Genomic DNA, 57671 nt, shown 5'->3' with positions numbered 1-57671 from the left:
GTGATCCGGAGGTTGCCGGTGCCGTCGAGGCGCAGGTTGTCGGGGCTCGACGTGTAGTTCTGTATCTCTCCGGTGCCCCAGTTGGCGGGGCCGCCGGGGTAGCCGTGGCCGGTGTCGATCTGCCAGTCGGCGGCGTTCGGCAGGGCGCGGTCGGGGCCGTTGAAGTCGTCGCTCCACTGGAGCGACCAGCCGGGGGCCGGGGGGACGGCGCCGCTGGCGCTGCCGGCTCCGCCGAGGCCGAGCAGGGCGCCGGCGGCGAGTGCGGCGGCGAGGAGCGAGGCGAGGAGGGGGGTGCGTCGGACGCGGCTCATGGGGACACCTCCGGTCAGGATGGTGCGCGAGGGGGGTTGAGAGCGCTCTCAGGCAGCTTTTGTAGTCGGAGACACGGGCCCCGTCAATGGGGCTCGTGCCTTCGGATGTCAAACGCTCAGCTCGGCCAACTCTTCGGCCGCCAGTACGAGTTCGGCCGCCGCCGCCGAGTCCCGTACCGTCTCCGGCCGGCTCGCACCCGGGATCGGGAGCACCGTCTCCGAGCGCGCCGGCAGCCAGGCGAGCGCCACCCGCTGCGGGCTGACGCCCCGCCGCCCGCGCCACCCGGTGGAACCCCCCGAACCGCCGGTGCTCCTCCCCGGGGTCTCCTTCCAGGGCCGACGCCCCGTCCAGCGAGCTGCGCGAGATCCCGCCCAGCGGGCTCCACGGCATGAAGGTGAGACCCGGTTCCGCGCAGCGCCGCAGCTCCGCCTCGGCGGTCCGCACCTCGGGCGAGTACCGGTTCTGCGCGGAGACCAGCCGCTCGCCCAGGACCCGCCGGGCCAGGCCGATCCGCTCCACGTCCACGTTCGAGATCCCGGCCGGCCGGATCGTCCCGGCGTCCAGCAACTCCCGTATCGCGCCCAGCGATTCGGCGTACGGGACGTCCGGGTCGGGCTTGTGCGGCTGGTACAGCCCGATCGCGCCCACACCGAGCCGGCGCGTCGAGGCCTCGGCCGCCCGCCGCAGGTGCGCGGGGCGGCCGTCGACGGTCCAGCCGCCGTCGGCCGTACGCCCCCGGCCGCCCTTCGTCGCCACGAGCACGTCGTCCGTTCGGCCGCCGTACGACGCCAGGGCCCGTGCCACGACGCGAACCCCTCCTCCCGGCGCAGGGCGCTCCCGCCGAGAACCGCCCTTGACAACCCGGCGCCGGTGCCGGTGGGATGAAGGAACTCGCGTCGCGTGCCGGTCCGCGCTGGAAAGCGGAGGCATGGAGGCAAGAGGACCGTAGGGACGGCTTTTGCCTCTCCACTTCAATTCACGAATCATTGATGAGTTCCGCACCAACGCCGGTGAACTCGGCGGCCCCTTCGAGGGATGGGCGCTCCTTCTCCTCACCACCACCGGCGCCCGGTCCGGAAAAGACCACACCACCCCGCTCGGCTTCGTCGAGGACCGGGACGAGGACGGTCGCGACCGGCTCCTGGTCACCGGCTCGGCTGGCGGCTCCGACCGCCACCCCGACTGGTACCGCAACATCCTGGTGAACCCCACGGTCACCGTGGAGCTGGGCACCGAGACCTGGCGGGCCACCGCCGTCGCCGCCACCGGCGCCGAGCGCGACCGGCTCTTCGCCAAGGTCGTCGCGGCGGCCCCCGGCTACGCCGACTACCAGAAGGCCACCGACCGGATCATCCCGGTCGTCGCCCTCTACCGGGTCCCCGAGGACACCTACACCCCACCGGACCGGCTCGACGCCCTCGCCGACGAGCTGATCAAGATCCACGACTGGCTGCGCTCCGAACTCGCCGCCCTCGCCGAGGGCCTCGGCTCCCGCACCGCCCCCGGACTCACCGTGGAGCTGCGCCGCCACTGCCTGACCTTCTGCTCGGCGCTGGCCGTCCACCACGGCGGGGAGGACGCCGGCCTCTTCCCGTACCTGGCCCGCGTCCATCCCGAGAAGGCCGGGGTCTTCGCCCGCCTCCAGGCCGAGCACGCCACGGTCGGGCGCGCGTTGGACGACCTCCAGACCCTGCTCGCCCGCCTCGACGAGGCGGAGCCAGGGGCGCTGCGCGCGGACTTCGACCGGCTCCGCGGGGAGCTGGAGACCCACTTCGCGTACGAGGAGGAGCAGGTGGTCCCGCTGCTGCGCGACAGCGCCTGACGGGACGGAGGGGGAGCGGACCGCCCCGTCCTCACTTGCCTTGACGTCGGCGTCAAGGCGTACGTTTCCAGGCATGCGAATCGGCGAGCTGGCCGAGCGGGCTGGGACGACCACGCGGACTCTGCGCTACTACGAGTCCCGTGGCCTCCTGGCCGCCCGGCGCACGGAGAACGGCTACCGCACGTACGACGAGGACGACCTGCGCCTGCTGCGACAGATCCGGACCCTGCAGGACTTCGGGTTCGAGCTGGAGGAGACGCGGCCGTTCGTGGAGTGCCTGCGGGCGGGCCACCCGGCGGGCGACGCCTGCCCGGCCTCGCTCGCCGTGTACCGGCGCAAGCTCGGGGAGCTCGACGCGCTCGTCGAGCAGCTCCAGGCGGTGCGCGCGCAGGTCGCCGCGCAGCTGCTGCGGGCCGAGGCGGAACTGCCGGGCGGCCCGGAACCCACATGCGAACTCGGAGGATGACGGAATGATGCGGGTGGAGGGGGTCACCACGGTGACCGACGCCGACTTCGACACCGAGGTCCTGGGGGCGGGGCTGCCGGTCCTGGTGAAGTTCACCGCGGACTGGTGCGGCCCGTGCCGCCAGCTCGCCCCGGTCCTCGGCGCGGTCGCCGAGGAGGAGGCGGACCGGCTGAAGATCGTCCAGCTGGACGTGGACAGGAACCCGGAGGTCACACTCCGGTACGGCGTGATGGCGACGCCGACACTGATGGTGTTCCGGGCGGGCGAACCCGTGAAGTCGATGGTGGGCGCCCGCCCGAAGCGCCGCCTCCTCCAGGAACTGGAGGACGTCCTGGCCCCCGCCTAGGGGGTTTCTCACCCGCGCAGGGTGATCCGGACGCGTCGGGTGAGCCGGTTGACGCCCGTGACCTCGAAGGTCAGCTCGTCCCCGGCGCGCGGCGACCCGCCGTCGAGGTCGGCCGCGTCGACGTAGGCCTCGACGCCGTCGGCGACGAGCAGGAAGACGCCGGAGGGGACCGTCCTGGTGACGCGTCCCGTCCGGACGCCACCGAACCCGCCGCGCGCGAAGGCGGCCAGCGGGTCGGGTTCCAGCGCCTTGAGCGAGAGGAAGATCCGGTCCCGGCTCCGGTCGACGGCCAGGACCTCGAAGGCGAGTTCCTGACCCTCGGCGATGACGTCGCCGGGCACGTCGTAGAACCCCCAGGACACCTCGGGGATGTTCATCATCCCCTCCACCCCGCCCAGTTCGACGAAGGTCACATGGAAGCTCGCGATGCGCGAGACGACGCCGACGCGGACGTCGCCGCGCTCCAGGCCGTCCAGGAACGCCTCACGTTCCGCCCCCCTCAGAGTCAGGATCTCCCGCGCGTCCGCGAAGGCCGCCTCGCTCAGGAGGGGACGCCACCGGGTGAAGAGCCGCAGCAGCGGGCCGCCCCACCGGGCGCGGAGCTCGGGATTCACCACCGCCAGATCCAGCTCGTTGGCCGCCGTCAGCTCCGCGAAGTCCGCCCGTAGCGGCCGCGTCGGGGTGAGCACCGCACCGGTGAACCGGTCCCGGAAGGGCCCGTCCGCCTCGCGAAGACCCGCGTACGAGAATTCCCGGTCGCAGCTCGCATAGGAGTACACGAGTTCCTCGGCCTCCGCCCCGATCGCCGCGGCCAGCTCCTCACGCCGCTCCAGCGGCAGCAGGCCCTGGGCGAATCCGTCCGTACCGTAGAAGGCGTGGCACAGGCCCGCCAGCCGCAGGGCGTCCCGCGCGCCCCAGCCCGCCAGCCGGGCCTCGACCCGGTCGAGGTGGGCGAGCAAGGTGCCGCCCGGGTGCTCGATTCCGTCCGCCCCTCGCGCGATCAGCAGATCGCGCGCCGCCGTGAATGCCGCAACTCTCCCCATGGCGCACAAAAATACCCCGACTAGAATGAGCAGTCGGGGTCGTTCATCGCGTATATTCATGGATTCCGTGTCATCGCATGACGGAGACGCGGAGGTATTCAATAAACGCACTGTATCGCGCCGGGAGTCGAATTGTCAACCGAGGAATTTCGGAAAGAGCAGCAATTCATCACCGAGCTCTACGCACGACTCGACGACCTGAGGGACGAGGCCGAGGCGGCCGTCGACCAGGCCCTGCGCACCCCGGGGGTCGGCAATCAGGGGCGGCTGGAGCGGGACGTGATGGTGGCCGAACAGTCCGGGCTGCTCGCCGCGTTCAACGCGGGGGAGACCGGGCTCTGTTTCGGACGGCTGGTCTTCCGGGACGGCCGCGACCATCACATCGGACGGATCGGCATCCGCAAGGACGACGCCGACCGCACGCCCCTCGTCGTCGACTGGCGCGCCGAGGTCGCCCGCCCCTTCTACCTCGCCACCGGGTACGAGCCGATGGGGCTCAGCCGCCGCCGGCACATCACCACCCACGGGCGTGAGGTCACCGCCCTCCACGACGAGGTCCTCGACCTCACCGACGAGACCCGGACCGGCTATGAGAACCGGGACGCCGACGAGGTGCTGCTCGCCGCCCTCGACGCCGCCCGCACCGGGCGGATGCACGACATCGTGCAGACGATCCAGGCCGAGCAGGACCGCATCATCCGCGCCCCGCACCAGGGCGTCCTCGTCGTCGAGGGCGGCCCCGGCACCGGCAAGACCGCCGTGGCGCTGCACCGGGCCGCGTACCTCCTGTACGCGCACCGCGAGCAGCTCGCCAAGCGGGCCGTCCTGATCGTCGGCCCCAACCCCGCCTTCCTCGGCTACATCGGCAACGTCCTGCCCTCCCTCGGCGAGACCGGCGTCCTGCTCGCCACCCCCGGCGAGCTGTTCCCCGGTGTCCACGCCACCGGCACCGACACCCCGCGCGCCGCCGCCGTCAAGGGCGACGCCGCCATGGCCGAGGCCCTCGCCCTGGCCGTACGGGACCGCCAGCAGGTCCCCGAGCGCGGCGAGCCGCTGATCGTGGCGCACGACGACGGCGACCTCGTCATCGACTGGGACATGGCCCTCGAAGCCCGCCACAAGGCCCGCGAGACCCACCTGCCGCACAACCTCGCCCGGCCCTACTTCGTCTTCAACCTGCTCGACGCGCTCGCCGAACAGCTCGCCGACCGCATCGGCGCCGACCCCTACGGAGGCCCGAACTTCCTCGGCCCCGACGACATCGCCCTGCTCGCCAAGGGCGTCGCCGCCAACCCGGACGTCCACGCCGCCATCGACACCCTCTGGCCGCCGCTCACCCCGGAGGAGTTCCTCGCCGACTACCTCGCCGAGCCGACCCACCTCTCCGAGGAGGACGCCGCGGCCGTCCGCCGCGAGGGAGGGGAGTGGACCCCCGCCGACGTGCCGCTCCTCGACGAGGCCGCCGAACTCCTCGGCGAGGACGACTCCGCCGCCCGCGCCGCCCAGGAGGCCGAGCGGCAGCGGCAGATCCAGTACGCGCAGGGCGTCCTCGACGTCTCCTACGCCTCGCGCACCTACGAGTTCGAGGACAAGGAGGAGCAGGACAAGGACGCCTCGGAGGTCCTCTCCGCGCACGACATCATCGACGCCGAGCGGTTCGCCGAGCGCCACGAGGAGGCCGACCACCGCAGCGCCGCCGAACGCGCCGCCGCCGACCGCACCTGGGCCTTCGGCCACATCATCGTCGACGAGGCGCAGGAGCTCTCGGCGATGGCCTGGCGGCTGCTGATGCGGCGCAGCCCCACCCGCTCCATGACCCTGGTCGGCGACCCCGCCCAGACCGGGGACGCGGCCGGCGTCGGCTCCTGGGAGGAGATTCTCGCGCCCTACGTGCAGGACCGCTGGAAGCTGGTACGTCTCGGGGTCAACTACCGCACCCCCGCCGAGATCATGGCGGTCGCCGCCGACGTCCGGCGCGAGGCCGACCCCGGCTTCCAGCCGCCGCGCTCCGTCCGCTCCACGGGCGTCGAGCCCTGGGAGCGGACCGTCGACGATCCGGTGAAGGAAACCGCCGACGCGGTCGCCGCCGAGCTGCGCGCCGAGGGCCGGCTCGCCGTGATCGCCCCGCCGGAGCTGCACCCGGCGCTCACGGCCGCGCTGCCGGAGGCCTCGTACGGGCCCGCCCCGGACCTGACCCGTCCGGTGGTGCTGCTCGACCCCCGGCAGGCGAAGGGGCTCGAGTTCGACACGGTCCTCGTCGTCGACCCGGACGCCGTGAGGGCCGGCGCCGTCCACGGGATCAACGACCTGTACGTGGCGCTGACCCGGGCCACCCAGCGGCTCGGCGTGATCCGCCCGGCCGCCTGATCACTCCCGGAACCGCCCTAGGGGCCCGCCGTGCGGCGGGCCCCCGCGGTCCGTCGCCGCTCAGGCGGGCCGCAGCCAGACCGTCGCGAGCGGCGGCAGTGTCATCCGTACGCTCGCCGTGCGGCCGTGGCACGGCACCGACTCGGTCTTCACCGGGTCGGCGCAGACCACGTCGCTGCCGCCGTACCGCGCCGCGTCCGTGTTCAGGACCTCCGCCCAGGCCGCCACCGTGTCCGGGACCCCCAGCCGGAAGTCGTGCCGCACGACGGGGGAGAAGTTGCAGACCGCGAGCAGCGGCGAGCCCTCCGCGTCGAAGCGGAGGTAGGCGAAGACGTTGTCCTCGGCCGCGTCCCCCACCACCCACTGGAAGCCCTCGGGCGCGGTGTCCCGCTCCCACAGCGCCGGGGTCCGGCCGTACACCGTGTTCAGATCCCGCACCAGGTCCCGTACCCCCCGGTGGTCCGCCGCCGCGCCGTAGGACGGGTCGAGCAGCCACCAGTCCGGTCCGTGCTCCGCCGACCACTCGGCACCCTGGGCGAACTCCTGCCCCATGAAGAGGAGTTGCTTGCCGGGGTGGGACCACATGAAGCCGAGGTAGGCGCGGTGGTTGGCGCGCTGCTGCCACCAGTCGCCGGGCATCTTCGAGACCAGCGCCTGCTTGCCGTGCACCACCTCGTCGTGGGAGATCGGCAGGATGTAGTTCTCGCTGTACGCGTACACCATCGAGAAGGTCATCTCGTTGTGGTGGTACTTCCGGTGCACCGGCTCCTTGGACACATAGCCCAGCGAGTCGTGCATCCACCCCATGTTCCACTTCATGCCGAAGCCCAGGCCGCCGAAGCCGCCGGGGCCGATCTGGTCGGTGGCCCGGGTGACACCGTCCCAGGCCGTCGACTCCTCGGCGAAGGTGATGACCCCGGGGCAGCGCCGGTACACCGTCGCGTTCATCTCCTGGAGGAAGGCGACCGCGTCCAGGTTCTCCCGGCCGCCGAACTCGTTCGGCAGCCACTCGCCGTTCTCGCGCGAGTAGTCGAGGTAGAGCATCGAGGCGACGGCGTCGACCCGCAGCCCGTCGAGGTGGAACTCCTCGCACCAGTACACCGCGTTGGCGACCAGGAAGTTCCGTACCTCCTTGCGGCCGTAGTCGAACTCGAGGGTTCCCCAGTCGGGGTGCGCCGAGCGGCGCGGGTCCTCGTGCTCGTACAGCGGCCGGCCGTCGAACTCCGCGAGCGCCCAGTCGTCGCGCGGGAAGTGCGCCGGCACCCAGTCCATCAGGACGCCGATCCCGGCCCGGTGCAGGGAGTCGACCAGGTACTTGAAGTCGTCGGGCGTGCCCATCCGGGCGGTCGGCGCGTAGAAGCCGGTGACCTGGTAGCCCCAGGAGCCGCTGAAGGGGTGCTCCGCGACGGCCATGAACTCCACGTGCGTGAAGCCCAGATCGCTGACGTAGGCGGGCAGTTGCTCGGCCAGCTGCCGGTACGTGAGCCCCGGCCGCCAGGACGGCAGGTGGACCTCGTAGACGGAGAACGGGGCCTCATGGTGGGGCCGGGCGCCGCGGCTCGCCATCCACTCGGCGTCGCCCCATGTGTGGTACGAGTCGGTGACGACCGAGGCCGTGTTCGGCGGGCACTCGGTGCGGCGGGCCATCGGGTCGGCGCGCAGGGTGTGGGACCCGTCGGGCCGGGCGATGTCGAACTTGTAGAGCGCGCCCTCGCCGATGCCGGGCACGAACAGCTCCCACACGCCGGTCGCGCCGAGCGAGCGCATCGGCAGGCCGGTGCCGTCCCAGTAGTTGAAGTCACCGCTGACCCGGACGCCCCGGGCGTTGGGTGCCCAGACCGTGAAGCGGGTGCCGGCCACGCCCTGGTGGATCATCGGCCGCGCGCCGAGCGCCTTCCACAGCTCCTCGTGCCGGCCCTCGCCGATGAGGTGGAGGTCGAGCTCGCCGAGGGAGGGCAGGAAGCGGTACGGATCGTGGACCGGGATCTCCTCGCCGTCGTAGCGGACCCGCAGCTCGTACTCGGGCACCTTGCGGAGCAGGGGCAGGAGGCAGGAGAAGAACCCGTCGCCGTCGTCGTGCAGCGTGGTTCGCCTGCCCTTGGCGAGGACGGTGACCTCACGGGCGTACGGGCGCAGCACCCGGATCGCGACTCCGCCGCGGACGGGGTGGGCGCCGAGGAGGCCGTGCGGGTCGTGGTGCTCGCCCGCGAGGAGTCGTGCCCGGTCGCCGGCGTCGAGCGGCGGCGCCTTCCGTACGCGCTCCGCGGTCTTGTCCGGCTTGGCCTCGGCCCGGGGTCCGGGCGTCTTCGTCGGGGGCACTGCCGTCTTGCGTGCGGATCGGGCGGTCACGGGGATGCCTCCTGCAAGGGGTTCGGAAGGGTGGGCTGAGGAAAACGCGCCGGTTCCCACGCAACCGCAACGGCGTACAAGCCGCACAGGACACTCGGCCGAACGGGGCCCCCGGGGTGCGGGGGCGTCACTCGGCGCCTGCCAGGCGTTCGATCGCGGCCATCGGGACGGGGAGCCAGTCGGGGCGGTGGCGGGCCTCGTAGACGACCTCGTAGACCGCCTTGTCGGTCTCGTAGGCGCGCAGCAGGGCCGGGTCCGCGCGGGGGTCGGTGCCGGCGGCCTCGGCGTAGCCGGCGCAGTAGGCGTCCCGGCAGCGGGCCGCCCACTCCGGGTTCCAGGGGCGGTGGGTGCGGGCGGCGTAGTCGAAGGAGCGGAGCATGCCGGCGACGTCGCGGACCGCGGGCTGGGGGCGGCACCGCTCCGCGAGCGGCTTCGCGGGCTCGCCCTCGAAGTCGATCACGGACCAGCCGCCGTCCGCCGACCGCAGCGTCTGCCCCAGGTGGAGATCGCCGTGGACCCGCTGGAGCCACCCGGTGCCGGAGGTGTCGCCCGCCGCGGCGAAGACGGCCCGCAGGCCGGGGACGTACGGCAGGAGCGCGGGCACCGCCTGGGCGGCGGCGTGCAGGCGCTGGTCCATCTCGCCCGCCAGGAGCTCGGTCTGGGTGCGGTGCAGCTTCTCGGTGGGCAGTGCCTCGGCGAGGGCGAGGTGCACCTCGGCCGTGGCCCGTCCGAGGGCGAGCGCCTCGCCGGTGAACTCCCTTCCCTCCGCGAGCGCGTCGAGCGCGAGCCGCCAGCCGTCCCGCGAGTCGCGCAGATAGGGCTGGAGCACGCCGAGTGTGTTCGCGCCCGTCTCGAACCAGGCGACCGGCTCCGGGACCCGGGCGCACCCCGCCCGGGCGAGGGCGAGCGGCAGCTCCAGGTCGGGGTTGGCGCCGGGGCTGACCCGGCGGAAGATCTTCAGGATGTACGTTTCGCCGTACACGAGCGAGGAGTTGGACTGTTCGGCGTCGAGGACCCGGGGGGCGAGGGCGGCGGGCAGGGTGGCCGACCCATGGAAGCGGAGCGGGCCGATCCGGCCCGGTGTGCGCAGCCTTTCGTAGAGCAGTCCGGCGAGCCGCGGGTCGCGCAGCCCTTCGTAGACCGCTCGGCCCGCCAGGGGGCCCTGCCGGATCCGTCCGATGAGGGCGGGGGCGAGGCGGGGTGGCAGCTGGGTCCTTACGCCCAGGAGGAGTTGGTAGCAGTCCGCGGGCGTGTGGGCCGGACGTGCCGGTTGTTCGACCCGTACCAGCAGATGCAGCAGACCGGGTCCCGTGCCGTCCAGCGGCAGCAGCTCGGTGGCCGCGTCCAGCGTGAATCCGGTGACCCGGCGCCCCTTGCCCGCGAACCAGCGCTGCCGGGGCAGCCAGTCATGGAGCAGGGGTGCGAGTGACGGAAGGAGGGCGGCCGGGGCCCGGGTGGTGGATGCGGTCTCCGGCATGGCATCGCGTCCTTTCCCCGGGGGGCGCATGAGTGGTTTCAAATGCGCAGAGTGTCCCGGATGGCGGCTTCGGCTGTCCGGCTGTGCGGGACGTGTCGGGCGGGGAAGATCCGTATGGGCCCGACAAGAAGGCCCGTATGGACCTGAATCGCCTATGTGTGGGACACAGTGCCCAGGGTGGCGCGGGGGAAACCGCCCCACCCCGGAACAATTGACTGACGGTGCGTCAGTTCACGGCCGTCTGGCTCTTCGTCACACGGCTCTTCTTCAGGCGGAACCAGTAGAAACCGTGGCCCGCCAGGGTGAGCAGATACGGCCACTGACCGATCGCGGGGAACCGCACCTGCCCGATCAGCTCCACCGGGTACATGCCGTCGAACTGCCGCAGATCCAGCTCCGTCGGCTGTGCGAACCGCGAGAAGTTGTTCACACAGAGCACCAGGTCGTCGCCGTCCTCCCGCAGGAAGGCGAGTACGGCCGGATTGGACGAGGGCAATTCGGTGTACGAGCCGACTCCGAAGGCCCGGTTCTGCTTGCGGATCTCGATCATCCGCTTCGTCCAGTGGAGCAGCGAGGACGGCGAGGCCATGCCCGACTCGACGTTGGTGACCTGGTAGCCGTAGACCGGGTCCATGATGGCCGGCAGCGTGAGGCGCCCCGGATCGCAGGACGAGAAGCCCGCGTTCCGGTCCGGCGTCCACTGCATCGGGGTCCGCACCCCGTCCCGGTCGCCGAGCCAGATGTTGTCGCCCATCCCGATCTCGTCGCCGTAGTACAGCACCGGCGAACCCGGCAGCGAGAACAGCAGCGCGGTGAACAGCTCCATCTGGTTGCGGTCGTTCTCCAGCAGCGGGGCGAGCCGCCGCCGGATGCCGATGTTGGCCCGCATCCGGGGATCCTTGGCGTACTCCGCGTACATGTAGTCGCGCTCTTCGTCCGTGACCATCTCGAGCGTCAGCTCGTCGTGGTTGCGCAGGAAGATGCCCCACTGGCAGCGGTCCGGGATCGCCGGGGTCTTGGCCAGGATCTCCGAGACCGGGGTGCGCGACTCCCGCCGCACGGCCATGAAGATCCGCGGCATCACCGGGAAGTGGAACGCCATGTGGCACTCGTCGCCGCCGGAGGCGAAGTCCCCGAAGTAGTCGACCACGTCCTCCGGCCACTGGTTGGCCTCGGCGAGCAGCACCGTGTCCGGGTAGTGGTCGTCGATCTCCTTGCGGACCCGCTTGAGGAAGGCGTGGGTGGCCGGCAGGTTCTCGCAGTTGGTGCCCTCCTGCTGGTACAGGTACGGCACCGCGTCCAGCCGGAAGCCGTCGATGCCCAGATCCAGCCAGAACTTCAGCGCCGAGAGGATCTCCTCCTGCACCGCCGGGTTCTCGTAGTTGAGATCCGGCTGGTGCGAGAAGAAGCGGTGCCAGTAGTACTGCTTGCGCACCGGGTCGAAGGTCCAGTTCGACGTCTCGGTGTCGACGAAGATGATCCGGGCGTCCGGGAACTGCTTGTCGTCGTCGGCCCAGACGTAGTAGTCACCGTACGGACCGTCCGGATCGGCGCGCGACTCCTGGAACCACGGGTGCTGATCGCTGGTGTGGTTCATGACGAAGTCGATGATCACGCGCATGCCGCGCTGGTGCGCCGCGTCCACGAACTCCACGAAGTCCGCCAGGTCGCCGAACTCCGGGAGCACGGAGGTGTAGTCGGCGACGTCGTAGCCGCCGTCCCGCAGCGGAGAGTCGAAGAAGGGCGGCAGCCAGAGGCAGTCGACGCCCAGCCACTGCAGGTAGTCCAGCTTGGACGTGATGCCCTTGAGGTCGCCTACGCCGTCGCCGTTGCTGTCCTGGAAGGATCTGACGAGCACTTCGTAGAAGACCGCCCTCTTGAACCAGTCCGGGTCACGGTCCTTGGCGGGCGTGTCCTCGAAGGTGTCGGGGACGGGTTCGTTGACAGTCATGAGGTGGGTGACCCTCCGATCGACGGGGACGGTCGCAGAGCGAGGACGTGCGCGGGCGTGACGCCCGGCTCGAGGCGCACATAATTGGCTCTGCCCCAGTGATAGGTCTCGCCGGTGAGCTCGTCGCGCACCGGTACGGTCTCGTGCCAGTCCAGGCCGAGCTCCGGCATGTTCAACGAGACCGTGGCCTCCTGGGTGTGGTGAGGGTCGAGGTTGGCGACCACCAGAACGGTGTTCGAACCCGACCGCTTGCTGTACGCGATCACCTGGTCGTTGTCGGTCGCGTGGAAGGTCAGGTTCCGCAGCCGGCGCAGGGCCGGGTGGCGGCGCCGGATCCGGTTGAGCGTGGTGATGAGCGGGGCGATCGTGGCTCCCGAGCGCTCCGCCGACTCCCAGTCACGCGGCCGGAGTTGGTACTTCTCCGAGTCGAGGTACTCCTCGCTGCCGTCTCGCAGCGCGGTCCCCTCGCACAGCTCGTAACCGGCGTACATGCCCCACGAGGGCGCCAGGGTCGCGGCGAGCACCGCCCGCACCTCGAAGGCGGGCCGGCCGCCCTTCTGGAGGTAGGCGTGCAGGATGTCGGGGGTGTTCACGAAGAGGTTCGGCCGCATGTGGGCGGCCGCCTCGCCGGACAGCTCGGTGAGGTATTCCGTCAGCTCCGCCTTGGTGTTGCGCCAGGTGAAGTACGTGTACGACTGCTGGAAGCCGATCGCGCCGAGCGTGTGCATCATCGCGGGCCGGGTGAACGCCTCCGCCAGGAAGATCACGTCCGGGTCCTTCCGGTTGATCTCCCCGATCACCCGCTCCCAGAACACGACCGGCTTGGTGTGCGGGTTGTCGACGCGGAAGATCCGTACCCCGTGGTTCATCCAGTGGCGCAGGATCCGCACGGTCTCGGCGACAATCCCCTTCATGTCCTTGTCGAACGCGATGGGATAGATGTCCTGGTACTTCTTCGGCGGGTTCTCCGCGTAGGCGATCGAGCCGTCGGGCCGGTGGTGGAACCACTCCGGGTGCTTCTCCACCCACGGGTGGTCCGGGGAGCACTGGAGGGCGAAGTCCAGCGCGATCTCCAGGCGCAGCTCGCGGGCGCGGGCCACGAAGGCGTCGAAGTCCTCGATCGTGCCCAGGTCCGGGTGGACGGCGTCGTGGCCGCCCTCGGGCGAGCCGATCGCCCACGGCACGCCGACGTCGCTCGGGCTCGCCGACAGGGCGTTGTTGGGGCCCTTGCGGTGGGTGGTGCCGATGGGGTGGATGGGCGGGAGGTAGACGACGTCGAAGCCCATCGCCGCGATGGCCGGCAGCCGCTCGGCGGCGGTACGGAACGTCCCGGAGACCGTCTTGCCCCGCACCTTCCGCACACCCTCGGAGCGCGGGAAGAACTCGTACCAGGAACCGAACAGCGCCCGCTCCCGCTCCACCTGGAGCGGCAACGCGGGGGAGGAGCTGGCCAGTTCGCGCAGCGGATGGCGGTCGAGGGCCTCGGTCACCTGCGGCGCCAGGGCGGCGGCAAGGCGGGCGGCGGCCGGACGGGACTCGTCGCGCAGCGCGTCGGCGGCGGCCAGCACCGCCTCGCGCCCGCCGCCCTTCTTCGGGACGCCCTTCGCCGCACGCTCGTGCAGCGCGGCGCCCTCGGCGAGCACGAGCTCGGAGTCGATCCCCGCCGGGATCTTGATCCTCGCGTGGTGGCGCCAGGTGGCCACCGGATCGCTCCAGGCCTCGACCGTGTACGTCCACAGGCCTTCGGCGTCCGGGGTGACCTCGGCGCCCCACCGGTCGGTGCCGGGGGCCAGTTCGCGCATCGGGGTCCAGGGCCCCGGGCGCCCGGACGGGCCGCGCAGTACGACATTGGCGGCGACCGCGTCGTGGCCCTCGCGGAAGACGGTCGCCGTCACCATGAAGGTCTCTCCGGCCACCGCCTTCGCGGGGCGGCGGCCGCAGTCGACCAGCGGGCGGACGTCCAGTACGGGAATACGTCCCATGAGCGGATTCACAGCATCACCTGAGGGTTTACGGGGGTGCGGGTGGTGGTGCGCTCTTTGTAGCTCCGTCGACGGCTGGCGGGTTGCGGGCATGGCCGCTCCTGTCCGCGTTCACTCGGATGGCGGGTCTACGAGGGTGTTCTTCCGTGCCTTCGGGGGGTTTCAAGAGGTGTTACCGGGTGAGCCTTCCACCCACTTCGGGTGGGCAATCCGGCGCTTTGTTAACTACTCGGGCGTAGCCGTGCGGACAAGCACCCGGCATCCAAAAGAAACCGGCCCCGTCCCAATGTAGGACGAAGCCGGTCCACCGCGCGCGTTGTGTTGACCCGTCAGCCCTGCGGCGAGGGCGACTCCTCCGAGTCGCCGGACCACACCTGCCACGGCTGACGCGTCACCCACTCCTCCACCGGCGCCGGACGCACCGTCAGCACCTCCGCCGAGACGCCGTCGTCGGCCGCCATCAGGAGCGGGTCGGTGCCGGCCGCCATGTAGTGGTAGATCCCCGCCACCCCGGCCGCCGTCTCCGGCCCGAGCAACTGTGCGAGGCCGCGTTCGAAGACGTCCGGCGCCAGCGGCAGATACCGCACCGTGCGGCCCAGACCCCGCCCGAAGGCCTCCGCCAGCTCAGGGCCCGTCAGCGAGCGCTCCCCGCCGATGTCGAAGGTGCGGCCCTCCAGACCCTCCCCGGTCAGCGCCGCGTACACCGCCTCCGCCAGATCCCGGTGCGACATCCACGCCGTCGGCGTGTCCTCGGGCAGCGGATAGGCCAGGACCCCCTCGTCGACCAGCGCGGGCCCGTTCCACGGCGAGAAGAGATTGTCCAGATACACCGGCGGCCGCACCACGACCAGCGGCACCCCGCTGTCCCGGAGCACCTCCTCCACGATCCGCCGGGTCTCGAACGCCGCCACCGAGGTCGGTCCCTGCGGCACCCGCGTGTTGGCGTTGTAGACCAGCCGCACGATCCCGGCGTCCAGGGCCGCGTGGGCGATGTTCCGTGCGTACAGGCGCACCCGCTCCGGCTCGTACACCAGCGGCATCACCACCGAGGCGTGCGTCATGCCCTCGAACAGCCGCCGCACGTCCCCGGCGCTCCCCAGGTCGCCGGCGACGAAGGACGCCCCCGGCAGCGGCGGACGGTCGCCCTCGGGCCGGCGGGTGAGCGTCCGTACCCGGTGGTGCCGCTCCGCCAGCAGACGCGCCACCGCGCCCCCCTGGAAACCGGTCGCTCCCACCACCGCGACCCTCATCGGAATCTGACTGGACATGTGTCGTCGAGGCCCTTCGATAGGCTGTGGCTGCTGCCGTGTCGGCTCTCTCAGGCTGGCGGCGGCGGCTTCGGCCGTTCAATTAACAAACCGGGGCGGAAGTTGAAGGATCGTCCATGGACATCGTGGGAACCGACTGTGACGACCAGCGCGACGACCTCCTGAGCGAGCTGCTCAAGCCGCTCCGCCTCACCGGCGTCTTCGACAGCCGGTGGCACGTCCGCGCGCCCTGGGCGATCGAGGGAGACGCCGAGCAGAGCTGTGCCGTCCTGCACTACCTCGTCGAGGGAGGCTGCTGGATCACCGGCGACGGCCAGACCCCCATCCAGCTGCACGCCGGCGACCTCATCGTCTTCCCCACCGGGATGGCCCACCGGCTCTCCGACCGGCCCGACCGCCAGGGCGTCCCGCTCAAGGCCGTGCTGCCCGAGCGTCAGCCCGGCACCTCCGGCGAGATCGTCATCGAGGGCAGCGGCGCCGAGAGCCGGCTGCTGTGCGCCGGACTCCACTACGATGCCAGCGCCGCCACCGGCCTCTACACCTCGCTGCCCTGGGCGCTCGTCCTCGACGGCGCCCAGGTCGACCGCGAGCCGCTGCTCCGCGACACCCTGCGGCTGCTCGCCTCGCCCGACCGGCCCGTCGGCCCCGGGGACCGGCTGATCACCCTGCGCGCCTTCGAGATGGCGCTGGTGCTCGCCCTGCGCCCGCTGCTGCGCGAGCTCACCGACAGCCCGGCCTCGCTGCCCGTGCTCCGCCACCCCGGCATCAGCCGCGCCATGGTGATGATCTCCACCCGGTTCGCCGAACCCTGGACCATCGAATCCCTCGCCCGCGAGGTCGGCATGTCCCGCTCCGCCTTCACGGCCGCCTTCCGGGAACTCGTCGGCGAGGCCCCCGCCCGCCACCTCACCGGACGCCGGATGCAGGAGGCCGCCCGGCTGCTCACCGAGACCTCGATCCCGCAGTCCGCCGTCCCCTCCCGCGTCGGCTACCAGAGCGCCGTCGGCTTCCACCTCGCCTTCCGCAAATGGTTCGGAATGACCCCGGGGGAGTACCGCTCCGGCTACGACAACGCCGCCTGACCTCGGGGTATCCGGGCAAAAGCCGCATGAACGGAAGCTGACTGGCCGGTTCTTAAGGACCACTGGACGGACGTTCATTGCCTGGAAGGCCACGCACCGTACAGGCTCGGTCACGGCAGGAGCCGGTACACACACGAGGAGAGGCGATAAGCGGTGACGAGGTCGGGGCGGGAGTATCTGGAGGGGCTGCGCGACGGGCGCGAGATCTGGCTGGACGGAGAGCGGATCAAGGACGTCACCACGCACCCCGCCTTCCGGGCCACCGCGGCCTCCTTCGCCGGGCTTCACGACCTCGCGCACGACTCACCGCACAGCCCCGTGCTCGTCCAGGGCGGCGTGCACCGCGCCTACGCCGTGCCCCGCTCGTACGAGGACCTGGTCGCCCGCCGCAAGGCGTACAAGGTGTGGGCCGAGGCCAGTTACGGCTTCCTCGGCCGCACCCCCGACTACATGGCCTCCGGCGCGGCCGGATTCGCCGCCGCCCCCGAGGTCTTCACCACCGACTGCTTCGACGGCGCCGAACACGCCCTCGCGTACCACCGCAGGCTCGCCGAGGGCAGCCTCCACTCCGCCTTCACCATCACCGACCCCGCCGCCGAGCGGGTCCAGGTGGTCGAGGACCGCGCCGACGGGATCGTGGTGCGCGGAGCGAAGACCATCGGCACCGGCGCGGTCTTCGCCGACGAGATACTCGTCGGCACGATAGAACCGCTCGCCCCCGAGGACACCGAGCGCGCGCTCTCCTTCTCCGTCCGGGTGGACACCCCCGGCCTCAAGCTGATCTCGCGCACCTCCTACGAGGGGCGGGCCCGGTCCGTCTTCGACCAGCCGCTCTCCGCGCGGTACGACGAGAACGACGCGCTGCTCGTCTGCGACGACGTGTTCGTACCGTGGGAACGCGTCCTGACCTACCGGGACGTGGCCGCCACCGCCGCCATGTGGTGGCAGACCCCGGCCTACCTCAACTTCGTGCACCAGTCGGCGACCCGCTTCTGGACGAAGCTGGAGTTCCTCACCGGCCTCGCGATCCTGATCGCCCGGTCCAACGGCACCGACAAGCTGCCGCCGGTCACCCAGGCGATCGGACGGCTCCTCGGGGCGGTCGCGCAGGCCAAGGCGTTCGTCCTGGCCGCCGAGGCCTCCTGGGAGCCGGTCGACGGCGGCCGGGGCGGCGTACGGCCCGGCCAGGAGATCTCCTTCGCCCAGCGCATCATGGCCGGTGAGCTCTACCCCCGGGCGGTCCAGGACATCAAGCTGCTCGCCGGCGGGGCCATCATCCAGACCCCGGCGAGCGGGCGCGACCTCCTCCACCCCGAGCTGGGCCCGCTGGTACGCCAGTACTTCCGCACCCCCGGTCACGCGGCCGAGGACCGGCTCAAGCTCCTCAAGCTCGCCTGGGACGCCCTCGGCTCCGAGTTCGCCGGCCGGCACGAACAGTACGAACGCTTCTACCAGGGCGCCCCGCACGTCTACCTGACCATGCAGACCTGGGCGGGCGCCGCCGACGACTGCGAACGCCTCGCCCAGGCCTGCCTCGACGGCTACGACCTCGGGACGACGAGGTGACGGCGCCGGGGACACGGGAGGCCGGCGGGGGGCCGGGGGCCGGGCGATGACCGTCTCCCGCGCGCCGAGGGGCGCCCTCGCGCTCCTCGCCTCCACCCAGCTGCTGCTGATCCTGGACACCGCGATCGTCAACGTCGCCCTGCCCTCGATCGGCGAGGACCTCGGATCCGGCTCCACCGGGCTCTCCTGGGTGGCCAACGCGTACCTGATCACCTTCGGCGGGCTGCTGCTGCTCGGCGGACGCGTCGCCGACCTCCTCGGACACCGCCGGCTCTTCCTCGGCGGGCTCGGGCTGCTCGCCGCCGCCTCCGCCGTCGGAGCGCTCGCCCCGAACGCGGCCGCCCTGGTCGCCGCCCGGGCCGTCCAGGGCGTCGGCGCCGCCCTCGCCGCGGCCGCCGCCTTCGCGCTGCTGCTCGTCCTCTTCCCCGAAGGGCCGGGCCGCCACCGGGCGCTCGGCGCCTTCGCCGCCATGGGCGGCCTCGGCGGCGTCCTCGGGACCGTCCTGGGCGGCGTCCTGACCGACGTCCTCGGCTGGCGCTCCACCTTCTGGCTCAACGTCGTCGTCGCGGCTCTGCTGGGAGCGCTGGCGCCGCGCGTCCTCGACGCCGGGACGGGCGGAGCCCGCCACGGCCGGGGCTTCGACCTCGCCGGGGCCCTCACCGCCACCGGCGGGCTCGGGCTCATCGCCTACGCGCTCGTCGGCGGGGCCGAGAACGGCTGGCTCTCCGCCGCGACCCTCGGCGCCGGCGGCGCGGGGCTCGCCCTCCTCGCCGGCTTCGCCGTCATCGAGACCCGGACCGCCGTCCCGCTCGTGCCGCCCGCCGTCCTCGCCCGCCCCTCCCTGCGCCTGGCCAACGCCCTCAGCGGCCTCGCCCAGATGACGCTCTTTCCGATGTTCTTCCTGGTCAGCCTCTATCTGCAGAGCGTCCTCGGCCACGACCCGCTCGGTGGCGGACTCGGTCTGCTCCCGCTCTCGCTCGTCGTCGTCGCGGTCGCCCCGCAGACCGGCCGGCTGATCTTCCGGATCGGACTGACCCGGACGATGACCCTCGGCTTCGCGCTGCTGTGCGCCGGCACCCTGTGGCTGGCCCTCGCGCTCACCGCCGACGGCTCCTTCTTCTCCACCGTTCTCGCACCGAGTCTTCTCCTCGGTGTCGCCCTGCCGCTGGTCATGGTCACCACCAACGTCGCCGCCACGGCGGAGGTGGCCCCTGAGGAGACCGGACTCGCCTCCGGTCTCGTCAACACCAGCCAGCAGTTCGGCTCGGTGCTCGGCCTCGCCATCCTGGTGGCCGTCGCCGCCGCCCGTACCGAATCGGCCACCGCCGCGGCCCAGACCACCGGCTTCCGGGCCGCGCTGCTCCTCGGCGCGACCTTCGCCGCCGCCGCCACGCTGCTCTCGGTACGGCTGCGCCTGCCCGCCCCCGCCACGGCGCCACCGCGCCAGGACCGGGCGGGCGATCCCGCTGCGTCACAGACAAGAGGCGAGTGAGCCGAAGGGGCGCGCGACCGTCGACGCACGTACCGGGCGCCCCCGAGGTGAACCGAGCCCTCAAAAAACCAGAAGGGCATTCCGTTGACCCTGTACGAACTTGTCGCGCCCGCTCTCGACGAACGGGGCGACCCGCGCTACCGCATATGCGACATACGGGCCGCCGATCCGCTCGGCGCCGACGCCCTGCTCGCCGCCCTGCCCGGGATGAACGCCGACGCCGACGTCGCCGCGCTCACCGTGGCCCTGCGGACCCTGGTCCCCGACCCGGACCTGGCCGCCGAGTGGAGCGTCGTCGACGCGCTCGCCGCGATGCGGGACCTCGGCATCCTGCTCGGCTCGCTGAAACGTCACGGCATCCAGCCCGTCGCCGCCGTCCCCGAAGTGCTCCCGGTCCTCGAACTCCTGGGGCGGCGCACCGACATGGTGCCCCGTGACACCGTGCACCACTACACCACCTGGAACCCGCTCGGCCCGCGCCAGCGGATGTACACGGGCCATCCCATGGAGGCCCATCTCCAGGAGGCCGTCCGGATGGCGTTCCCCGGCCTCGTCGCCGCCCTCGACACCTGTTCCAGGCTCGCCCGCCTCGAACCGTACGACCCCGGCTTCGCCGTCGCCCTCGACCGCACCGCCCACCACGTCCAGTCGATGGTCGACTCGATCGACTTCACCATCGCCAACGTCAGCCCGGAGTTCTTCGCGCTCACCCTGCGCCCCTACTTCGAGGAGATCGACGTCGCCGGGCGCGACTACCTCGGCCCCGCCGCCGCCCAGGTCCCGCTCTGGCTCGTCGACCTGACCCTCTGGCAGTGCGACCGCTCCCACAGCGCGTACGACGAGTTCCTCGCCGACTCCGTCCAGTACAGCCTGCCGTCCTGGCGGGACTTCCACGCCCGGCACGCCGGCGGCGTCTCCGCCGTCAGCAAGCTGTCGGCGGCCATCAGCTGGGAGAACGTCGACCGGCTCCCCCCGCAACTGGCCGCCTCCGCCCACGCGCTCGGCCGGGTGCTGAAGATCCTCAAGACCTTCCGCGCCCGCCACATCGGCATCGCCCGCAAGGCCTACAGCGACGACCTGCGGCTGTACGACGAGGGCAGCGGCGGCGCACCCGTCGCCCTGCTCCGCTCGATCCTCGACCTGACCAGGGACAACGAGACCCTGGTGCGGCGCGCGACCGCCTCCCGACCGGGCGCCCGCCCGGCCGCCCGCCCGGGCGCCGGCACGCCGGCGGCGTGAGGAGAATCCGATGACGTCCCCACCACCCCCGTACGGGACCCCGCGCGAGCCCGCCCCGCTGGACACCGGGCCTGACCTGCCCGGCACCGAGCTCCTCCACATCGTCGTCGTCGGCGGCGGCATCGCCGGCCTCACCGCCGCACTCGCCCTGCACGCCGCCGGGTTCGACCGCGTCACCGTCGTGGAGTCGGTCCGCGAGAGCCGCCCCGTCGGCGCGGGCCTCAACCTGATGCCCAACGCGGTCCGCGAACTCGACGCGCTCGGCGTGCTCCCCCGGCTCGAAGCCGGCGCCCTGCGCACCCGCGAACTGCGCTACTACCACCGCTCCGGCGGCCTGATCTCCCGCGAGCCGCGCGGGCTCGGCGCCGGCTACCGCTGGCCCCAGCTCTCCGTCCACCGGGCCCACCTCCAGGCCGTCCTCGCCGCGGCGGTACGGGAACGACTCGGCGCCGCGGCCCTCGTGACCGGCGTCCGGGTCACCGGCGTGGAGACCCTGCCCGACGGCCGCCCCCGCATCCAGCTGGAGCACCGCGATGACGCCCGACGGGGCCGGGCCTCCCTCGAACCCGACGTCCTCGTCGGCGCCGACGGGATCCGCTCGACCGTCCGCGCCGCCCTCAACCCGGACGAGGGCAGCCCGCCGTGGAACGGCATGCTGGTCTGGCGGGGCGTCTCCCGCATGCCGGCCCGTGCCGTCGGCTCCTTCATGTTCATCGCGGGCGACGACCGGCAGAAGGCCGTCGTCTACCCGATGAGCCGGCCCTCCGGGGGGACCGTCCTGGTGAACTGGGCACTGGCCCGGCCCGCCGACACGGCACGGGCGGACGCCCGGGGCGCGTACGAGGTACGGGAGGAGTATCTGGGCGACTGGAACCGTGCCGTACCCGTCGAGACCTTCCTCCACCACTACGAGGGCTGGGAGTTCGACGGCGTCAGCGTCCCCGACGTGCTGAGAGCCGCACCGGCCGCCCACGAGTACCCGATGGTCGACCGCGAACCCCTCGACCGCTGGAGCCACGGCCGTACCACCCTGATCGGCGACGCGGCACACGCCATGTACCCCATCGGCTCCAACGGGGCCACCCAGTCCATCGTGGACGCCCGCGCCCTCGCCCACGCCCTGGCCCGCCACCGCGACCCGGCGGAGGCCCTCGCCGCCTACGAGCGCGACCGCAGACCGGCCACCACCGCGCTTCAGCTCGCGAACCGGCGGCTCGGCCCCGAGGTCGTCATCAATCTGGCCCACCAGCGGGCCCCGGAGGGATTCACCGACATCCACCAGGTGATCCCCGCGGAGGAGCTGGCCTCGATCGCCGCCCGCTACGCGGCCACCGGCGCCTTCGACCCGGCCGCCGTCAACGAAGGCTCCCCCTACGAGGTACGGACCGCCTTCGGCCTCCCGCTCGGCGCGCCGCGCTGACGCCCCTCCCGGGCCGCGGCACGACCCCCGCGCGCCGTGGTCCGGGAGACCCGCGTGGCTTACGGTCGTCGGGATGCACAGCGTGGTGCGTCCACTCCGTTCCGTAACCCCCTGCGAAGGTGGAACACGTGAAGGCAATCCGTCGATTCACCGTGCGTCCCGTCCTCCCCGACACCCTTCGACCGCTCACCGAACTGGCGCGGAACCTGCGCTGGTCCTGGCACGAGCCGACCCGTCAACTCTTCGACTCCGTCGACCCCGAGCACACCGCCCGCCCCGGCGGGCGGCGCACCGACGACATCGACCCGGTGCGGCTGCTCGGCTCCGTCTCCGCCACCCGCCTCGCCGCGCTCGCCGCCGACCAGGACTTCCTGGCCCGGCTGCGTGCCGCGGCCGACGACCTCGACCACTATCTGCACGCGCCGCGCTGGTACCAGGAGCAGGGCGGCGATCTGCCCTCGGGCATCGCCTACTTCTCGCCCGAGTTCGGCGTCACCGCCGCCCTGCCCCAGTACTCCGGCGGCCTCGGCATCCTGGCCGGCGACCACCTCAAGGCCGCCAGCGACCTCGGCGTCCCGCTCATCGGCGTCGGACTCCTCTACCGGCACGGCTACTTCCGCCAGTCGCTCTCCCGCGAGGGCTGGCAGCAGGAGCACTATCCCGTCCTCGACCCCGGCGAACTGCCCGTCGCCCTGCTCCGCGAGAGCGACGGCACCCCCGCCCGGGTCACCCTCGCCCTCCCCGGCGGCCGCACCCTGTACGCCCACATCTGGACCGCGCAGGTCGGCCGCGTACCCCTGCTCATGCTCGACTCCGACGTCGAGGAGAACGCGCCCGCCGAACGCGACGTCACCGACCGGCTCTACGGCGGCGGCAGCGACCACCGGCTCTTCCAGGAGATGCTCCTCGGCATCGGCGGCGTCCGCGCCGTGCGCACCTACTGCCGCCTCACCGGCACCCCGGCCCCCGAGGTCTTCCACACCAACGAGGGCCACGCCGGCTTCCTCGGCCTCGAACGCATCCGGGAACTGGCGGGCGAGGGCCTCGGCTTCGACGCGGCCCTGGAGACCGTCCGGGCCGGCACGGTCTTCACCACCCACACCCCCGTCCCCGCCGGCATCGACCGGTTCGAGCGTTCGCTCGTCGCCCGCTACCTCGGCGAGGACGGCGAGCTGCCCGGGGTCGACGTCGGCCGCATCCTCGCCCTCGGCGACGAGACCCCGCTCGGCGGGGAGCCCGGGCTCTTCAACATGGCCGCCATGGGCCTGCGCCTGGCCCAGCGCGCCAACGGCGTCTCCACCCTCCACGGGGCCGTCAGCCGGGAGATGTTCGCCGGGCTCTGGCCCGGCTTCGACCCGGAGGAGGTGCCCATCACCTCGATCACCAACGGCGTCCACGCGCCGACCTGGACCGCGCCCGAGGTCGGGCGCCGCGCGGAGGGCGCCGACGACCGGGAGCTCTGGGAGCTCCGGCGGACCCTGCGCGAACAGCTGGTGGGCGAGGTACGGGAACGGCTCCGCGCCTCCTGGCGGCAGCGGGGCGCCGTGGGCGCCGAACTGGGCTGGACCGACTCCGTCCTCGACCCGGACGTGCTGACCATCGGCTTCGCCCGCCGGGTCCCCTCGTACAAGCGGCTCACCCTGATGCTGCGCGACCCCGAACGGCTGCGGTCACTGCTGCTCGACCCGGAGCGGCCGGTGCAGCTGGTCGTGGCCGGCAAGGCGCACCCCGCCGACGACGGCGGGAAGCGGCTGGTGCAGGAGCTGGTGCGGTTCGCCGACGACCCGCGGGTGCGGCACCGGATCGTCTTCCTGCCCGACTACGGCATGGCCATGGCCCGCCATCTCTACCCCGGCTGCGACGTCTGGCTCAACAACCCGCTGCGTCCGCTGGAGGCCTGCGGGACCAGCGGAATGAAGGCCGCCCTCAACGGCTGTCTCAACCTCTCCGTCCTGGACGGCTGGTGGGACGAATGGTTCGAGCCCGACTTCGGCTGGGCCATCCCGACCGCCGAAGGGGCGGCGGCGACCGACGAGGAGCGGCGGGACGACCTGGAGGCGGCCGCGCTCTACGAGCTGATCGAGCGGCGGGTCGCCCCGCGCTTCTACGACCGCGGCCCGGACGGGGTGCCGGTCCGCTGGACGGAGATGGTCCGCAGGACGCTGAACGAGCTCGGCCCGAAGGTGCTCGCCGACCGCATGGTGCGGGAGTACGTCGAGGGCCTGTACGCGCCCGCCGCGCACGCCCACCGGGCCATGACCCAGGCCACCGCCCGCGAACTGGCCGACTGGAAGGCCCGGGTGCGGGCCGCCTGGCCCAAGATCGCGATCGACCACATCGAGGTGGGCGAGGTCGGAGAGGACCTGGCCGACGCGGAGCTGGGCTCGACGACGGCGGTACGGGTGAGGGTGACGCTCGGCGACCTCCTCCCCGACGACGTGGAGGTCCAGGCGGTCACCGGCCGGGTCACGCCCGACGACGCCCTCACCGACCCCCGCGTGTGCGTCCTGAAGCCGGCGGGCGGCCCGGACCTGGAGGGCCGCCGCCCCTACGAGGGCTCCCTCGTCCTCGACCGCACGGGCCCCTTCGGCTGCACGGTGCGGGTGCTCCCCTCCCACCCGCTGCTCGCCTCCCCGGCGGAACTGGGCCTGGTGGCACTGCCGGCGGAGACCGCCGGCCAGGTACCGGGCGTGCTGCTGCGCTGACGAGGGCGTCCCGGCTGTCACCACGCACGGCCGCCCGGAGGGGAGAACCCCTCCGGGCGGCCGTCCGCATGTCCCGTGGTTACGGGAAGGTCAGCTTGAAGCTGTTGATGTAGCCGGTGTCCTGGGCGGCCTTGTCCTGGACGCGGAGCTTCCAGGCGCCGTTGGCGACCTCGGTGGAGGCGTTGACCGTGTAGGTGGCGATCACGTTGTCGGCCGAGTCGGAGGACGAGAACGGCTTCAGGTTGTAGACCGAGCCGTCCGGGGCGACCAGGTCGACGACCAGGTCTCCGCGCCAGGTGTGGACGATGTTCACGTCCACCTTGAGGGTGGCGGGGGCGTTGCCGGCGACACCGGTGACGTCGACCGTGGAGGTCACCGCGGCGCCGTTGTCCGGGATGGACACGTCGGCGGTGTTCTCGAAGACCTTGCCGGTGCCCGGGTCGCCGCCGCCGGGGCGGGAGCCCACGTTGACGCCGGCCCACGCGTGCTCGACGGCCTTCACCTCGGCGCTGCCGGCGCCGTACAGCTCGGTGGCCACCGCGACCGTACCGGTGCGGGCACCGGCGTAGTTGGTGTTCGAGCTGAACTTGGTGGTGAGCGCCTTGAACCAGATCAGCGAGGCCTTGTCCCGGCCGATGCCGGTGACGGGCAGGCCGTCGGAGGTCGGCGAGTCGTAGTTCACGCCGTTGACCGTCTTGGCGCCGCTGCCCTCGGAGAGCAGGTAGTACCAGTGGTTCGCCGGGCCCGAGGAGTAGTGGACGTCGATCGAGCCGATCCCCGAGTACCACGCGTCCTTGGACGAGCCGTCCTTGCTCGGCTTGTCCATGTAGCGCAGCGGGGTGCCGTTGCCGCGGATGTCGATCTTCTCGCCGACCAGGTAGTCGCCCTTGTCCTGGGCGTTGTTGGCGTGGAACTCGACGGCCGCCGCGAAGATGTCGGAGGTGGCCTCGTTCAGGCCGCCGGACTCGCCGCTGTAGACCAGGCGGGCGGTGTTGGAGGTGAGGCCGTGCGTCATCTCGTGCGCGGCCACGTCGATGGACGTCAGCGGCTTGGCGTTGTTCGCGCCGTCGCCGTACGTCATGCAGAAGCAGGAGTCCTGCCAGAAGGCGTTGACGTACGCGTTGCCGTAGTGGACCCGGGAGTACGGGGCGACACCGTCACCGCGGATGCCGTTGCGACCGTGCACGTTCTTGTAGTAGTCCCAGGTGAGCGCGGCGCCGTAGTGGGCGTCGGCGCCCGCGGTCTCCAGGTTCTGCGGGGTGCCGTCGCCCCAGACGTCGTCGGAGCCGGAGAAGAGCGTCCCGGTGCCGGACGTACCGCGGTTGAGGTTGTACGTCCTGTGGTTGCCGCGGGCGGCGTCGGTCAGCGTGTACGGACCGGTGCCGCTGGTGCCGAGGGTGACCTGGCCGGCGTACTGCGTGTTGCCGGTGCCGTTGTGCACGGCCTGCCACTCGTACAGCTTCGCGCCGCTCTTCGCGTCGGTGACGACGTGCAGCTCGTTCGGGGTGCCGTCGTGCTGGAGGCCGCCGACGACGGTCTCGTACGCGAGGACGGGCGAGCCCTGCGCCATCCAGACGACCTTGCGCGGGGCCTGCTCGGTGACGGCCTTGTCCGCGCCCTCCGCCCTCGCCTCGGCCAGCGCCTGCCTCTCGGCGGCGGCCGGAGCGACGGTGGCGCTCACGTCGACGTTCTTCAGCTCCGCGCGGGACGCCTTGGTGACGCCCCGCGTCTGTCCGGCCCGGCTCTCGGCGACGATCAGGTCGCCGCCGAGGACGGGGAGTCCGGCGTAGGTGCGCTCGTAGCGCGTGTGGGTGGTGCCGTCGCGGTCCTGGACGACGTCGCGGACGACGAGCTTCTCCTGCGCGCCGAGGCCGAGGGCCTTGGCGGTCGCCGCCTTGTCGGCGTCGGCCGCGCGGATCAGCGCGGTGCGCTGGGCGGGGGAGAGGTCGGCCGGCAGGGCGCCGGGGTTGGCGGCGATGCCGGCCTGGGCCTTCGGCGCGGCCGGTGTGTCGGCCGCGGTGGCGGAACCGGTCTGGACGGTGACCGCGAGCATGGCGGCGGCGGCTATCAGAGCGCCGGTCGCGGTGGCGCGACGGCTGGGCGTGGATCTCACGCAGACTCCTTTTGCGAGGGGGGTACCGGACCACTGGGTGGGTCGGTCCGGGCGGAGCAAACAGAGCTGTGGAGCGTGTCCGTGCGAAGCGCGAACTCTGGTGCGAAGAGTCGGGGGAGAGAGTGGCAGCCGTGAACGGCTCCTGTCAGGAGCGCGTCAACAAGTTGGCCGGAAATCGTCCGGTGCCCGAAAGGCCGTGTTCGTTGAGCGGACGTTTCGCCGGGCGTCGGCCGGACGTCGGCCGGACGTTGCGCCTCCCCCGAGATCGCGGCGCGGCGTGGCTCGTTCCGTCCCCTCCACTCGCCGCCCGGCTCAGCCCGGCAGACTGTCGCGCCAGGCGCGGTGGAGGCGCGCGTAGTGGCCGCCGCCGGTCACCAGGTCCTTCGGGGCGCCGTCCTCGATCACCCGGCCCGACTCCATCACGAGGACGCGGTCCGCGATCTCGACCGTCGAGAGGCGGTGCGCGATCACGACCGCCGTCCGGCCGGCGAGGACCGTGTCCATCGCCCGCTGCACCGCCCGTTCCCCCGGCACGTCCAGTGAACTGGTCGCCTCGTCCAGGATGAGGACCGCAGGGTCGGCGAGCAACGCGCGGGCGAAGGCGACCAGTTGGCGCTGACCGGCCGAGATCCGCCCGCCCCGCTTGCGTACGTCCGTGTCGTAGCCGTCCGGCAGCCCCGCGATGAAGTCGTGCGCGCCGATCGCCTTCGCCGCGTGCTCGATCTCCTCGCGGCTCGCGTCCGGCCGCCCGATCGCGATGTTCTCCGCGACGGTGCCGGAGAACAGGAAGGCCTCCTGGGTCACCATCACCACACCCCGGCGCAGCTCCGGCGCCGACAGCTCCCGCACGTCGACCCCGTCCAGCAGCACCCGCCCCTCGGTCGGGTCGTAGAAGCGGGCCAGCAGCCTGGCGAGCGTCGACTTCCCCGCGCCCGTCGAGCCGACCACCGCGACCGTCTGCCCCGCCGGGATCCGCAAGGAGAAGCGGGGCAGCACCTCACCGCCGGTCCGGTAGGCGAAGCGCACGCCCTCGAAGACCACCTCCCGGCCCGGGACCCCCGGCCGGGCGGCCGGCAGCTCCCGCGGCGCGACGGCCTCCGGGACACCGGGCTCCTGGGCGAGGAGACCCGCGATCTTGGCGAGCGAGGCGGCCGCGGACTGGTAGGAGTTCAGGAACATGCCGAGCCGGTCGATCGGGTCGTAGAGCCGCCGCATGTACAGCACCGCCGCCGCGAGCACCCCGAGCGCGAGCGTCCCTTCCGCCACTCGGTACGCGCCCCACAGGCACATGCCGGCCACCGCCGTGTTCGCGACGAGCCGCGAGCCGACGACATAGCGGGCCATCTCCAAGAGCGCGTCGCCGTTGGCGCGCTCGTGCCGGTGGTTGAGCTCCGCGAACACGGCGTCGTTGGCCCGCTCCCTGCGGAAGGCCCGCACCGGCCGGATCCCGTTCATCGTCTCCGCGAACTTCACGATGACGCCCGCGACGGCGGTGGACCGCTCGGCGAAGACCACGGCCGCCCGCCGCCGGTAGAGCCGTACGAGCAGATACAGCGGTACGAAGGAGGCCACCGCCACCCCGCCGATGCCCAGGTCCAGCCAGAGCAGCATCGCCGCGATGGAGACGAAGGAGAGGACGACGCCGATCAGCTCCTGCAGCCCCTCGGAGAGCAGCTCGCGCAGGGACTCCACGTCCGTGGTGGAACGGGAGATCAGCCGGCCGGAGGTGTACCGCTCGTGGAAGTCCACGCTGAGCGCCTGCGCGTGGCGGAAGATCCGGCCGCGCAGATCGAGCAGCACGTCCTGGTTGATCCGAGCGGCGCCGCGCACGAAGGCGTACTGGAGGAGGCCCGCGGCCACCGCGCACAGCAGGTAGCCGACGGCGACGGCCACGACGGGGCCGCGGTCGCCGCTCCGGAACGCCGGGACGCCGCGGTCGATCGCGTACGCCACGAGCAGCGGCCCGGCCTGGACGGCGGCCTGCTGGAGCAGCAGGACCAGCGCGGCGACCCCGACGCGGGCGCGATGCTCCCGGAGCAGCGACCGCAGCAGGGCCCTGGTGGCCCCCGGCGGCACGGGCAGGTCGTCCCGGTCGAACGGGTCCGTGGTCGCGTCCGTCATCGTTCCTCGTCCCCCTCGGCGGCGTCGCTGTACGCGCCGCCGTCGCCCCGGCCGTCGCCGTGGCCCTCGCCCTCGCCCTCGCCCGACATAAGCCAGGCGTACTCGGCGTTGCCGCGCAGCAGTTCATGGTGGGTGCCCACGGCGGCGATCCGCCCCCGCGACAGGAGCGCGACCCGGTCCGCGAGCAGCACGGTCGACGGGCGGTGCGCCACGACAAGCGCGGTCGTGTCCCGCAGGACCTCGCGCAGCGCGGCCTCCACCAGCGCCTCGGTGTGCACGTCGAGCGCCGAGAGCGGATCGTCGAGGACCAGGAAGCGGGGCCGCCCCACGACCGCGCGCGCCAGCGCGAGACGCTGGCGCTGGCCGCCGGAGAGGCTCAGGCCCTGCTCGCCGACCTGGGTGTCCACGCCCTCGGGGAGCGCCGCCACGAAACCGTCCGCCTGGGCGACGCCGAGCGCCCGCCGCAGTTCGTCCTCGTCGGCTCCGCGCGTACCCCCCATGAGCACGTTCTCGCCGACGCTCGCGGAGAACAGCGTCGGCTCCTCGAAGGCCACCGACACCAGTGCGCGCAGCCGTTCGCGCTCCATCAGGGTGATGTCCTCGCCGTCGAGCAGGATGCGCCCGCCGGTCGCCTCGTGCAGCCGCGGTACGAGGGCGGTGAGCGTCGTCTTGCCGGAACCCGTACCGCCGACCAGGGCGAGCGTCTCCCCGGGCCGGATGTGCAGATCGATCCGGTCGAGCACGGGTGGCGCGTCGGCCTCCGCGTCCGGGTAGCGGAACGAGACGCCCTCGAAGCGCACCCCGTCCGGGACGGGGGCCGGGGCCCCGGGCACGCGCGCGGGTGACGCGGGTCCCGGTGTCTCCTCCCGCTCGTCCATCACCTCGAAGTACCGCTCCGTCGCCGTCGCCGCCTCCTGGCTCATCGCGAGCAGGAAGCCGAGGGACTCCACCGGCCAGCGCAGCGCGAGCGCCGTCGACAGGAAGGCGACGAGCGTGCCGGCCGACAGCTCCCCGTCGGCGACCTGGACGGTGCCGAGCACCAGCGCCGCGCCGATCGCCAGCTCGGGTATGACCGTGATGAGCGCCCATATCCCCGCCAGCAGACGGCCCTTGACCAGCTCGGTGGAGCGCAGCCGCCCGGCCAGCTCCGCGAAGGCGAGCGCCTGGCTGCGGTGACGGCCGAAGCCCTTGACGATCCGGATGCCGAGGACGCTCTCCTCGACGACCGTGGTCAGATCCCCCACCTGGTCCTGCGCCCGCCGGGCGACGACCGCGTACTTCGTCTCGAACAGCGAGCACAGCACCACGAGAGGGACCACGGGGGTGAGCAGCACCAGGCCGAGCGTCCAGTCCTGGCTGAGGAGCAGGACGAAACCCGCCAGGATCGTCACGCCGTTGACCAGCAGGAACGTCAGCGGGAAGGCGAGGAACATCCGCACCAGCATCAGATCGGTCGTGCCGCGCGAGAGCAGCTGACCGGAGGCCCACCGGTCGTGGAAGGCGATCGGCAGCCGTTGCAGACGCCGGAACAGATCGGCCCGCATCCGGGCTTCCACACCCGCCAGCGGCCGCGCCACCAGCCAGCGCCGTAAGCCGAACAGCGCCGCCTCCGCGACGCCGAGCAGCAGCAGATACAGCGCTCCCAGCCACACCCCGCCCGGATCGCCCTCGGCCACCGGCCCGTCCACCATCCACTTCAGGACGAGCGGGATGACGAGCGACAGACACGAGGCGACGATCGCGACGGCGGCGGCCGCGGCCCACCGCCCGCGCACCGGCCGTACGTAGGGCCACAGCCGCGCCAGCGAGCGCACGGCCGAGCGATCGGCGGAATCCTTGTCGACGTCGACTGCGTGTTCTCCGGGCATCGCTCCCGAGCCTAGGGGCGACCACCGACAACGCTCACCCGGTTTTCCGCCGCCCCCGCCGGCCCGGCGGACGAGACCCGGCCCCTCACCCCCCGACCCGCAGCAGCAGCACCGAGCGGGCCGCCACCGTCACCGTCTCGCCGCCCCGGTGCTCCGTCCCGGGCGCGCGGGTCTGGTCGTCCAGGGAGGTGTCCAGGACCAGTTCGTACGTCTCCGCCCACGGCGGGGCCGGCAGCCGGAACTCCACCGGGCGGGGACCTGCGTGCAGGATGGCCAGGAAGCTGTCGTCGGTGACCTGCTCGCCCCGCGCGTCGCGGCCCGGAATGTCGCGGCCCGAGAGGTAGAGGCCGAGCGTGGCCGCCGGCGCGTACCAGTCCCGCTCGGTCATCTCCGTGCCGTCCGGCGTGAACCAGGCCAGGTCCCGCAGCCCGTCCGCCCCCTGCGGCCGCCCGGAGAAGAAGGCTCGCCGGCGCAGCACCGGGTGCTCGTGGCGCAGGGCGAGCAGCCGGCGGGTCAGGGCGAGCAGCTGGGCGCGGCCGGGGTCCTCGGGCAGCGACCAGTCCAGCCAGCTCGTCTCGTTGTCCTGGCAGTAGGCGTTGTTGTTGCCGCCCTGGGTGCGGCCCATCTCGTCGCCCGCGACCAGCATCGGCACCCCGGTCGACAGCAGCAGGGTGGTCAGCAGGTTGCGCAGCTGCCGCAGCCGCAGCGCGCCCACCTCCGGGTCGTCGGTCTCGCCCTCCGCCCCGCAGTTCCAGGCCCGGTTGTCGTTCGTCCCGTCCCGGTTGCCCTCTCCGTTGGCCTCGTTGTGCTTCCGCTCGTACGACACCAGGTCCCGCAGCGTGAAGCCGTCGTGCGCGGTGATGAAGTTGACCGAGGCGTACGGGCGCCGGCCGCCCCACGCGTACAGGTCGCTGGAGCCCGACAGGCGGTAGCCGAGGTCCCGTACGTCCGGCAGGGCGCCGCGCCAGAAGTCCCGTACCGCGTCGCGGTAGCGGTCGTTCCACTCCGTCCACAGCGGCGGGAAGGCGCCCACCTGATAGCCGCCGTTGCCGACGTCCCACGGCTCGGCGATCAGCTTGACCCGCCGCAGCACCGGGTCCTGCGCGATGACGGCGAGAAAGGGGGAGAGCATGTCGACGTCGTGGAAGGACCGGGCGAGCGCCGCCGCGAGGTCGAAGCGGAAGCCGTCCACGCCCATCTCCGTCACCCAGTAGCGCAGCGAGTCCGTGATGAGCCGCAGCACCTGGGGCTGGACGACGTGCAGGGTGTTGCCGCAGCCGGTGTAGTCGGCGTACCGGCGGGCGTCGGGCTGCAGCCGGTAGTAGCCCCTGTTGTCGATGCCCTTCAACGACAGCGTCGGCCCCAGCTCACCGGCCTCCGCCGTGTGGTTGTAGACCACGTCGAGGATGACCTCGATGCCGGCCGCGTGCAGCGCCCGCACCATCTTCTTGAACTCGCCGACCTGCTGGCCCGCCGTCCCCGACGCGGAGTAGCCCGCGTGCGGGGCGAAGTAGCCGATGGAGTTGTAGCCCCAGTAGTTGCGCAGGCCGCGCCGCAGCAGATGGTCCTCGTGCGCGAACTGGTGCACCGGCAGCAGCTCCACCGCCGTCACCCCGAGCCGTACGAGATGCTCGACCGCCGCCGGATGGGCGAGCCCGGCGTAGGTGCCCCGCAGGCGCTCGGGGATGCCCGGGTGCAGCCGGGTGAAGCCCTTCACATGGAGCTCGTAGATGACCGAGTCCGGCCACGGCGTCTTCGGCCTGCGGTCGTCGGACCAGTCGTCGTCGTCATGGACCACGACGCCCTTCGGCACGAAAGGGGCCGAGTCCCGGTCGTCCCGCACGGTGTCGGCCACATGCTGCTGCGGCCAGTCCCGCACATGTCCGTAGACCTCCGCCGGCAGCTGGAAGTCGCCGTCCACGGCCCGCGCGTACGGGTCGAGCAGCAGCTTGGCCGGGTTCCAGCGGGCCCCCGTCCAGGGGTCCCAGCGGCCGTGCACCCGGTATCCGTACCGCTGTCCTGAGCCCACCCCCGGCACGAAGCCGTGCCAGATCTCATGGGTGAGTTCGTTCAGCGGCAGCCGTCTCTCCGTCCCGTCGGCATCGAAGAGACAGAGCTCGACGGCCTCCGCCCCGCCCGCCCACAGCGCGAAGTTCGTGCCCGCCACCCCGTCGGGGCCGACCCGGCAGCGCGCCCCCAACGGCGTCGGCGCGCCCGGCCACACCACCGGCGCGGCCCGCCGGCCGGCCTCTTCCACGGCAGGGGAGGGCCGCACACCGTCCCGTACCGGCTCCGCCTCCTGCTCGGCTGCGCTCGCCACCTGTCGGCCTCCCGCGGCTCGTCGGGCCCCGTGCCCGGCGGAGCGCGGCGTCCCGGCCACGGCTCCCCGCACGGGGTCCTCCCACCTGTTCTGCCCGGACTGGTGTCCTCCCAACATGACCCGCACGCACGTTTCCCCTGGAGGGTGGCCGTCGTTGGGCCGGTCGTGAAACACGTACTGAAGCGGGTGACGCTCGCCCTGGTGGCGGCGGGACTGGTGGCCGGGCTTGCGGGCTGCACGGCGAACGGCGGCGTGGACCTCCCGCTGCCCGGCAAGGCGCGGGCGCCCGGCGACGTCATCAGGATCAGCCCGGAGGACGGCAGCAAGGCCGTGCCGGCCGACGGCCCGATCGAGGTGAGGGTGGACAGCGGGCGCCTCGAGCGCGTCACGGTCGTCCAGGTCGAGGACGCCCAGCGGGCCGAGGTGCCCGGGGAGATCAGCCCGGACGGGCTGCGCTGGCGGCCGCGGGCGGACTCCCGGCTCGCGTTGGCGGCGAAGTACAGCGTGGACGCGGTGGCGCTCGACGGGCACGGCCGGCGCTCCGCCCGGCACACCACCTTCACCACGGTGGTCCCCGAGCGCCGGTTCATCGGCTACTTCAAGCCGGAGAACCGTTCCACTGTGGGCACCGGCATGATCGTGTCCTTCGGTTTCAACCGGGCCATCGAGAACCGCGAGGCCGTCGAACGGGCCATCAGGATCACCTCGGAGCCGCCCGTGGAGGTGGTCGGCCACTGGTTCGGCAAGGAGCGGCTCGACTTCCGCCCCGCCGAGTACTGGAAGCCGGGCACCCAGGTGACCGTCGACCTCGCGCTGCGCGATGTCGAGGGCGCGCCGGGGGTGTACGGCATCCAGCGCAAGAAGGTCGGGTTCACCGTGGGGCGTTCCCAGGTCTCCGTGGTCGACGCGGCCGAGCACACCATGGAGGTACGCCGGGACGGCGAGGTGCTGGCGACGCTGCCCATCACGGCCGGGGCGCCCAAGACCACGACGTACAACGGGAAGATGGTGGTCACGGAGTTGTACGACGTGACGCGGATGGACGGCCGTACGGTCGGTTTCGGCGGCGAGTACGACATCAAGGACGTGCCGCACGCGATGCGGCTGACCGACTCGGGGACCTTCCTGCACGGCAACTACTGGGCCGCGGAGTCCACCTTCGGTTCGGCCAACGTCAGCCACGGCTGCATCGGACTGCGGGACGAGAAGGGCGGCAGCTCCGACTCCCCCGGAGGCTGGTTCTTCGAGCGGACGCTCATCGGCGACGTGGTGGAAGTGGTCAACTCCCGTGACCGAAAGGTCGCTCCCGACAACGGGCTCGGAGGCTGGAACATGGACTGGAAACAGTGGAAGGCCGGTTCCGCCCTGCGATGAGCCCTTCGTCCTCTCTCGGCACCCTGCACACCGCCCGCACAACTGGGACTGAACGGTGACATTCGCGAGGATCTTTCGTGTCCTGCGGTGTGATTATCTAACGCCGTGTGCGCGAAAGATGCGCGCGGGGGTGCGGGCCGTGGTGAGACCAGGCCGTGCGAGGGGAGAACACCACAGTGAACGGGCAGCCGATATCGGGGGCATCGGCCGGGTCGCGGCAGAGGCGCGGGGGAGCGCGGCTGCGGACTCTGGCGGCGGGGGCGATGCTCCTGGTGCTCACGGCGTGCGGGGGCGGTGACCCGGCCCCGGGGAGCGCGGGGGGACAGCCCTCGCAGGGCGGACAGCAGCAGGAGAACGCCGCCTCGCAGGCGGTCGTGACGATCGCTCCGAAGGACGGCGCCGACTCGGTCGCCACCAGCGGCGCGCTGAAGGTGACGGCGGAGCAGGGCAAGCTGACGACGGTCACGGTCGCCGACTCCAAGGGCACCGAGGTCGAGGGGAAGCTCGCGGCGGACGGCACGAGCTGGCAGCCCGTCGGCCACCTGGCGGCGGGTACGCAGTACAAGGTCCACGCAGTGGCGAAGGACGCCGAGGGCCGTGAGTCGGCGAAGGACACCACCTTCACCACCCTGGTCCCCAAGAACACCTTCATCGGCCACTACACGCCCGAGGACGGTTCGACCGTCGGCGTCGGCATGCCGGTCTCCATCAACTTCACCCGGGGCATCACCAACCCGGAGGCGGTGGAGAAGGCCATCAAGGTGACCGCGGAGCCCGCTGTGCGGATCGAGGGTCACTGGTTCGGCAACGACCGCCTCGACTTCCGCCCGGAGAACTACTGGGCCGCGGGCACCAAGGTGACCGTCGCGTTCAACCTGGACGGCGTCGAGGGCCGCCCGGGGGTCTACGGCAAGCAGAAGAAGACGATCTCCTTCACCATCGGCCGCCGGCAGGTCTCCACGGTCGACGCCAGCGCGAAGACGATGAAGGTCGAGCGCGACGGCAAGATCATCAAGACGATCCCGATCACCGCGGGCGCCCCGTCGACGACCACCTACAACGGTCAGATGGTCATCAGCGAGAAGTACAAGGTGACCCGCATGAACGGAGCCACGGTCGGCTTCGGCGGCGAGTACGACATCAAGGACGTGCCGCACGCGATGCGTCTGTCCACCTCGGGCACCTTCGTCCACGGCAACTACTGGGCCTCGGCCGGGACCTTCGGCTCCGCCAACGTCAGCCACGGCTGCGTCGGCCTGCGCGACACCCGCGGCGCCGGTGACAGCTCGACGCCCGCCGCCTGGTTCTACGACCGCTCGCTCATCGGCGACGTCGTGATTGTGAAGAACTCCAAGGACAAGCAGATCAAGCCGGACAACGGCCTCAACGGCTGGAACATGGACTGGTCGGAGTGGATCAAGTAGGCCACCCGTGAGGAGGCCCGGTGCTGTGACCAACGGCACCGGGCCTCTTCTCGTTAACGGCTACTAACCTGCCTCACATGACTGTGAACCTCGAAGTCGCCGAAGGCGTCGGCACCATCCGCCTCGACCGCCCCCCGATGAACGCCCTCGACATCGCCACCCAGGACCGGCTGCGCGAGCTCGCCGAGGAGGCGAGCGACCGCGACGACGTCCGGGCCGTCATCCTGTACGGCGGCGAGAAGGTGTTCGCCGCCGGCGCGGACATCAAGGAGATGCAGGTCATGGACCACGCGGCCATGGTCAAGCGGTCGCGGGCGCTCCAGGACTCCTTCACCGCGGTCGCCCGCATCCCCAAGCCGGTCGTCGCCGCGATCACCGGTTACGCGCTGGGCGGCGGCTGCGAGCTGGCGCTCTGCGCCGACTACCGGATCGCCGCCGACAACGCCAAGCTGGGCCAGCCCGAGATCCTCCTCGGCCTGATCCCGGGCGCGGGCGGCACCCAGCGCCTGTCCCGTCTCGTCGGCCCCTCCAAGGCCAAGGACCTCATCTTCACCGGCCGGATGGTCAAGGCTGACGAGGCCCTGACGCTCGGTCTGGTCGACCGCGTCGTCCCGGCCGCCGAGGTGTACGAGCAGGCGCACGCCTGGGCCGCCAAGCTCGCCCAGGGGCCGGCCCTCGCGCTGCGCGCGGCCAAGGAGTCGGTCGACCAGGGGCTCGAGGCGGACATCGACACCGGTCTCGCGATCGAGCGCACCTGGTTCGCGGGCCTGTTCGCGACCGAGGACCGGGAGCGCGGGATGCGCAGCTTCGTCGAAGAGGGCCCGGGCAAGGCGAAGTTCGTCTGATCGGATCGCGTCCGGCAGGTACGGGGCGAATCCCCTGGAATTGTCGATTCCGGGGGATCGATTCCCTCGGAACCGCCACGCGGTCGGTTTCGTGCGGCCATGATGGTGGGCATGGCGGGCCTGGAGGGTACGGAACAGCCGCGGCGGCACGGCGGTGCGACCGCGGCACGGTGGACACCGGCCGTCGAGGACGAACAAGCCCTGAAGGCGCTGGAGTTGTACGGCAATCCGGCCGAGGACGACGTCCGGCTGCCGTCGCGGCCGGAGTCCGCCGCCATCGCCCGCCGACTCACCCAGTGCGTGGTCCTGCGCCAGTGGTCGCTGTCCCCGCAGATCGCCGAGCACGCCGTGTTACTCGTCTCCGAGCTGGTCGGCAACGCCGTCCGGCACACCGGGGCCCGCGTCTTCGGGCTGCGCATGCTGCGCCGCCGCGGCTGGATCCGGATCGAGGTGCGCGACCCCTCGCGCGGCCTGCCCTGTCTGATGCCCGTTCATGAACTGGACGTCAGCGGCCGCGGTCTCTTCCTCGTCGACAAGCTCTCCGACCGCTGGGGAGTGGATCTGCAGCCGCGCGGCAAGACGACCTGGTTCGAGATGCGCGTCTCCGACCGCTGAAGGCCGGGCTCCTGACGCACGGCGACGCACAGAAGCCCCCGTCCGCCGTGGTGGGGGCGCGTGGGGGCTTCTGTGTGGAGCGCCGTGGACGGGGGGGTGTATCCACGGCGGCTTGGACGACCTGGCCCGGGTCAATGGGGGTCGTGTCTCCGACTATGGCAGACGGGCGTCGTACCACCAAAAGGCCTTAGCGGTGCACATCCGGACAGATGGAGACATTTCGCGGGTGAATCGTTGGTGACATAGCGCACTGACCTTGTAAACGATGAATAATTATGGCGTTCGCCGAGTGTTTCCACGCCCGCCTTCGTGCTCCGCAGGGCTGATCACGACCCGCCCGCGCCCCGAAGTGGCTCAATCGTGATGAATCCGGCATAAGGGGCCTTAAATGGTCGGGTGACCCTGACCGACCGCCGTGGCGCCCTACGAGCGGGTGCGGCCGTCGCCGTCGCCGGAGCCCTCACCACCGCCTGCGGCACGGACGCCCGCCCACGCCGCACCCCTCCCGCCGCCGCGCCCGCGCCCGCGACCGCGACCGCGACCGCGCCCGCCCCGCGCCGCTTCCCCGGCCACCCCGTCGAGATCGCGCACGGCCCCCGCGACCGCGCCCGGGTCGCCCTCACCTTCCACGGCCACGGCGACCCCGCCCTCGCCCGCGCCGTGCTCGGCGCCGCCGAGAAGGGCGGCGCCCGGGTCACCGTCCTCGCCGTCGGCGACTGGCTCGACCGGTACCCCGACCTCGCCCGCCGGATCCTCGACGGCGGACACGACCTCGGCAACCACACCCAGCGTCACCTCGACATCAACGCGATGACCGAGGACGAGGCGTACGCCGAGATCAGCGCCTGCGCCACCCGGCTGCGCCGCCTCACCGGCTCCGTCGGCACCTGGTTCCGGCCCTCCAGGACCCAGCACGCGGGGCCGGCCGTCCGGCGCGCGGCCCACCGGGCCGGCTACCCGCACGTCCTCTCGTACGACGTCGACTCCCTCGACTTCACCTCGCCCGGCGCCCCGGCCGTCGTCCGCAACGTCACCGGGCCGATCCGCGGCGGATCAGTGGTGAGCCTGCACTTCGGCTACGCGGACACGCTCGCCGCACTGCCGCCCCTCCTCGCCGAACTCGACCGCCGCGGCCTGCGCCCGGTGACGACCACGGAGCTGCTGACCTGATGCTGTCTCTCACCAAGCGATCGAAGAGCCTCCTCGCGGCCGCGCTGCTCCTCGCGCTCGCCGGCTGCGGCACCACGGACGACACGGCCTCGCCCCGCGCCGGTGCCAAGAAGGAGGCCACCGCGCCCGCCGCCGTACCGAAGAAGGCCGCACCGCCCGGGCTGCCCGGCATGCCGCCGGTCCTCGACCCCAAGGACGTGTACGCGGCCGACCGGCCGAACAAGCTTTCACCCGTGGTCAAGGACTTCCCGTCCCGGGTCTACGTCCCCAACACCAACTCCAACACCGTCTCCGTCATCGACCCGGCGACGTACCAGGTCATCGAGACCATCCCGGTCGGCATCCAGCCGCAGCACGTCGTCCCCTCCTGGGACATGAAGACGCTCTGGGTCAACAACAACCGCGGCCACACGCTCACACCGATCGACCCGGCCACCGGGGTCGCGGGCAAGCCGGTCGAGGTCCACGACCCGTACAACCTCTACTTCACGCCCAACGGCAGGTACGCCGTCGTGATGGCGTCCCTCGACCGCGAGCTGGTCTTCCGCGACCCGCACACCATGGAACGGAAGAAGACCGTCCCCGTCTCCTGCTACGGCGTCAACCACGCGGACTTCTCCGCCGACGGCCGGTACTTCATCGTGTCCTGCGAGTTCTCCGGCGAACTGCTCAAGGTCGACACGGAGAAGATGGAGGTCGTGGGCCAGCAGAGGCTGCCCTTCGAGGGCGCGATGCCGCAGGACGTGAAGATCTCGCCGGACGGCAAGACCTTCTACATCGCCGACATGATGGCCCACGGCATGTGGGTCCTGGACGGCGAGAAGTTCACCACCCCGTCGCTGATGCCGACCGGCAAGGGCTGCCACGGCCTCTACATCTCCCGCGACTCCAAGGAGATGTACGTCCCCAACCGCGGCGAGGGCTCCATCTCGGTCTTCGACTTCGCGAAGAACAAGCTGACCAAGAAGTGGTGGCTGCCGGACGGCGGCTCCCCGGACATGGGCGGCGTCTCGGCCGACGGCAAGGTGCTGTGGCTGTCCGGCCGCTACGACTCCGAGGTCTACGCGATCGACACCACGACCGGCGAGCAGATCGCCCGCATCCCGGTCGGCGGCGGCCCCCACGGCCTCGCGGTCTACCCGCAGCCCGGCCGCTACTCCCTGGGCCACACCGGCATCTTCCGCTGACCGCCGGCCGGCGGCAACGCGCTCGTACCCCCCTCATCGGCCGCGCCCGGGACCGATAATCTGACCCCCGTCATCGAAGCACCAAGAAGGGGCGGCAGCAGTGGCGGACATCGAGTCGGCACGCAAGGCATTCGAGCGGTTCGACGTGGACGGGGACGGGCTCATCACCGCCGCCGAGTACAAGAGCGTGATGGCCCAGCTGGGTGACTTCCACGTCACCGAGACGGTCGCCGAGGCGCTCATCAACCAGCGTGACGGCAACGGCGACGGCAAGCTCTCCTGGGACGAGTTCTGGGCGCACCTCGACAAGGGCTCCGCGCAGGCCTGACCGGCCGGGCGAGGGCGGGCGGCGCCGTCCCACGTGCGTACGTACGTGAGTTGCCGCCCGCCCCGCCCGAGGTGACGATCGACCGGTGACGCCTCCCGGTCCCGAAGGTGCCCCGATACGTCGGACGGCAGCCGTACTCGCCGCTCTCGCGGCCCTCACCGTCGCCCTCCTCGGCGCCGGTGTCGCCCAGACGGGCACGGGCGAACTCCGCGTTCCGGCGGCCGGCACCACCAGCGTGCTCCGCGTGCTCGTCCTGGTCGCGCTCGCGGTCCACCTCGGCGAACTCGCCGGCGGCCGCATGGCCCGCGCGGGCCCCCTCCCGCGCCGCTGGTCCCCGGCCGCTTCCCTGCTCGGCGCGGCGGCCTCCGCCGGGCTCCTGCTGCTCTTCGCGGCCGTCAGCGGCCTGGGCCTGGCCACCGTCTACGGCACACGCGAAGGCCGGCTCCTCCTGATCATGGCCAACGCCTTCGCCCTCGCGGCCCTCTGCGCCGCCTCCCGCCGCCCGGCGCTGGCCCTCGTGCCGCTCACCGGGGTCGTCTGCGCCGAGGCCCTGCGCGCCCACCCGGAGGCGTACACGCCCGCGATAGGCACCGCGCTGACCGTCGTCCACCTGACGGCGGCCTCGCTCTGGTTCGGCGGGCTGCTGTACGTCCTGCGGACCATGCGGCTGCGCGGTGGCGGTCGTGACGTCCTCGTCCGCTACGCCCGCACGGCCGCCTGGGTCTACGCCGCGCTGGTGATCACCGGCACCTGCTCGACCCTGCGCCGCCTCCCGCTGGACGTCGTCCTGGCCACGGCGTACGGCAGGGTCCTCCTCGCCAAGCTCGCCCTCTTCGGCGTGGTGAGCCTGCTCGCTCTCACGGCCCGGTACCGCATGCTGCACGGCGGCGACCCGCGGCCACCGGCCCGGATCGAGCTGGGGGCGCTGGCGGCGATCGTCGTGGTCTCGGCCCTCCTCACGGTGGTACCGGACCCCCACTGGCTCACCCCCTGACGCCCGGGGAAGCACCCGTCCGGCTCAGCACTCGATGATGTTCACCGCGAGACCGCCGCGCGCCGTCTCCTTGTGCTTCACGTTCACGTTGCCCGCCACGCTGATCAAGTCCTTGACCTGCGCGTTCATGGTCAGTTCGTTTGCCTAACCGGCCAGCAGGGACTTCTGAGGCACTTTGTGCCGGGGACCTTGCTCCAGCCACGCGTCCATGGCGGCCAGGCCCCGGAAGCGCGTCCATGAGCATCGGGGCACCGGCAGCCATCGTTGAGCGCGTGACTCGCGACCGGCCTCGTGGCTGGTGCTTGAGCCACGATCCTTCCGGGGCCGTGCGTCCGAAGTCAGGGTGCTTCCTACGGCCGTACACCTCTCAGCGGTGTACTTGACGCCCTTCCGCGACAATGCGATGTCCGCGGCCGAGCCCGTCTTCGACAGGAAACGGCCACAGATGCTCCACGTGCCCGGAATGGCGGGTCTTTCCTCCTCGCCAACATGCCCGGTCCATCGAGCAGCCTGGTGGCCGAGAGCACGAGGGAGTCTTGAATGTGCAACCAAGGCTGAGGACTACAGCTCGCGACCGCGGCCTGAACTGCCGGCACAGGGGCTGCGGCGGCCCCCGCTACCTCCACATCGTGGCCTGATCCGAGCGCCAGAAGATCGACAAGCCTGAGATGCCAAGTTGATCGGAACTGTCTCGATCGATTCGATCGATTACCTGAATCGATCGCGCTGACTGCCAACGGCCCCTGTGATGGCCGGGACTCGATCACGACCCCTCGGCATCCGAACTGCTGCCCGTCCTCTGGTCCCCGTCGCTCCGCGCCTCGGGCAGTTTCCTCGCCCCGGACTCCGGCTCGGAACCCCGGCCACCCGATCCCATGCGCCATGTCGAGTAGAGGCCGGCCAACGCGATGGTCACCGCGGCGAGGGATTCGGGTGCGACGCCGAGTGCCACGAGCGCCACACCTGTGGCCAGCACGGCGACGAGGGCTGCGAAGTCGGATGTGGAGCGGCTGGGGGACGGGGTGCGCTGGGGCATGGTGGCTCTCCTCAAGGGCGTGGACGACCAAACCACCGTGCCGCCTTGACGATCACCCAGGTACTCTTTTCTCTGTTCTATCCGAGAGAACATCGAATCTGATGAGAAAAGGGGGGCTGATGGCAAGGCGGTCACGTGACCAAGGGGGGCGTCCTCCTGGGGTGCCGCTCGGAGATTCCGAGGCGGAGAACCACTTGGTCGTGTTCTTGCGCGACCTTCGTGATGCCGCCGGCCTGTCGGTGGAGCAACTGCACCTCCTGCTGCCCGACATGGTGGGCAACGCCGCGAAGCCTGCCGTGTCGACCCTGCACCGGCGTTTGAGGGGCGTCGGCCTCAGGAACCATCGAGGTCTGGTGGATGCCGTCGTCAACGTGTGCGTGACGGACCCGGCCGAGGCGAGTAAGGCCGTCAACAGGGCCCGTTCGCTCCTGAGGGAGGCGTGGAGCCGGCCCGTCCCAGACGGATCCGGCAGTGGCGTGGGCGGGGACTGCACGGCCCATCTCGCGAAACTGGTGAAGGTGCAGGAGCAGTTGCTGGAGCTCACCGCAGCCCTTGGCCGCGTCAAGCAGGCGAAGGAGCAGGCCGAGGCCCGACTGGACGCGCGGGTGAACTCCCGCGACGAGGAACTCGCCGAGCTGAACCGCAGGCTGCTGGTGGTCACGGGCGAACGGGACGAGGCACGTCACTCGGCCCGGGAGGCGGCCCAGCGGATCGCATCCCTGGAGCGGCTGCTTGCCGCCCTCAGGCCGTCACCTGCCCGTGCCCGGCCGGCGGAGCCGAAGCAGGAGAGGGACAAGGAGCAGCCGCGGGGGGAGGAGGAATCGCTCTCCGGTGAGCGTGACGTGGCGGCGGTACGGGAGGAGCTCCAGAGGCTCGACCCGTACGGGCGTCGTATGGCGGCTGTGCTCGAACAGGCCACGGAGCGACTGCTCGACGGGGCGCACACAGGGCGCTACCGCTGGGAGGACCTCACCAAATCGGAGAAGACGATGACCGGGCAGCTCGTCGAGAACCTCATGAGGCACGACTTCCAGTTCGACAGCAGCCCCAGGCTCGACTTCCGGATCGCCGGCGTCGACGTGGATCTCAAGGTGACGACCGGGACGAACTGGATGATCCCGAGGGAAGCGCAGGGGAGCGTCTGTGTGCTGGTCCGCCTCGACCACCGCAGGGGATCGTGGAGCCTTGGCGTGGTGAGGGCGACGGAGCAGGTAGTGGCCGATGTCGGGAACAGGGATGGCAAGCGGACCCTGAGCGCTGCGGGGCGGGAGGCGATCGCGTGGATCCATCGAGATGTCCCCCTGCCCGTGAACATCCTGGACCGGCTTCCGGCCGACGAGGTGAGCGCCATCCTCGCCGAGGAGACCGGGCAGCGTCGCGTGAACGAACTGTTCCGCGTCGCTCAGCGCCAACCGGTGACGCGTACGGTCGTGGCCACGGTCGCGAGGCAGCAGGACGCGGCGAAGAGAGTGCGAGGTGCCCGCGGAACGCTGGCGGCCGAAGGAATCGTCATCCTGGGCCACCAAGCCGCCCACCCCGAGATCGCCAGGGCCCTGGGTCTGCCGGTGCCGGAGAAGGGGTCGTGGGTCAGCGCCCGCTTGGCGTCCGTCACGGAAGAGGAAGAGGGCTCGAGCCGGTGGGTTCTCCTCTCCGGTGAGCGGTGGAGACTGGCGACGCCAGACGACGAGCCGGGCCACCTTCCCGCGTACTGACGATGGGCTCGCTGCATGGGCGGCGTGCAGGCTGGGCCCATCCTCGCACCAGGCATGTGCGGGGTCGGCGAATACATCAGGAAGCGTGCCCTGCTCAGGGACATCCCAGGGACTTTTTCAGGGACTTTCACGTCTGTCCCAGGGAGCCAGGGACTTTCCGCCGCGTAAGGAGGGAAGGCCCTGACAGCGCTGAAAGATACAAACGTGCTGGTCAGGGCCTACAGTCTCAGCACTCGATGATGTTCACCGCGAGTCCGCCGCGCGCCGTCTCCTTGTACTTGACCGACATGTCGGCGCCGGTCTCCTTCATGGTCTTGATGACCTTGTCGAGGGAGACCAGGTGGTTGCCGTCGCCGCGCATCGCCATACGGGCGGCGGTGACGGCCTTGACCGCGGCCATGCCGTTGCGCTCGATGCACGGGATCTGGACGAGGCCGCCGACCGGGTCGCAGGTCAGGCCCAGGTTGTGCTCCATGCCGATCTCGGCCGCGTTCTCCACCTGCTCCGGGGAGCCGCCCAGGACCTCGGCGAGCGCGCCGGCGGCCATCGAGCAGGCCGAGCCGACCTCGCCCTGGCAGCCGACCTCGGCGCCGGAGATGGAGGCGTTCTCCTTGAAGAGCATGCCGACCGCGCCGGCCGCGAGGAGGAAGCGGACCACGCCGTCCTCGTCGGCGCCGGGCACGAAGTTCATGTAGTAGTGCAGGACCGCCGGGATGATGCCGGCCGCGCCGTTCGTCGGGGCGGTGACCACGCGGCCGCCCGCCGCGTTCTCCTCGTTCACGGCCATCGCGTAGAGGGTGATCCACTCCATCGCGAGCGCCGCCGGGTCGCCCTCGGAGCGCAGCTTGCGGGCCGTGTTCGCGGCACGGCGGCGGACCTTCAGGCCGCCCGGCAGGATGCCCTCGCGGGACATGCCGCGCGAGACGCAGGCCTGCATGACGCGCCAGATCTCCAGGAGGCCCTCGCGGATCTCCTCCTCCGTGCGCCAGGCCTTCTCGTTCTCCAGCATCATCGCGGAGATCGACAGGCCGGTCTCCTTCGCCAGGCGCAGCAGCTCGTCGCCGGTGCGGAAGGGGTACTTCAGGGCCGTGTCGTCCGGGACGATCGGGTTCTCGCCCTGGACGGCGTCCTCGTCGACGACGAAGCCGCCGCCGACCGAGTAGTACGTCTTCTCCAGGACCGGGGCGCCCTCCGCGTCGTACGCGAAGATCGTCATGCCGTTGGCGTGGTACGGCAGCGCCTTGCGGCGGTGCAGGATCAGGTCCTCGTCGAAGTCGAAGCCGATCTCGTGCGCCCCGAGGAGGTTCAGCCGGCCGCGCGCCTTGATCCGCTCGACCTGCTCGTCGGCGGTCTCGACGTCGACCGTGCGCGGGGAGTTCCCCTCCAGGCCGAGCAGGACGGCCTTCGGCGTGCCGTGGCCGTGGCCGGTGGCGCCGAGGGAGCCGAACAGCTCCGCCCGTATCGAGGCGGTGTGGGCCAGCAGGCCCTCGTTCTTCAGCCGGCGGGCGAACATCCGGGCCGCTCGCATGGGGCCCACCGTGTGGGAGCTCGACGGACCGATACCGATCGAGAACAGGTCGAAGACCGAGATGGCCACGGGAGACTCCTTGTGGGGGTGGTAGACGCCGTTGTCTGCCGGGGTGGAGCAGAAAAGCGCTGGAACACGGGGTGGGGCACCGCGCTCACCGTCCAGTGTGCGCGGTGCCCCCGGGGTCCGTCCGAACGAACCTGGAACAAAATCGTACGAAATTACTTCAGGCCGGGGTACAGCGGGTGCTTGTCGGCCAGAGCGGTCACGCGGGCCTTCAGGGCCTCCGCGTCGAAACCGGGCTTCAGGGTCTCCGCGATGATGTCGGCGACCTCGGTGAAGTCCTCGGTGCCGAAACCGCGGGTGGCCAGGGCGGGGGTGCCGATCCGCAGACCCGAGGTGACCATCGGCGGGCGCGGGTCGTTCGGGATGGCGTTGCGGTTGACCGTGATGCCGACCTCGTGGAGGCGGTCCTCGGCCTGCCGGCCGTCGAGCTCGCTGTTGCGCAGGTCGACGAGGACCAGGTGCACGTCCGTGCCGCCGGACAGGACCGAGACACCGTGCTGGGTGACGTCGTTGCGGACCAGGCGCTCGGCGAGGATCTTCGCGCCGTCGACCGTACGGCGCTGGCGCTCCTTGAACTCCTCCGAGGCGGCGACCTTGAAGGAGACGGCCTTGGCCGCGATCACGTGCTCCAGCGGGCCGCCCTGGAAGCCGGGGAAGACGGAGGAGTTCAGCTTCTTCGCGAACTCCTTCTTCGCCAGGATGATGCCGCCGCGCGGGCCGCCGAGCGTCTTGTGCGTGGTGGACGTCACCACGTCGGCGTATTCGACCGGGTTGGGGTGCAGACCGGCCGCGACCAGGCCGGCGAAGTGCGCCATGTCGACCCACAGGTAGGCGTCGACCTCGTCGGCGATACGGCGGAACTCGGCGAAGTCCAGCTGACGGGGGTAGGCGGACCAGCCCGCGATGATCACCTTGGGGCGGTTCTCCTTGGCCAGGCGCTCGACCTCGGCCATGTCGACCAGACCGGCCTCGTCGACGTGGTAGGCGACCACGTTGAACTGCTTGCCGGAGAAGTTCAGGCGCATGCCGTGGGTGAGGTGGCCGCCGTGCGCCAGGTCCAGGCCCAGGATCGTGTCGCCGGGCTGGGCCATCGCGAACAGCGCGGCCTGGTTCGCGGAGGCGCCGGAGTGCGGCTGGACGTTGGCGTACTCGGCGCCGAACAGGTCCTTGACCCGGTCGATCGCGATCTGCTCGGCGACGTCGACGTGCTCGCAGCCGCCGTAGTAGCGGCGGCCGGGGTAGCCCTCGGCGTACTTGTTGGTGAGAACGGAGCCCTGGGCCTCCATGACCGCGACCGGAGCGAAGTTCTCCGAGGCGATCATCTCGAGGGTGGACTGCTGGCGGCGGAGCTCGGCGTCGACGGCGGCGGCGACGTCGGGGTCCAGCTCGTGGAGAGGGGTGTTCAGAAGCGACATGAATCGATCCCTGGGGTCTCGGTCTCGGTTAGCCGGCGGTGAAAGCGGCGTACTCGTCGGCGGAGAGCAGATCGTCCGGCTCGTCCGTGATGCGCACCTTGAACAGCCAGCCGCCCTCGAACGGAGCGGTGTTCACCAGGGAGGGGTCGTCGACGACGTCCTGGTTGGCGTCGACGACCTCGCCGGTGACCGGGGCGTACAGGTCGCTGACCGACTTGGTCGACTCCAGCTCGCCACAGGACTCGCCCGCGGTGATGGTGTCCCCGACGGCGGGGAGCTGGGCGTAGACCACGTCACCGAGCGCGTTGGCCGCGAACTCCGTGATACCGACCGTCGCGACGCCGTCTTCGGCGGTCGACAGCCACTCGTGCTCCTTGGTGTAGCGCAGCTGCTGGGGGTTGCTCATGACCTGATTCTCCTGGATCGGGGGAGTGCTGATGAACGTGGGTCTTGCGAGGTGAGACACACCGTGAGACGCGGGGTGCGCGACCGTGTGCGGGACGGGGTGGGTGGCCGGGTGCTGGACCGGGTGGGGCGGAAACGTCACTTCTGGCGCTTGTAGAACGGCAGCGCCACGACCTCGTACGGCTCGTGCGTGCCGCGGATGTCCACACCTACACCCTGCGTGCCGGGCTCGGCGTGCGCCGCGTCCACGTACGCCATGGCGATCGGCTTGCCGAGGGTGGGGGAGGGGGCGCCGGAGGTGACCTCGCCGACGACCTCGCCGTTCGCCACGACCGGGAAGCCGGCGCGCGGCACCCGGCGGCCCTCGGCGATCAGGCCGACGAGCTTGCGCGGCGGGTTGGTGGCGGCGCGCTCGGCGGCGGCCTCCAGGGCCTTGCGCCCGACGAAGTCGCCGCCGTTGGTCGTCTTCTCGAACTTGACGACCCGGCCCAGGCCCGCGTCGAAGGGGGTGAGGGAGGTGGTCAGCTCGTGCCCGTACAGCGGCATGCCCGCCTCCAGGCGGAGCGTGTCGCGGCAGGACAGGCCGCAGGGGATCAGGCCGACCGGGGCGCCGGCCTCGGTCAGCGCCTTCCAGACGCCCTCGGCGTGCTCGGGCTTCAGGAAGAGCTCGAAGCCGTCCTCGCCGGTGTAGCCGGTACGGGCGATCAGCGCGGGCACCCCGGCGACCGTGCCGGGCAGGCCCGCGTAGTACTTCAGCCCGTCCAGGTCGGCGTCGGTCAGCGACTTCAGGATGCCGGGGGACTCGGGGCCCTGGACGGCGATCAGGGCGTACGCGTCACGGTCGTCACGGACCTCCGCGTCGAAGCCGGCCGCGCGCTCGGTGAGCGTGTCGAGGACGGTCTGCGCGTTGGAGGCGTTGGCGACGACCATGTACTCGCGCTCGCCGAGCCGGTACACGATCAGGTCGTCGAGGATGCCCCCGTCCTCCTGGCAGATCATCGTGTAGCGGGCGCGGCCGATGCCCACCGTGGAGATGTTGCCCACCAGGGCGTAGTCGAGCAGCTCGACGGCCTGGGGGCCGGTGACCGTGATCTCGCCCATGTGGGAGAGGTCGAAGAGGCCGGCCTTGGTGCGGACGGCGTTGTGCTCGTCGCGCTCGCTGCCGTAGCGCAGCGGCATGTCCCAGCCCGCGAAGTCGGTCATGGTCGCGCCCAGGGAGCGATGCAGGGCATCGAGGGCAGTCAGGCGGGGGGCAGTGCTCATGGGTGTGGCTCCCAGGTCCCAGGCAAGAAATCATGACGGAGAAGGACGTCCTCCCCATCTGTCATGGAACCTGAGAGGTTCACCGAGGGCATCCTCGGCTTGCACCTTGGGTGGGGCGCGACGACGCGCCCGCTTTTCAGATCTGCCTCATCCGCGCGGTACGGGGCCTGAGAGATTCAAGGGAGGGTCTTGCTCCTTCGGCGCCCGGACTGCTACAGCACTGCTACAGCCCTGTCCGGGACTCTCCCGCGCGGATTCGAGCGGCCAGTATGTGGTTGTGTGCGCTTGGCGCGCACATCATTGCACGCGGGGTCTGATCGGCAAATCGCTTGTGCCTCATTACCGTTTCTTTACACTTCTTGGGAAGGGTCCTCAGGACCCGACAGGGGGAGAGGCGATGACGTTCCACCACACCGGCGCATACGCGACGGGTACGGGCATACCGGCCCAGCGCGCCCGGGCGAGAACCCGCAGGCGCCACGCCGTCACGCCCCTCCTCCGTGACCTGCGCGAGCGGGGCGGCCGCGGCCCCCGCGCGCTCGCCTTCGCCGCCGGCGACCTGGTGGTCGTCTCGGGGCTGCCCGGCAGCGGCAAGTCGACGCTGATGCGGCGCGCGGCCGACGGCCGGGGCATCGATTCGCAGGACGCCCGCGAGCGCTGGGAGGCGCGGATGCCCCGCTTTCTGCCGTACGCCGTCTACCGCCCGCTCGTCCGGATCGCCCACTACGCCGGGCTGCGCCGCGCCCTGCGCGCGGGCCGCAGCGTGGTCGTCCACGACTGCGGCACCCAGTCGTGGGTGCGGAACTGGCTGGCGCGCGAGGCGCGCCGCCGGGGCCGCGCCCTGCACCTGATCCTGCTCGACGTCACCCCCGACACCGCCCGCGCGGGGCAGCGGGAGCGGGGCCGGGGAGTCTCCGGCTATGCCTTCGCCCGGCACCGCCGGGCGGTCGGCCGGCTGCTGCACTCCGTCGAGACCGGCCGCCTGCCCCGCGGCTGCGCCTCGGCGACCCTCCTCGACCGCGACGCGGCCGGCGCCCTGCGGACGATCGGTTTCCGCGACGCGGACTGACACCCGTACCGACGCCGTCCAGACGGTGGGCCCCGTCGCCCGGCGAGGCGGACCGGCGCGCTCCGTACGCTTGTGGACGCGGCGGTGTCAGGGCGGCGTTAGGGTTCTGCCCGGAAGGCGCCGTGAGCAGGGCGCGGGAGAAGGGGAACGAGGACCGTGGACGTCATGTGGCCGGGCAATGAGCTCGAAGAGGTGCTGGCCGCCTCGCTCGGCAACCCCGCCGCGGGGGGCCGGCTCGTCGAGGTCCTCGGACGGAGCCCCGTCTGGGTGCCCCTGCCCAACGGCGGCGGGCCCGACAGCACCGACCTCGACCTGCCCACCCTGGAGATCGACGGCCTCCCCTACGTCCCCGTCTTCAGCTCCGAGCAGCAGTTCCTCGCCTGTGTCGGCAGCCACATGTCCTTCACCGTCGCGCCCGCCCGCGACTTCGCCCGCGGTCTGCCCCCGCAGCTCGGCATCGCCGTGAACCCGGGCGGCACCGTCGGCGCCCCGCTGCCCCCGCCCGCCGTCGCCGAGCTCTGCCGGGTCGGCCGCACCCCGCTGGACGGCCCCGCGAGCGGCGGCCGGGTCCGCCTCTTCGAACCGGACTGGCAGGACGACCCCGTCGACTTCCTCTCCGCCGCCGCCGCCGAGTTCGAGGCCACCGGCGTCGTCGTCACCGCCCGCCGTGCCCTGGCCAGCGTCGAGGGCACCGAGCCGGCCCTCTTCGTCGGCGTCCAGCTCGCCGGCTGGGAGGGCGTCGACCGCAACGCGCCGCTGGACGCCCTCGGGCGCGCGCTCGGCCGGGTCGAGGTGGCCTGGCCGGTCAATCTCATCCTCCTGGACGTTGCGCAGGACCCGGTCGGCGACTGGATGCTGGAGAAGGTGCGCCCCTTCTACCAGCGGGCCTCCGCGTAACTAAGCTGATTCGGTGGACGGAAGAGGGGCGGGACCCAGGGTGAGCGCGTCAGGCACCGCTGCGGCCGGACAGGTCGAGCACACGCTGCGCCAAGTGGCACCCGGACGCTACGACGCGTACGAGCGGCTGCTGCACGCCCTGGCCGACGGCGATCTCTGGATGCTGCTGTGGCAGGGCGCGCCGGGCTCGCCGGACGCGCAGTACGGAAACATGGAGGTCGACGGCCTCGGGTACGCCCCCTGCGTCACCTCCGCCCAGGAGCTCGCCGCCTCCGGCTGGAACCGCGCCCACGAGGTGGTCTCCGGCCGGGACATCGCCCGCGCCCTCTACCCCGACCGCTGGGGCATCTGGCTCAACCCGCACGACCCCGGCGGCGGCGTCGGCATCCCCTGGGCCGACCTCCGCCGGATCGCGACCGGTCTCGACCGGATGCCCGCCGGACCCCTGCGGCTCTCCGAACCCGCCCTGGAGATCCCGCAGTTCTACGCCCTGCTGACGCAGAACGCGCACCGCACCCCGGCCGTACGGGCGCTGCGCCGTGCCTGGGTGCAGCCCGCGCTCGGCTCCCCGTACCTCGCCATCGGTCTCGACCTCTACGACACCTCCGCGGCCTCGGTCGAGGCGGTGCGGGGCATGATGCGCCAGTCGATCTCCGCGGTCCCCGACGGGCTGCCCGTCTCGACGGTCGCCATGTCCGACGCGTACGACCCGGTGGCGATGTGGCTGCGGGCCAACGCGCGGCCGTTCTACGACCGGGACGCGCACGCCGCCCCCGCCGCCCCCCGCCAGGGCTCCGGCTACGGGTACGGCTACCCCAATTGACCGTCTCACCGGGACCGTTGGCTTTTTGTCCGACTTGATGGATTAGTGGCCGAGATGGTCCGCTGAGGCGAGCGCCCCGTCCGGATAACGGAAGCCCACGAACCGCATCACGGTTGAGCAAACATTCCTCGTCAGGTCTGGCGGGTGATCGTAAACCCGTTGAAGACTCCCCGCTAACGAAGGACGTCGGTCCTTTGTGCGAGCCGCATCACATGCGGCGTTCTGGGTAATTTCCGCACCATCGGAACCGCTTGCACCACTGATGCGAGAACGGCCGTTGCGGTGACGGGGTACGGGCCGGCTACCGCCGGCCGGGAGGGGTCTAGGCACTGTGACCGCACCGATCGAGACCACCGGACCGGCTGCCGAGGCGCAGCCGGAGGCAGTACTCACGGGGGCCCGACAGAGCCAGATCGAGGGACGTTCACTCGGCCAGATCGCCTGGACGCGCTTCAAGCGCGACAAGCTGGCGGTCGCGGGCGGCGTCGTCGTCCTCCTGCTCATCCTGCTCGCCGTCCTCGCCAAGCCGATCCAGGCGGTCTTCGGCCTCGACCCCAACGAGTTCAACCAGGACCTCATCGACCCCGCACTGCTGGCGCCCAAGGGCGCCTGGGGCGGCATGAGCTGGGACCACCCGCTGGGCGTCGACCCGCAGTTCGGCCGCGACCTGCTGGCCCGCATCATCGAGGGCTCCTGGGTCTCCCTGCTGGTCGCCGGCGGTGCCACGGTCCTCTCCGTCTTCATCGGCGTGGTCATGGGCGTCGTCGCCGGCTTCTACGGCGGCTGGGTCGACACCGTGATCAGCCGCATGATGGACACCTTCCTGGCGTTCCCTCTCCTCCTCTTCGCGATCTCCCTCTCGGCGACCCTGCAGGACGGCGCGTTCGGCCTGAGCGGTCTCCCGCTGCGGATCAGCGTGCTGATCTTCGTGATCGGCTTCTTCAGCTGGCCGTACATGGGCCGGATCGTGCGGGCGCAGACGATGACCTTGCGCAACCGCGAGTTCGTCGAGGCGGCCAGGTCCCTCGGCGCGCGCGGCCCGTTCATCCTCTTCCGGGAGCTGCTGCCCAACCTGGTCGCGCCGATCCTGGTCTATGCCACGCTGCTGATCCCCACCAACATCCTCTTCGAGGCGGGTCTCAGCTACCTCGGCGTCGGCATCGCACCGCCGCAGGCCTCCTGGGGCGGAATGCTCACCACCGCGGTCGACACCTACCAGGCCGATCCGCAGTACATGTTCGTGCCGGGCCTGGCGATCTTCATCACGGTCCTGGCCTTCAACCTGCTGGGCGACGGGCTGCGAGACGCCCTCGACCCTCGCAGCAAGTAACCAACGATTGAGGGGGCTTTCCTCAGGTGAAGACGAGAAAAACGACTCTTCTGGTCGCCACGACAGTGGTGCTGGCGCTGGGGGCGTCCGCGTGCGGTGGTTCCAAGGACGACAAGGGCGGCGGCAAGAGCGGCTCGGCCACGGCCGACGCGGCGCTGACCTCCATCGTCAACAAGTCCGACAAGAAGGGCGGCACCGTCTCCTTCGAGATGTCGGACGAGCCCGACTCGCTCGACCCGGGCAACACGTACTACGGCTGGGTGCAGAACTTCTCCCGCCTGTACGGCCGTACGCTGACCTCCTTCAAGCCGGCGGCCGGCAAGGAAGGCCTCAAGGTCGTCCCCGACCTCGCCGAGTCCCTGGGCAAGCCCAGCGCCGACGCGAAGACCTGGACCTACACCCTGAAGAAGGGGCTGAAGTTCCAGGACGGCACGCCGATCACGTCGAAGGACGTGAAGTACGCCGTCGAGCGTTCGAACTTCGCCCCCGAGGCGCTGTCGAACGGCCCGACGTACTTCAAGGCGCACCTCATCGGCGGTGACAAGTACCAGGGTCCGTACAAGGACAAGAACCCGGCCGGCATCGCCTCCATCGAGACGCCCGACGCCCACACGATCGTCTTCAAGCTGAAGAACGCCTTCGCGGACTTCGACTACCTGGCGACCTTCTCGCAGACGGCCCCGGTGCCGCGCGCGGCCGACAAGGGCGCCGAGTACGTCAAGCACATCGTCTCCAGCGGTCCGTACAAGTTCTCCTCCTACGAGGAGGGCAAGGGCGCGACCCTCGTCCGCAACGAGAACTGGGACCCGAAGACCGACCCGATCCGCCCGGCCCTGCCGGACAAGATCACGGTCCGCTTCGGTGTGAAGCAGGAGACGGTCGACGCGAACCTGATCTCCGACAACCTCACCGTCGACGGCGCCGGCACCGGTGTCGCCCCGGCGACCCAGCCGAAGGTCCTGACCGACCCCAAGCTGAAGAAGCAGACGGACAACCCGTACGCGGGCGCCACGTCCTACATCGGACTGAACGTCAACGTCGCGCCGTTCAACAACATCGAGTGCCGCAAGGCCGTCCAGTGGGGCCTCGACAAGGCGTCGGTCCAGGCCGCCGCCGGTGGCGACCCCAAGGGTGACGTGGCCAGCACGCTGATCCCGCCGAGCGTCGCGGGCTACGCCAAGTTCAACCTGTACGAGACCGCCGGCAACAAGGGTGACGAGGCGAAGGCCAAGGCGGCCCTCGCCAAGTGCGGCCACCCGAACGGCTTCAAGACCAACCTGTCGGCCCGTTCGGACCGTCCCTCCGAGATGGCCATGGCCACCGCGGTGCAGGCGTCGCTGAAGAAGATCGGCATCGAGGCGGAGATCAAGTCCTTCCCGGCCGGTAAGTACTTCCAGAACTTCGCGGGCAACCCGAGCTACGTCAAGGCCAACAAGCTCGGCATGATCATGACCGCGTGGGGCGCCGACTGGCCGACCGGCTTCGGCTTCCTGGACCAGATCATCAACGGCTCGGCCATCAAGCCGTCCGGTGGCAACAACGTCCAGGAGCTGAACGACCCGGCGATCAACAAGATGCTGAACGAGGGCATCGCGACGACCGACACCGCCGCCCGCGAGAAGATCTGGGGCGAGGTCGACAAGGCCGTCGCCGAGGGTGCCACCGCGGTGCCGCTGCTCTACCGCAAGAACCTGCTCCTGCGTCCCGCCTCGGCGACCAACGTCACCGTCAGCGAGGCCTACCTGGGCATGTACGACTACCTGCTCATGGGCTCCGCCAAGTAGCAGCGGGTTCCGCCACCCCGAGAGTTCGAAAGGCAGGTGATGGCTTCGGTGCCCGCCGGGCCGGCCGGGTGATCCCCATAAGGGACCACCGGCCGCCGGCGGGCACCGACGCCGGATAGCTGTGGCTGCGTACTTCATCCGACGCGTCTTCGGCGCGGTGCTCCTGCTGCTGGTCGTCAGCGCGGTCACCTTCGCGATCTTCTTCCTCGTCCCCCGCATGGCGGGCCAGACGATGGACCAACTGGCGGCCCAGTACGTGGGCAAGGACGCCAACCCCGACACGGTGGCAGCGGTCAAGAAGAACCTTGGCCTCGACCAGCCGCTCTACGCCCAGTACTGGGACTTCATCCGGCAGATCGTCGTCGGCGCCGACTACAAGTTCGGGCCGGACGTCCAGCACTGCGACGCGCCCTGCTTCGGCTACTCGTTCAAGCGTCACATCGAGGTGTGGCCCGAGATCGTGAGCCGTATCCCGGTCACGTTCTCGCTCGCCATCGGCGCGGCGGTCATCTGGCTGATCAGCGGTATCGCCACCGGTGTCGTCTCCGCCCTGAAGCGCGGCTCCTTCCTGGACCGCTTCTTCATGAGCGTCGCCCTCGCCGGCGTCTCCCTGCCGATCTTCTTCACCGGCATGCTCGCCCTCGGCGTCCTCACCGTGCAGTGGCCGATCTGGTCGGACGGCATCAACTACGTGCCGTTCACCGAGAGTCCGCTCGACTGGGCCTGGAACCTGCTGGTCCCGTGGTGCTCGCTCGCCTTCCTCTACTCCGCGCTCTACGCCCGGCTCACCCGGGCCGGGATGCTGGAGACGATGAGCGAGGACTACATCCGTACGGCCCGCGCCAAGGGCCTCAAGGAGAGCACCGTCGTCGGCAAGCACGGTCTGCGGGCCGCGCTCACCCCGATCGTCACGATCTTCGGCATGGACTTCGGTCTCCTCCTCGGCGGCGCCGTCATCACCGAGACGGTCTTCTCCTTCCAGGGCATGGGCAAGTACGCCATCAAGAGCGTGCAGGACAACGACCTGCCGATCGTGATGGGCGTGACCCTGACGGCCGCCTTCTTCATCGTCTTCTGCAATCTGCTGGTGGACCTGGTGTACGCCGCCATCGACCCCAGGGTGAGGTACTCGTGAGCGAGGTTTCCAAGGAGCAGACGGTCGGCACGCCGGCCGCCGCGGCGCTGGGAGAGCCGGTGCCCGCCCAGCGCTCCGGCACCGAGGACGCCTTCCTCTCCGTCCGTGACCTGCGGATCCACTTCCGTACCGACGACGGCCTGGTCAAGTCGGTCGACGGCGTCAGCTTCGACGTCAAGGCCGGCGAGACGCTCGGCATCGTCGGCGAGTCCGGCTCGGGCAAGTCGGTCACCTCCCTGGGCGTGATGGGCCTCCACCACGCGGCGCCGAACGCGCGGATCTCCGGCGAGGTCTGGCTGGACGGCGAGGAGCTGATCGGCGCCGACCCCGAGCACGTACGGCGGCTGCGCGGCCAGAAGATGGCCATGATCTTCCAGGACCCGCTCTCCGCGATGCACCCGTACTACACGGTCGGCGCGCAGATCGTGGAGGCGTACCGCGTCCACAACAAGGTGACCAAGAAGGTGGCCCGCGCCCGGGCGGTCGAGATGCTCGACCGCGTCGGCATCCCGGAGCCGGCCAAGCGCGTCGACTCCTACCCGCACGAGTTCTCCGGCGGCATGCGCCAGCGCGCGATGATCGCGATGGCGCTGGTCAACAACCCGCGGCTGCTCATCGCGGACGAGCCGACGACCGCGCTCGACGTGACCGTGCAGGCGCAGATCCTCGACCTGATCCGCGACCTCCAGAAGGAGTTCGGCTCCGCGGTCATCATGATCACCCACGACCTGGGTGTCGTCGCCGAGATGGCCGACAAGCTGCTCGTGATGTACGGCGGCCGGTGCATCGAGCGCGGCACCGCCGAACAGGTCTTCTACGAGCCGCGGCACCCCTACACCTGGGGCCTGCTCGGGTCGATGCCGCGCATCGACCGGGACCAGACCGAACGGCTCATCCCCGTCAAGGGCTCCCCGCCGTCCCTGATCAACGTCCCCGACGGCTGCGCCTTCAACCCGCGCTGCCCGTACGCGGACATCCCGAAGGACAACATCACGCGGACCACCCGCCCCGAGCTGACGGAGACCGGGAGCGGCCTGGGCAGCGGGCATTTCTCCGCCTGCCACATGTCGCAGGAGGAGCGGACCCGGATCTGGACCGAAGAGATTGCGCCGAAGCTGTGACCGATAACAACGCAACCGACAGCGCATCCGTCGAGCCGCTGCTCAAGGTCGAGGGGCTGGTCAAGCACTTTCCCATCAGGAAGGGGCTGCTCCAGCGCCAGACCGGCGCGGTCAAGGCGGTCGACGGCCTCTCCTTCGACGTCCGCCCGGGCGAGACCCTGGGCGTCGTCGGCGAGTCCGGCTGCGGCAAGTCCACGATGGGCCGGCTGATCACCCGGCTGCTCGAACCGACCGGTGGCAAGGTCGAGTTCGAGGGCCACGACATCACCCACATGTCGGCGGGCCGGTTGCGGCCGCTGCGCCGCGACATCCAGATGATCTTCCAGGACCCGTACTCGTCGCTGAACCCGCGCCACACCATCGGCACGATCGTCGGCGCCCCCTTCAAGCTCCAGGGTGTGCAGCCCGAGGGCGGGGTCAAGAAGGAGGTCCAGCGGCTGCTGGCCCTGGTGGGTCTCAACCCCGAGCACTACAACCGCTATCCGCACGAGTTCTCGGGCGGTCAGCGGCAGCGCATCGGCATCGCGCGGGCCCTCGCGCTCAATCCGAAGCTGGTCGTGGCCGACGAGCCGGTCTCCGCGCTCGACGTCTCGATCCAGGCGCAGGTCGTGAACCTGCTGGACGACCTCCAGGACGAGCTCGGCCTCACCTATGTGATCATCGCCCACGACCTGTCGGTGATCCGCCACGTCTCGGACCGGATCGCCGTGATGTACCTCGGCAAGATCGTCGAGCTGGCGGACCGGAAGTCGCTGTACGAGGCGCCGATGCACCCCTACACCAAGGCGCTGATGTCGGCGGTGCCGGTGCCGGATCCGCGGCGCAAGGGTGTGAAGAGCGA

General features: G+C 71.3%; 43 protein-coding genes, 2 pseudogenes and 1 riboswitch (2 of these 46 running past the window's edge). Of the genes and pseudogenes, 27 read left to right on the top strand and 18 right to left on the bottom strand.

Annotated elements, in window-relative coordinates; all coding sequences use genetic code 11:
- Window positions 1-311: the 5' end (the start) of a glycoside hydrolase family 16 protein gene (locus ACF06X_RS20565; protein ID WP_392288694.1), read on the bottom strand. It extends 1156 nt beyond the left edge of the window; 311 of the gene's 1467 nt are visible here — the first part of the coding sequence; its start codon is at window positions 309-311; its stop codon lies beyond the left edge, outside the window.
- A 108-nt stretch (window positions 312-419) separates the two neighbouring features.
- A pseudogene (locus tag ACF06X_RS20560) lies at window positions 420-1140 on the bottom strand (aldo/keto reductase); the annotation flags it as partial.
- A 130-nt stretch (window positions 1141-1270) separates the two neighbouring features.
- Here ACF06X_RS20560 and ACF06X_RS20555 point away from each other — a divergent pair.
- The 3 genes from ACF06X_RS20555 (at window position 1271) to trxA (ending at window position 2946) form a co-directional block, all read left to right on the top strand.
- Complete coding sequence (locus tag ACF06X_RS20555) at window positions 1271-2134, top strand: nitroreductase/quinone reductase family protein (RefSeq protein ID WP_392288693.1); 864 nt, start codon at window positions 1271-1273, stop codon at window positions 2132-2134.
- 73 nt (window positions 2135-2207) lie between these two features.
- Window positions 2208-2600: a MerR family transcriptional regulator gene (locus ACF06X_RS20550; RefSeq protein ID WP_392288692.1), complete on the top strand. Its 393-nt coding sequence runs from the start codon at window positions 2208-2210 to the stop codon at window positions 2598-2600.
- Between the two features lie 4 nt (window positions 2601-2604).
- Window positions 2605-2946, top strand: a complete 342-nt coding sequence (gene trxA, locus ACF06X_RS20545) for a thioredoxin (protein WP_392288691.1) — start codon at window positions 2605-2607, stop codon at window positions 2944-2946.
- A gap of 8 nt (window positions 2947-2954) precedes the next feature.
- On the opposite strand, the gene ACF06X_RS20540 is transcribed toward trxA, so the two are convergent.
- Entirely contained in the window at window positions 2955-3413 is a 459-nt protein-coding gene (locus ACF06X_RS20540; protein WP_392289031.1) for a S1 RNA-binding domain-containing protein, read from the bottom strand.
- A 39-nt stretch (window positions 3414-3452) separates the two neighbouring features.
- Window positions 3453-3989 (bottom strand): annotated as a pseudogene (locus ACF06X_RS20535) (DUF6817 domain-containing protein); the annotation flags it as partial.
- A gap of 132 nt (window positions 3990-4121) precedes the next feature.
- On the opposite strand from ACF06X_RS20535, the gene ACF06X_RS20530 reads away from it, so the two are divergent.
- A complete protein-coding gene (locus ACF06X_RS20530) occupies window positions 4122-6356 on the top strand; it encodes a HelD family protein (protein WP_392288690.1) in 2235 nt (744 codons plus the stop codon).
- A gap of 60 nt (window positions 6357-6416) precedes the next feature.
- Here ACF06X_RS20530 and glgB read toward each other — a convergent pair whose 3' ends face one another.
- The 5 genes from glgB to ACF06X_RS20505 all read right to left on the bottom strand — a co-directional run bounded on the left by glgB (window position 6417) and on the right by ACF06X_RS20505 (window position 15383).
- Window positions 6417-8705 (bottom strand): 1,4-alpha-glucan branching enzyme, encoded by a 2289-nt coding sequence (glgB, locus tag ACF06X_RS20525; protein ID WP_392288689.1) that lies wholly within the window; start codon window positions 8703-8705, stop codon window positions 6417-6419.
- A gap of 127 nt (window positions 8706-8832) precedes the next feature.
- Window positions 8833-10182 (bottom strand): maltokinase, encoded by a 1350-nt coding sequence (locus tag ACF06X_RS20520; protein WP_392288688.1) that lies wholly within the window; start codon window positions 10180-10182, stop codon window positions 8833-8835.
- Between the two features lie 226 nt (window positions 10183-10408).
- Window positions 10409-12133 carry a maltose alpha-D-glucosyltransferase gene (gene treS / locus ACF06X_RS20515; protein ID WP_392288687.1) on the bottom strand — a complete coding sequence of 575 codons (1725 nt, stop codon included), beginning with the start codon at window positions 12131-12133 and terminating at the stop codon, window positions 10409-10411.
- On the bottom strand, window positions 12130-14115 hold the full coding sequence (locus tag ACF06X_RS20510; protein WP_392288686.1) for an alpha-1,4-glucan--maltose-1-phosphate maltosyltransferase: 1986 nt from the start codon (window positions 14113-14115) through the stop codon (window positions 12130-12132). Before ACF06X_RS20510 ends, treS begins: the two co-directional genes overlap by 4 nt.
- 329 nt (window positions 14116-14444) lie before the next feature.
- Window positions 14445-15383, bottom strand: coding sequence for an SDR family oxidoreductase (locus tag ACF06X_RS20505; RefSeq protein ID WP_392288685.1), 939 nt, complete (start codon window positions 15381-15383; stop codon window positions 14445-14447).
- A 116-nt stretch (window positions 15384-15499) separates the two neighbouring features.
- Here ACF06X_RS20505 and ACF06X_RS20500 point away from each other — a divergent pair, with 116 nt between their 5' ends.
- From ACF06X_RS20500 to glgP, 6 genes are all read left to right on the top strand, one after another.
- Window positions 15500-16465 (top strand): AraC family transcriptional regulator, encoded by a 966-nt coding sequence (locus ACF06X_RS20500; RefSeq protein ID WP_392288684.1) that lies wholly within the window; start codon window positions 15500-15502, stop codon window positions 16463-16465.
- A 153-nt stretch (window positions 16466-16618) separates the two neighbouring features.
- Complete coding sequence (locus ACF06X_RS20495) at window positions 16619-18031, top strand: 4-hydroxyphenylacetate 3-hydroxylase family protein (protein WP_392288683.1); 1413 nt, start codon at window positions 16619-16621, stop codon at window positions 18029-18031.
- A gap of 46 nt (window positions 18032-18077) precedes the next feature.
- On the top strand, window positions 18078-19523 hold the full coding sequence (locus tag ACF06X_RS20490) for an MFS transporter (protein WP_392288682.1): 1446 nt from the start codon (window positions 18078-18080) through the stop codon (window positions 19521-19523).
- Window positions 19524-19607: 84 nt separating this feature from the next.
- The gene (locus ACF06X_RS20485) at window positions 19608-20762 is read left to right on the top strand and encodes a monodechloroaminopyrrolnitrin synthase PrnB family protein (RefSeq protein WP_392288681.1); all 1155 of its coding nucleotides are present in this window, start codon (window positions 19608-19610) and stop codon (window positions 20760-20762) included.
- A gap of 10 nt (window positions 20763-20772) precedes the next feature.
- Window positions 20773-22182, top strand: a complete 1410-nt coding sequence (locus ACF06X_RS20480; RefSeq protein WP_392288680.1) for an FAD-dependent monooxygenase — start codon at window positions 20773-20775, stop codon at window positions 22180-22182.
- 128 nt (window positions 22183-22310) lie between these two features.
- Entirely contained in the window at window positions 22311-24887 is a 2577-nt protein-coding gene (gene glgP / locus ACF06X_RS20475; protein WP_392288679.1) for an alpha-glucan family phosphorylase, read from the top strand.
- A 79-nt stretch (window positions 24888-24966) separates the two neighbouring features.
- Here glgP and ACF06X_RS20470 read toward each other — a convergent pair whose 3' ends face one another.
- The 4 genes from ACF06X_RS20470 to glgX form a co-directional block, all read right to left on the bottom strand.
- Window positions 24967-27000, bottom strand: a complete 2034-nt coding sequence (locus ACF06X_RS20470; RefSeq protein WP_392288678.1) for a M4 family metallopeptidase — start codon at window positions 26998-27000, stop codon at window positions 24967-24969.
- A gap of 312 nt (window positions 27001-27312) precedes the next feature.
- Window positions 27313-29121, bottom strand: a complete 1809-nt coding sequence (locus ACF06X_RS20465) for an ABC transporter ATP-binding protein (RefSeq protein WP_392288677.1) — start codon at window positions 29119-29121, stop codon at window positions 27313-27315.
- Entirely contained in the window at window positions 29118-30989 is a 1872-nt protein-coding gene (locus ACF06X_RS20460; protein ID WP_392288676.1) for an ABC transporter ATP-binding protein, read from the bottom strand. Before ACF06X_RS20460 ends, ACF06X_RS20465 begins: the two co-directional genes overlap by 4 nt.
- 85 nt (window positions 30990-31074) lie before the next feature.
- Window positions 31075-33309 (bottom strand): glycogen debranching protein GlgX, encoded by a 2235-nt coding sequence (glgX, locus tag ACF06X_RS20455; RefSeq protein WP_392288675.1) that lies wholly within the window; start codon window positions 33307-33309, stop codon window positions 31075-31077.
- 165 nt (window positions 33310-33474) lie between these two features.
- Between glgX and ACF06X_RS20450 the strand changes: the two genes are divergently transcribed.
- The 8 genes from ACF06X_RS20450 (at window position 33475) to ACF06X_RS20415 (ending at window position 41246) form a co-directional block, all read left to right on the top strand.
- The gene (locus ACF06X_RS20450; RefSeq protein ID WP_392288674.1) at window positions 33475-34683 is read left to right on the top strand and encodes an Ig-like domain-containing protein; all 1209 of its coding nucleotides are present in this window, start codon (window positions 33475-33477) and stop codon (window positions 34681-34683) included.
- 176 nt (window positions 34684-34859) lie between these two features.
- Window positions 34860-36107, top strand: a complete 1248-nt coding sequence (locus ACF06X_RS20445) for an Ig-like domain-containing protein (protein WP_392288673.1) — start codon at window positions 34860-34862, stop codon at window positions 36105-36107.
- Between the two features lie 77 nt (window positions 36108-36184).
- A complete protein-coding gene (locus ACF06X_RS20440) occupies window positions 36185-36952 on the top strand; it encodes an enoyl-CoA hydratase/isomerase family protein (RefSeq protein ID WP_392288672.1) in 768 nt (255 codons plus the stop codon).
- 99 nt (window positions 36953-37051) lie between these two features.
- Complete coding sequence (locus tag ACF06X_RS20435; RefSeq protein ID WP_392288671.1) at window positions 37052-37567, top strand: ATP-binding protein; 516 nt, start codon at window positions 37052-37054, stop codon at window positions 37565-37567.
- A 396-nt stretch (window positions 37568-37963) separates the two neighbouring features.
- Window positions 37964-38737, top strand: a complete 774-nt coding sequence (locus ACF06X_RS20430) for a polysaccharide deacetylase family protein (RefSeq protein WP_392288670.1) — start codon at window positions 37964-37966, stop codon at window positions 38735-38737.
- The gene (locus ACF06X_RS20425) at window positions 38737-39924 is read left to right on the top strand and encodes a YncE family protein (protein WP_392288669.1); all 1188 of its coding nucleotides are present in this window, start codon (window positions 38737-38739) and stop codon (window positions 39922-39924) included. Before ACF06X_RS20430 ends, ACF06X_RS20425 begins: the two co-directional genes overlap by 1 nt.
- Before the next feature lie 100 nt (window positions 39925-40024).
- Window positions 40025-40252, top strand: coding sequence for an EF-hand domain-containing protein (locus ACF06X_RS20420; protein ID WP_158990683.1), 228 nt, complete (start codon window positions 40025-40027; stop codon window positions 40250-40252).
- Between the two features lie 85 nt (window positions 40253-40337).
- Window positions 40338-41246 (top strand): CopD family protein, encoded by a 909-nt coding sequence (locus ACF06X_RS20415; RefSeq protein WP_392288668.1) that lies wholly within the window; start codon window positions 40338-40340, stop codon window positions 41244-41246.
- Window positions 41247-42009: 763 nt separating this feature from the next.
- Here the strand turns inward: ACF06X_RS20415 and ACF06X_RS20410 are convergent.
- The gene (locus tag ACF06X_RS20410) at window positions 42010-42282 is read right to left on the bottom strand and encodes a hypothetical protein (RefSeq protein WP_392288667.1); all 273 of its coding nucleotides are present in this window, start codon (window positions 42280-42282) and stop codon (window positions 42010-42012) included.
- 200 nt (window positions 42283-42482) lie between these two features.
- On the opposite strand from ACF06X_RS20410, the gene ACF06X_RS20405 reads away from it, so the two are divergent.
- Window positions 42483-43994 carry a NaeI family type II restriction endonuclease gene (locus tag ACF06X_RS20405; RefSeq protein ID WP_392289030.1) on the top strand — a complete coding sequence of 504 codons (1512 nt, stop codon included), beginning with the start codon at window positions 42483-42485 and terminating at the stop codon, window positions 43992-43994.
- Window positions 43995-44220: 226 nt separating this feature from the next.
- On the opposite strand, the gene ACF06X_RS20400 is transcribed toward ACF06X_RS20405, so the two are convergent.
- The 4 genes from ACF06X_RS20400 to gcvT form a co-directional block, all read right to left on the bottom strand.
- Window positions 44221-45591 (bottom strand): L-serine ammonia-lyase, encoded by a 1371-nt coding sequence (locus ACF06X_RS20400; RefSeq protein ID WP_392288666.1) that lies wholly within the window; start codon window positions 45589-45591, stop codon window positions 44221-44223.
- A 152-nt stretch (window positions 45592-45743) separates the two neighbouring features.
- Window positions 45744-47003 (bottom strand): serine hydroxymethyltransferase, encoded by a 1260-nt coding sequence (glyA, locus tag ACF06X_RS20395; protein WP_392288665.1) that lies wholly within the window; start codon window positions 47001-47003, stop codon window positions 45744-45746.
- 28 nt (window positions 47004-47031) lie between these two features.
- A complete protein-coding gene (gene gcvH / locus ACF06X_RS20390; RefSeq protein WP_392288664.1) occupies window positions 47032-47409 on the bottom strand; it encodes a glycine cleavage system protein GcvH in 378 nt (125 codons plus the stop codon).
- Between the two features lie 137 nt (window positions 47410-47546).
- Window positions 47547-48671, bottom strand: a complete 1125-nt coding sequence (gene gcvT, locus ACF06X_RS20385) for a glycine cleavage system aminomethyltransferase GcvT (protein WP_392288663.1) — start codon at window positions 48669-48671, stop codon at window positions 47547-47549.
- Between the two features lie 146 nt (window positions 48672-48817).
- A riboswitch (glycine riboswitch) is annotated at window positions 48818-48930 on the bottom strand.
- Window positions 48931-49068: 138 nt separating this feature from the next.
- Between gcvT and ACF06X_RS20380 the strand changes: the two genes are divergently transcribed.
- From ACF06X_RS20380 to ACF06X_RS20345, 8 genes are all read left to right on the top strand, one after another.
- Window positions 49069-49740 carry an AAA family ATPase gene (locus ACF06X_RS20380; RefSeq protein WP_392288662.1) on the top strand — a complete coding sequence of 224 codons (672 nt, stop codon included), beginning with the start codon at window positions 49069-49071 and terminating at the stop codon, window positions 49738-49740.
- A gap of 165 nt (window positions 49741-49905) precedes the next feature.
- The gene (locus tag ACF06X_RS20375) at window positions 49906-50637 is read left to right on the top strand and encodes an enhanced serine sensitivity protein SseB (protein WP_392289029.1); all 732 of its coding nucleotides are present in this window, start codon (window positions 49906-49908) and stop codon (window positions 50635-50637) included.
- 40 nt (window positions 50638-50677) lie between these two features.
- On the top strand, window positions 50678-51460 hold the full coding sequence (locus ACF06X_RS20370; protein WP_392288661.1) for an enhanced serine sensitivity protein SseB C-terminal domain-containing protein: 783 nt from the start codon (window positions 50678-50680) through the stop codon (window positions 51458-51460).
- A 331-nt stretch (window positions 51461-51791) separates the two neighbouring features.
- Window positions 51792-52790: an ABC transporter permease gene (locus ACF06X_RS20365; RefSeq protein WP_392288660.1), complete on the top strand. Its 999-nt coding sequence runs from the start codon at window positions 51792-51794 to the stop codon at window positions 52788-52790.
- Window positions 52791-52816: 26 nt separating this feature from the next.
- Window positions 52817-54574 (top strand): ABC transporter substrate-binding protein, encoded by a 1758-nt coding sequence (locus ACF06X_RS20360; protein WP_392288659.1) that lies wholly within the window; start codon window positions 52817-52819, stop codon window positions 54572-54574.
- Between the two features lie 121 nt (window positions 54575-54695).
- Window positions 54696-55709 carry an ABC transporter permease gene (locus tag ACF06X_RS20355; protein ID WP_392288658.1) on the top strand — a complete coding sequence of 338 codons (1014 nt, stop codon included), beginning with the start codon at window positions 54696-54698 and terminating at the stop codon, window positions 55707-55709.
- Complete coding sequence (locus tag ACF06X_RS20350; protein ID WP_392288657.1) at window positions 55706-56830, top strand: ABC transporter ATP-binding protein; 1125 nt, start codon at window positions 55706-55708, stop codon at window positions 56828-56830. The genes ACF06X_RS20355 and ACF06X_RS20350 overlap by 4 nt, the downstream gene beginning before the upstream one ends.
- Window positions 56827-57671 carry the 5' portion of an ABC transporter ATP-binding protein gene (locus ACF06X_RS20345; RefSeq protein WP_392288656.1) on the top strand. The gene runs 337 nt beyond the window's last position, so the window shows 845 of its 1182 coding nt (coding positions 1-845); it begins with the start codon at window positions 56827-56829; its stop codon lies beyond the right edge, outside the window. Before ACF06X_RS20350 ends, ACF06X_RS20345 begins: the two co-directional genes overlap by 4 nt.

Source organism: Streptomyces sp. NPDC015346, from assembly GCF_043078785.1.
GTDB lineage: Bacteria > Actinomycetota > Actinomycetes > Streptomycetales > Streptomycetaceae > Streptomyces.
The sequence above is the reverse complement of the archived record's forward strand: the minus strand, read 5'-3'. Positions and strand labels throughout refer to the sequence as shown.

Bases quoted from the DNA above. Each gene is read 5' to 3' on its own strand.
- gcvT (WP_392288663.1), bottom strand. From the start codon at position 48,671: ATGAGCACTGCCCCCCGCCTGACTGCCCTCGATGCCCTGCATCGCTCC.
- ACF06X_RS20380 (WP_392288662.1), top strand. From the start codon at position 49,069: ATGACGTTCCACCACACCGGCGCATACGCGACGGGTACGGGCATACCG.
- ACF06X_RS20490 (WP_392288682.1), top strand. From the start codon at position 18,078: ATGACCGTCTCCCGCGCGCCGAGGGGCGCCCTCGCGCTCCTCGCCTCC.
- trxA (WP_392288691.1), top strand. From the start codon at position 2,605: ATGATGCGGGTGGAGGGGGTCACCACGGTGACCGACGCCGACTTCGAC.
- ACF06X_RS20480 (WP_392288680.1), top strand. From the start codon at position 20,773: ATGACGTCCCCACCACCCCCGTACGGGACCCCGCGCGAGCCCGCCCCG.
- ACF06X_RS20440 (WP_392288672.1), top strand. From the start codon at position 36,185: ATGACTGTGAACCTCGAAGTCGCCGAAGGCGTCGGCACCATCCGCCTC.
- ACF06X_RS20500 (WP_392288684.1), top strand. From the start codon at position 15,500: ATGGACATCGTGGGAACCGACTGTGACGACCAGCGCGACGACCTCCTG.
- ACF06X_RS20435 (WP_392288671.1), top strand. From the start codon at position 37,052: ATGATGGTGGGCATGGCGGGCCTGGAGGGTACGGAACAGCCGCGGCGG.
- ACF06X_RS20425 (WP_392288669.1), top strand. From the start codon at position 38,737: ATGCTGTCTCTCACCAAGCGATCGAAGAGCCTCCTCGCGGCCGCGCTG.
- ACF06X_RS20465 (WP_392288677.1), bottom strand. From the start codon at position 29,121: ATGACGGACGCGACCACGGACCCGTTCGACCGGGACGACCTGCCCGTG.
- ACF06X_RS20505 (WP_392288685.1), bottom strand. From the start codon at position 15,383: ATGTCCAGTCAGATTCCGATGAGGGTCGCGGTGGTGGGAGCGACCGGT.
- glyA (WP_392288665.1), bottom strand. From the start codon at position 47,003: ATGTCGCTTCTGAACACCCCTCTCCACGAGCTGGACCCCGACGTCGCC.
- ACF06X_RS20375 (WP_392289029.1), top strand. From the start codon at position 49,906: ATGTGGCCGGGCAATGAGCTCGAAGAGGTGCTGGCCGCCTCGCTCGGC.
- ACF06X_RS20510 (WP_392288686.1), bottom strand. From the start codon at position 14,115: ATGGGACGTATTCCCGTACTGGACGTCCGCCCGCTGGTCGACTGCGGC.
- treS (WP_392288687.1), bottom strand. From the start codon at position 12,133: ATGACTGTCAACGAACCCGTCCCCGACACCTTCGAGGACACGCCCGCC.
- ACF06X_RS20460 (WP_392288676.1), bottom strand. From the start codon at position 30,989: ATGCCCGGAGAACACGCAGTCGACGTCGACAAGGATTCCGCCGATCGC.
- gcvH (WP_392288664.1), bottom strand. From the start codon at position 47,409: ATGAGCAACCCCCAGCAGCTGCGCTACACCAAGGAGCACGAGTGGCTG.
- ACF06X_RS20550 (WP_392288692.1), top strand. From the start codon at position 2,208: ATGCGAATCGGCGAGCTGGCCGAGCGGGCTGGGACGACCACGCGGACT.
- ACF06X_RS20410 (WP_392288667.1), bottom strand. From the start codon at position 42,282: ATGCCCCAGCGCACCCCGTCCCCCAGCCGCTCCACATCCGACTTCGCA.
- ACF06X_RS20520 (WP_392288688.1), bottom strand. From the start codon at position 10,182: ATGCCGGAGACCGCATCCACCACCCGGGCCCCGGCCGCCCTCCTTCCG.